This is a genomic window from Pseudomonas sp. NBRC 111138 (assembly GCF_001320835.1).
In the GTDB taxonomy this organism is placed as follows: Bacteria; Pseudomonadota; Gammaproteobacteria; order Pseudomonadales; family Pseudomonadaceae; genus Aquipseudomonas; species Aquipseudomonas paracarnis.
In genome coordinates, this window is sequence record NZ_BCBO01000003.1 from 1 (window position 1) to 57,671 (window position 57,671).

Annotated in this window: 54 protein-coding genes and 2 pseudogenes (1 of these 56 running past the window's edge); 16 read left to right on the forward strand and 40 right to left on the reverse strand. The window is 54.9% G+C overall.

Annotation, left to right across the window (positions count from 1 at the left end; all coding sequences use genetic code 11):
* Positions 1–211: 211 nt before the first annotated feature.
* Positions 212–1,105 carry a cation transporter gene (locus APH41_RS00630; protein ID WP_032872266.1) on the forward strand — a complete coding sequence of 298 codons (894 nt, stop codon included), beginning with the start codon at positions 212–214 and terminating at the stop codon, positions 1,103–1,105.
* Positions 1,106–1,161: 56 nt separating this feature from the next.
* Here APH41_RS00630 and APH41_RS27695 read toward each other — a convergent pair whose 3' ends face one another.
* From APH41_RS27695 to APH41_RS00640, 3 genes are all read right to left on the reverse strand, one after another.
* Positions 1,162–1,755 (reverse strand): helix-turn-helix transcriptional regulator, encoded by a 594-nt coding sequence (locus APH41_RS27695; RefSeq protein WP_225568928.1) that lies wholly within the window; start codon positions 1,753–1,755, stop codon positions 1,162–1,164.
* Positions 1,756–1,898: 143 nt separating this feature from the next.
* Positions 1,899–2,402, reverse strand: coding sequence for a signal peptidase II (gene lspA / locus APH41_RS00635; RefSeq protein ID WP_054916999.1), 504 nt, complete (start codon positions 2,400–2,402; stop codon positions 1,899–1,901).
* Positions 2,403–2,532: 130 nt separating this feature from the next.
* The gene (locus APH41_RS00640) at positions 2,533–4,605 is read right to left on the reverse strand and encodes a heavy metal translocating P-type ATPase (RefSeq protein WP_232392676.1); all 2,073 of its coding nucleotides are present in this window, start codon (positions 4,603–4,605) and stop codon (positions 2,533–2,535) included.
* A 913-nt stretch (positions 4,606–5,518) separates the two neighbouring features.
* On the opposite strand from APH41_RS00640, the gene APH41_RS27700 reads away from it, so the two are divergent.
* Positions 5,519–5,926 carry a helix-turn-helix domain-containing protein gene (locus APH41_RS27700; RefSeq protein ID WP_019816989.1) on the forward strand — a complete coding sequence of 136 codons (408 nt, stop codon included), beginning with the start codon at positions 5,519–5,521 and terminating at the stop codon, positions 5,924–5,926.
* Positions 5,927–6,216: 290 nt separating this feature from the next.
* Here APH41_RS27700 and APH41_RS29580 read toward each other — a convergent pair.
* The 5 genes and pseudogenes from APH41_RS29580 to APH41_RS00665 all read right to left on the reverse strand — a co-directional run.
* A pseudogene (locus APH41_RS29580) lies at positions 6,217–6,440 on the reverse strand (hypothetical protein); the annotation flags it as partial.
* A gap of 73 nt (positions 6,441–6,513) precedes the next feature.
* Positions 6,514–7,452 (reverse strand): copper homeostasis membrane protein CopD, encoded by a 939-nt coding sequence (copD, locus tag APH41_RS00650; protein ID WP_019816987.1) that lies wholly within the window; start codon positions 7,450–7,452, stop codon positions 6,514–6,516.
* A 3-nt stretch (positions 7,453–7,455) separates the two neighbouring features.
* Positions 7,456–7,839, reverse strand: a complete 384-nt coding sequence (copC, locus tag APH41_RS00655; protein ID WP_024014909.1) for a copper homeostasis periplasmic binding protein CopC — start codon at positions 7,837–7,839, stop codon at positions 7,456–7,458.
* A gap of 359 nt (positions 7,840–8,198) precedes the next feature.
* Positions 8,199–9,587 carry a heavy metal sensor histidine kinase gene (locus APH41_RS00660; RefSeq protein WP_019816985.1) on the reverse strand — a complete coding sequence of 463 codons (1,389 nt, stop codon included), beginning with the start codon at positions 9,585–9,587 and terminating at the stop codon, positions 8,199–8,201.
* The gene (locus tag APH41_RS00665) at positions 9,587–10,273 is read right to left on the reverse strand and encodes a heavy metal response regulator transcription factor (protein WP_019816984.1); all 687 of its coding nucleotides are present in this window, start codon (positions 10,271–10,273) and stop codon (positions 9,587–9,589) included. The genes APH41_RS00660 and APH41_RS00665 overlap by 1 nt, the downstream gene beginning before the upstream one ends.
* A gap of 204 nt (positions 10,274–10,477) precedes the next feature.
* On the opposite strand from APH41_RS00665, the gene APH41_RS00670 reads away from it, so the two are divergent.
* The 3 genes from APH41_RS00670 (at position 10,478) to APH41_RS00680 (ending at position 14,059) form a co-directional block, all read left to right on the forward strand.
* Entirely contained in the window at positions 10,478–10,831 is a 354-nt protein-coding gene (locus APH41_RS00670; protein WP_024014911.1) for a co-regulatory protein PtrA N-terminal domain-containing protein, read from the forward strand.
* 157 nt (positions 10,832–10,988) lie between these two features.
* A complete protein-coding gene (locus APH41_RS00675) occupies positions 10,989–11,522 on the forward strand; it encodes a plastocyanin/azurin family copper-binding protein (RefSeq protein ID WP_019816982.1) in 534 nt (177 codons plus the stop codon).
* Positions 11,523–11,701: 179 nt separating this feature from the next.
* Complete coding sequence (locus tag APH41_RS00680; RefSeq protein WP_024014913.1) at positions 11,702–14,059, forward strand: heavy metal translocating P-type ATPase; 2,358 nt, start codon at positions 11,702–11,704, stop codon at positions 14,057–14,059.
* 20 nt (positions 14,060–14,079) lie between these two features.
* Here APH41_RS00680 and APH41_RS27705 read toward each other — a convergent pair whose 3' ends face one another.
* The 4 genes from APH41_RS27705 to APH41_RS00695 are packed head-to-tail and all read right to left on the reverse strand — an operon-like array spanning position 14,080 to position 15,922.
* A complete protein-coding gene (locus APH41_RS27705; protein WP_019816980.1) occupies positions 14,080–14,280 on the reverse strand; it encodes a DUF1289 domain-containing protein in 201 nt (66 codons plus the stop codon).
* Between the two features lie 2 nt (positions 14,281–14,282).
* Positions 14,283–14,654 carry a hypothetical protein gene (locus APH41_RS00685; RefSeq protein WP_045061253.1) on the reverse strand — a complete coding sequence of 124 codons (372 nt, stop codon included), beginning with the start codon at positions 14,652–14,654 and terminating at the stop codon, positions 14,283–14,285.
* Between the two features lie 39 nt (positions 14,655–14,693).
* Entirely contained in the window at positions 14,694–15,626 is a 933-nt protein-coding gene (dmeF, locus tag APH41_RS00690; protein ID WP_019816891.1) for a CDF family Co(II)/Ni(II) efflux transporter DmeF, read from the reverse strand.
* Between the two features lie 20 nt (positions 15,627–15,646).
* A complete protein-coding gene (locus APH41_RS00695; protein WP_019816892.1) occupies positions 15,647–15,922 on the reverse strand; it encodes a metal/formaldehyde-sensitive transcriptional repressor in 276 nt (91 codons plus the stop codon).
* Positions 15,923–16,283: 361 nt separating this feature from the next.
* Here APH41_RS00695 and APH41_RS27710 point away from each other — a divergent pair, with 361 nt between their 5' ends.
* Complete coding sequence (locus APH41_RS27710) at positions 16,284–16,484, forward strand: heavy-metal-associated domain-containing protein (RefSeq protein ID WP_019816893.1); 201 nt, start codon at positions 16,284–16,286, stop codon at positions 16,482–16,484.
* Between the two features lie 110 nt (positions 16,485–16,594).
* Here the strand turns inward: APH41_RS27710 and flgB are convergent, their stop codons facing one another.
* Positions 16,595–17,008 carry a flagellar basal body rod protein FlgB gene (gene flgB / locus APH41_RS00700; protein ID WP_019816894.1) on the reverse strand — a complete coding sequence of 138 codons (414 nt, stop codon included), beginning with the start codon at positions 17,006–17,008 and terminating at the stop codon, positions 16,595–16,597.
* Positions 17,009–17,391: 383 nt separating this feature from the next.
* Between flgB and APH41_RS00705 the strand changes: the two genes are divergently transcribed.
* From APH41_RS00705 to APH41_RS00725, 6 genes and pseudogenes are all read left to right on the forward strand, one after another.
* Positions 17,392–17,598, forward strand: a complete 207-nt coding sequence (locus APH41_RS00705; RefSeq protein ID WP_019816895.1) for a co-regulatory protein PtrA N-terminal domain-containing protein — start codon at positions 17,392–17,394, stop codon at positions 17,596–17,598.
* A 177-nt stretch (positions 17,599–17,775) separates the two neighbouring features.
* Positions 17,776–19,752, forward strand: a complete 1,977-nt coding sequence (locus APH41_RS00710) for a copper resistance system multicopper oxidase (protein ID WP_034115529.1) — start codon at positions 17,776–17,778, stop codon at positions 19,750–19,752.
* Positions 19,753–19,764: 12 nt separating this feature from the next.
* A complete protein-coding gene (locus tag APH41_RS28685; RefSeq protein WP_131670796.1) occupies positions 19,765–20,013 on the forward strand; it encodes a hypothetical protein in 249 nt (82 codons plus the stop codon).
* On the forward strand, positions 19,985–20,959 hold the full coding sequence (locus APH41_RS00715; RefSeq protein WP_019816897.1) for a copper resistance protein B: 975 nt from the start codon (positions 19,985–19,987) through the stop codon (positions 20,957–20,959). The genes APH41_RS28685 and APH41_RS00715 overlap by 29 nt, the downstream gene beginning before the upstream one ends.
* Before the next feature lie 9 nt (positions 20,960–20,968).
* Positions 20,969–21,772, forward strand: a pseudogene (locus tag APH41_RS29220) (cytochrome c).
* A complete protein-coding gene (locus APH41_RS00725) occupies positions 21,762–22,229 on the forward strand; it encodes a DUF411 domain-containing protein (RefSeq protein ID WP_032872163.1) in 468 nt (155 codons plus the stop codon). Before APH41_RS29220 ends, APH41_RS00725 begins: the two are co-directional and overlap by 11 nt.
* A gap of 303 nt (positions 22,230–22,532) precedes the next feature.
* Here APH41_RS00725 and APH41_RS00730 read toward each other — a convergent pair whose 3' ends face one another.
* The 22 genes from APH41_RS00730 to mnmG all read right to left on the reverse strand — a co-directional run bounded on the left by APH41_RS00730 (position 22,533) and on the right by mnmG (position 47,329).
* Positions 22,533–22,865, reverse strand: coding sequence for a DUF2790 domain-containing protein (locus APH41_RS00730; protein ID WP_032872197.1), 333 nt, complete (start codon positions 22,863–22,865; stop codon positions 22,533–22,535).
* A 187-nt stretch (positions 22,866–23,052) separates the two neighbouring features.
* Positions 23,053–24,684, reverse strand: a complete 1,632-nt coding sequence (locus APH41_RS27715) for a TniQ family protein (protein WP_225568932.1) — start codon at positions 24,682–24,684, stop codon at positions 23,053–23,055.
* Positions 24,685–25,062: 378 nt separating this feature from the next.
* Positions 25,063–26,730: a TnsD family Tn7-like transposition protein gene (locus tag APH41_RS27720; protein ID WP_082060923.1), complete on the reverse strand. Its 1,668-nt coding sequence runs from the start codon at positions 26,728–26,730 to the stop codon at positions 25,063–25,065.
* Positions 26,731–26,747: 17 nt separating this feature from the next.
* Entirely contained in the window at positions 26,748–28,208 is a 1,461-nt protein-coding gene (locus APH41_RS00755; protein ID WP_019816907.1) for an ATP-binding protein, read from the reverse strand.
* Positions 28,205–30,373, reverse strand: coding sequence for a Mu transposase C-terminal domain-containing protein (locus tag APH41_RS00760; protein WP_019816908.1), 2,169 nt, complete (start codon positions 30,371–30,373; stop codon positions 28,205–28,207). The genes APH41_RS00755 and APH41_RS00760 overlap by 4 nt, the downstream gene beginning before the upstream one ends.
* Complete coding sequence (locus APH41_RS00765; protein WP_019816909.1) at positions 30,370–31,224, reverse strand: TnsA endonuclease N-terminal domain-containing protein; 855 nt, start codon at positions 31,222–31,224, stop codon at positions 30,370–30,372. The genes APH41_RS00760 and APH41_RS00765 overlap by 4 nt, the downstream gene beginning before the upstream one ends.
* Before the next feature lie 282 nt (positions 31,225–31,506).
* Positions 31,507–33,339, reverse strand: a complete 1,833-nt coding sequence (gene glmS / locus APH41_RS00770; protein ID WP_054917001.1) for a glutamine--fructose-6-phosphate transaminase (isomerizing) — start codon at positions 33,337–33,339, stop codon at positions 31,507–31,509.
* Between the two features lie 10 nt (positions 33,340–33,349).
* Positions 33,350–34,117, reverse strand: a complete 768-nt coding sequence (locus APH41_RS00775) for a DeoR/GlpR family DNA-binding transcription regulator (protein ID WP_003195822.1) — start codon at positions 34,115–34,117, stop codon at positions 33,350–33,352.
* 238 nt (positions 34,118–34,355) lie between these two features.
* Positions 34,356–35,723 carry a bifunctional UDP-N-acetylglucosamine diphosphorylase/glucosamine-1-phosphate N-acetyltransferase GlmU gene (glmU, locus tag APH41_RS00785; RefSeq protein WP_054917004.1) on the reverse strand — a complete coding sequence of 456 codons (1,368 nt, stop codon included), beginning with the start codon at positions 35,721–35,723 and terminating at the stop codon, positions 34,356–34,358.
* A gap of 123 nt (positions 35,724–35,846) precedes the next feature.
* Positions 35,847–36,263 (reverse strand): F0F1 ATP synthase subunit epsilon, encoded by a 417-nt coding sequence (locus APH41_RS00790; RefSeq protein ID WP_003195825.1) that lies wholly within the window; start codon positions 36,261–36,263, stop codon positions 35,847–35,849.
* A 44-nt stretch (positions 36,264–36,307) separates the two neighbouring features.
* Positions 36,308–37,684: a F0F1 ATP synthase subunit beta gene (gene atpD, locus APH41_RS00795; RefSeq protein WP_003195827.1), complete on the reverse strand. Its 1,377-nt coding sequence runs from the start codon at positions 37,682–37,684 to the stop codon at positions 36,308–36,310.
* Positions 37,685–37,711: 27 nt separating this feature from the next.
* A complete protein-coding gene (gene atpG / locus APH41_RS00800) occupies positions 37,712–38,572 on the reverse strand; it encodes a F0F1 ATP synthase subunit gamma (protein WP_003233565.1) in 861 nt (286 codons plus the stop codon).
* Positions 38,573–38,622: 50 nt separating this feature from the next.
* Entirely contained in the window at positions 38,623–40,167 is a 1,545-nt protein-coding gene (gene atpA / locus APH41_RS00805; protein ID WP_003195831.1) for a F0F1 ATP synthase subunit alpha, read from the reverse strand.
* Between the two features lie 21 nt (positions 40,168–40,188).
* Entirely contained in the window at positions 40,189–40,725 is a 537-nt protein-coding gene (locus tag APH41_RS00810; protein WP_003195833.1) for a F0F1 ATP synthase subunit delta, read from the reverse strand.
* A 12-nt stretch (positions 40,726–40,737) separates the two neighbouring features.
* Positions 40,738–41,208 (reverse strand): F0F1 ATP synthase subunit B, encoded by a 471-nt coding sequence (locus APH41_RS00815; RefSeq protein WP_003195835.1) that lies wholly within the window; start codon positions 41,206–41,208, stop codon positions 40,738–40,740.
* A 56-nt stretch (positions 41,209–41,264) separates the two neighbouring features.
* On the reverse strand, positions 41,265–41,522 hold the full coding sequence (atpE, locus tag APH41_RS00820; protein WP_002555987.1) for a F0F1 ATP synthase subunit C: 258 nt from the start codon (positions 41,520–41,522) through the stop codon (positions 41,265–41,267).
* Positions 41,523–41,655: 133 nt separating this feature from the next.
* Complete coding sequence (gene atpB, locus APH41_RS00825; protein WP_003195886.1) at positions 41,656–42,525, reverse strand: F0F1 ATP synthase subunit A; 870 nt, start codon at positions 42,523–42,525, stop codon at positions 41,656–41,658.
* Between the two features lie 16 nt (positions 42,526–42,541).
* Entirely contained in the window at positions 42,542–42,949 is a 408-nt protein-coding gene (locus tag APH41_RS00830; RefSeq protein ID WP_010565865.1) for a F0F1 ATP synthase subunit I, read from the reverse strand.
* Between the two features lie 148 nt (positions 42,950–43,097).
* Positions 43,098–43,970 carry a ParB/RepB/Spo0J family partition protein gene (locus APH41_RS00835; protein ID WP_003195890.1) on the reverse strand — a complete coding sequence of 291 codons (873 nt, stop codon included), beginning with the start codon at positions 43,968–43,970 and terminating at the stop codon, positions 43,098–43,100.
* Positions 43,971–43,979: 9 nt separating this feature from the next.
* Positions 43,980–44,777 (reverse strand): ParA family protein, encoded by a 798-nt coding sequence (locus APH41_RS00840; RefSeq protein ID WP_054898307.1) that lies wholly within the window; start codon positions 44,775–44,777, stop codon positions 43,980–43,982.
* Between the two features lie 18 nt (positions 44,778–44,795).
* Positions 44,796–45,440, reverse strand: a complete 645-nt coding sequence (rsmG, locus tag APH41_RS00845; RefSeq protein ID WP_003195893.1) for a 16S rRNA (guanine(527)-N(7))-methyltransferase RsmG — start codon at positions 45,438–45,440, stop codon at positions 44,796–44,798.
* Positions 45,437–47,329, reverse strand: coding sequence for a tRNA uridine-5-carboxymethylaminomethyl(34) synthesis enzyme MnmG (gene mnmG / locus APH41_RS00850; protein ID WP_054917010.1), 1,893 nt, complete (start codon positions 47,327–47,329; stop codon positions 45,437–45,439). Before mnmG ends, rsmG begins: the two co-directional genes overlap by 4 nt.
* 541 nt (positions 47,330–47,870) lie before the next feature.
* On the opposite strand from mnmG, the gene APH41_RS00855 reads away from it, so the two are divergent.
* From APH41_RS00855 to APH41_RS00865, 3 genes are all read left to right on the forward strand, one after another.
* Positions 47,871–48,377, forward strand: a complete 507-nt coding sequence (locus APH41_RS00855) for a sigma-70 family RNA polymerase sigma factor (RefSeq protein ID WP_054898308.1) — start codon at positions 47,871–47,873, stop codon at positions 48,375–48,377.
* Positions 48,377–49,321 carry a FecR domain-containing protein gene (locus APH41_RS00860; protein WP_054898309.1) on the forward strand — a complete coding sequence of 315 codons (945 nt, stop codon included), beginning with the start codon at positions 48,377–48,379 and terminating at the stop codon, positions 49,319–49,321. Before APH41_RS00855 ends, APH41_RS00860 begins: the two co-directional genes overlap by 1 nt.
* Positions 49,322–49,456: 135 nt before the next feature.
* Positions 49,457–51,847, forward strand: a complete 2,391-nt coding sequence (locus APH41_RS00865; protein ID WP_371262602.1) for a TonB-dependent siderophore receptor — start codon at positions 49,457–49,459, stop codon at positions 51,845–51,847.
* 18 nt (positions 51,848–51,865) lie between these two features.
* Here the strand turns inward: APH41_RS00865 and mnmE are convergent, their stop codons facing one another.
* The 5 genes from mnmE to rpmH form a co-directional block, all read right to left on the reverse strand.
* The gene (gene mnmE, locus APH41_RS00870) at positions 51,866–53,236 is read right to left on the reverse strand and encodes a tRNA uridine-5-carboxymethylaminomethyl(34) synthesis GTPase MnmE (protein ID WP_054917006.1); all 1,371 of its coding nucleotides are present in this window, start codon (positions 53,234–53,236) and stop codon (positions 51,866–51,868) included.
* 80 nt (positions 53,237–53,316) lie between these two features.
* Entirely contained in the window at positions 53,317–54,999 is a 1,683-nt protein-coding gene (yidC, locus tag APH41_RS00875) for a membrane protein insertase YidC (protein ID WP_054898311.1), read from the reverse strand.
* A 2-nt stretch (positions 55,000–55,001) separates the two neighbouring features.
* Entirely contained in the window at positions 55,002–55,247 is a 246-nt protein-coding gene (gene yidD / locus APH41_RS27725; protein WP_019816912.1) for a membrane protein insertion efficiency factor YidD, read from the reverse strand.
* Positions 55,240–55,647 carry a ribonuclease P protein component gene (rnpA, locus tag APH41_RS27730; protein ID WP_020302575.1) on the reverse strand — a complete coding sequence of 136 codons (408 nt, stop codon included), beginning with the start codon at positions 55,645–55,647 and terminating at the stop codon, positions 55,240–55,242. The genes yidD and rnpA overlap by 8 nt, the downstream gene beginning before the upstream one ends.
* Positions 55,648–55,660: 13 nt before the next feature.
* Positions 55,661–55,795 carry a 50S ribosomal protein L34 gene (rpmH, locus tag APH41_RS27735; RefSeq protein ID WP_003213577.1) on the reverse strand — a complete coding sequence of 45 codons (135 nt, stop codon included), beginning with the start codon at positions 55,793–55,795 and terminating at the stop codon, positions 55,661–55,663.
* A gap of 585 nt (positions 55,796–56,380) precedes the next feature.
* Here rpmH and dnaA point away from each other — a divergent pair.
* A protein-coding gene (gene dnaA / locus APH41_RS00885; RefSeq protein WP_032894380.1) for a chromosomal replication initiator protein DnaA crosses the window boundary here: on the forward strand, positions 56,381–57,671 show its 5' portion. It continues 227 nt past the right edge of the window; the window shows 1,291 of its 1,518 coding nt (coding positions 1–1,291); it begins with the start codon at positions 56,381–56,383; the stop codon falls past the right edge of the window.

A 57,671-nucleotide genomic window follows, 5' to 3' on the forward strand; every position in this document is an offset into this window, starting at 1 on the left:
AATATGAGCGGATAGCTCATCCAACGTATGACGTATCGGAAAATAATGATCATCGCTCACCTCCTTTTAGGAAGCGAAGACGATAAGTCACAGGCTGGCGTTTGGATTGAACGAAAGAGCTACAATCGAATGATGAATATCCTCGCTTGACCTTATAGCGGCTAGAAGGTTTGTAATCGACAGGATCAAGTGTATTTAGAGGAGCGGCCCCATGAGTTCGTGTGACAAATCCTGTGGCTGTGGCCCGGCTTCAGCAGGCCCAGAAGCAGCAGCTAAGCCATTAAATGAAGGGACATGGATCAGCAAATTTTCAGTACCAAAAATGGACTGTCCTTCCGAAGAACGGATGATCAGACTCGCGCTGAATGGCTTGCAGGAAATAGCTTCACTTTCTTTTGACCTATCCGGTAGACAGGTGAGTGTTTTTCACGAAGGGGCCGTAGAGCAGATCGCTACCAAGTTGGAGTCACTTGGCTTGGGGGCAAGGCTATTAGATACGCAGCCCATCAGCCCAGAGTCCGTATCAGCCAACAGTGCCAATGAAGAGCAAAACGCTTCAAAGGAAGCCAGCACATTAAAAATATTGCTCGGCATCAATGGTGCAATGTTTCTCGCCGAAATGAGTGCTGGCCTGATTGCCCAATCGACGGGGCTGATTGCCGACTCGCTGGACATGTTTGCTGATGCGGCCGTTTACGGGCTGGCCCTCTTTGCGGTCGGCCGCAGCGCGGGAATGCAAGTACGTGCAGCACACCTGGCAGGTATGTTTCAGATCATTCTAGCTTTGGGTGTGCTTTTGGAAGTTGCTCGACGCTTTCTCTATGGCAGTGAACCTGAATCGATGCTGATGATGGGGATAGGCGCCGTCGCGCTGGTGGCAAACGTCACTTGCCTGTGGCTGATCTACAGCCACCGCGAAGGAGGAGCACACATGAAAGCGAGTTGGATTTTCTCAGCCAACGATGTGATTGCGAACGTTGGCGTAATCGCTGCAGGAGCATTGGTCGCTTGGACAGGGTCTCCGTACCCAGACTTGGTGATTGGTACGGTCGTTGGCCTGATCGTTTTGAACGGCGCACGTCGAATCCTGGCTCTAAAAGCTTAACTATTCCAATCGGCGAGCGGCCTGTAGCTAAGGCCGCAAGCCTCTAACCTAGTCGCTTAATGCAAGCTCACTTCGGCGAGCGCCGATGAGGGATCTATACCCAACAGCGAGCGAAAGGTTCTGGAAAAGTGGGCTGAGTCGGAGAAGCCTGACGCGTGCGCAGCGGTGGTTATAGGTTCTCCGGATGCCAGATGTCGAACAGCTTGGGTCAGTCGTAGCCATTTAGCATAGCTACGCAGCGGCAAACCGGTTTGTTCCACGAACCAATGCGAGAATCGAGTTGGGGACAGGTGTACCAGTGCTGCCAACTCTTCACGTCGTACCATGCCCTGGTAAATGGCCGTGCTGACTATTGCCAGGCGAGGATCGGCGACTGGAGGTGCATCGGTTATCTGTAGGGCTTTTCGCACTGCGGACCGAGTGTCTCCCGCGCCTGCCTTCAAGGAGTCAGCAATTAGTGCGGCGTCAGCCGGGGCGATATTGATCGGAATCGGCGTCATGGTCTTCGGCAAAACCTGGCCCTCTTCTGCCAAGACGTCCAAGTAGATTGAAACGATGAGGGCTCCGCTGATTCGATGCCGAACACCGGCTGGAATAAACACTGCAAACTCGGTGTGCTGACGCGGCAGGCATTCCACTGTTACAGGCACGTCGATACCTATAGCTATTTGGTGAGCCTGATGCTGATGCCAATCTTGATGACCAGCATGCCCAGCAAAAACCGCTAACCCAGGCGTTAGCCATGCGCGACCAGACCACCTTAGGACACGTACTGGAAGGTGGCGCTCCATCGTCAACGTTTGCTTGGCGACGCGGGGCTAATCACGCTTATGACCAATAAAAACGATGCGCCGCTGACAATACATATATCTGCGAGATTAAACGCGGGCCAGTGCCAGCCTTGATAGTGAAAATCCAGATAGTCCACGACAAAGCCTCGCAAAGAACGGTCGATAAGATTGCCAACAGCCCCACCCAAAACGAGACAATAGCCCAAGACTTCGCTCCAGTGACGTTCCCGTTGAAGGATCGCGACGAGCGTCAATGCTACGGCTAGCGCAACAACAACGAAAAGGTAACGCTGCCAGCCTCCAGCGTCAGCCAAGAAGCTGAACGCGGCGCCGGTATTGCGTGCATGCACTATGTTGAAAAATGAGCCTACGGCGACCGATGAGCCCAGCTCATAAAGGTGCTCGACGCCAAGCTTTAGACTTTGATCGATCAACGCCAGGACCGCTGCAATTCCCCACCACAAAGTAGGCGGCTGTACACGAGCTGTCATTGGGAAACCGTTCATTGGCTATTCCGTAGTAACCGTTCCAGTACATCTGAAACTGGTATTTTTTGAAAAGCACTGACTCTTGCTCGTGCGGTATCACCCACTGGGATCCAGGTCTTGGAACAGCAAAGCAGGCATCGTGTCCGTATCATTTGCGCAGCAAGCGCAGGCCATTCAGTACTACCAACAGGCTTACCCCCATATCCGCGAATACCGCCATCCACATCGTAGCGTGACCAGTGAGCGTAACGGCTAGGAAGATGGCTTTAACGCCCAGCGCGAGCGCAATGTTTTGCGTAAGTACTGCTCCGGTCTGGCGGGAGAGACGAATGAAGGCAGGAATCTTGCGCAAATCATCATCCATGATTGCTACGTCAGCAGTCTCGATCGCCGTATCGGTGCCAGCTGCCCCCATCGCGAAGCCCACATCAGCCCGAGCAAGCGCAGGGGCATCGTTTATTCCGTCACCGACCATGCCGACGGTGCCTTTATGATCGATCAAGGCTTCGATGGCTTTGAGCTTATCGATCGGTAGGAGATTGCCCTTGGCCTCGTCAATGTTTACCTGCGCGGCAATTGCCAGCGCGGTATGTGGGTTGTCCCCTGTCAACATCACAGTCTTCACACCTAACGCGTGAAGCTCCTCGATTGCGGCTCGGCTGGTGGCTTTTACCGTATCGGCGACTGCAAACAACGCCAGCGCCCGTTTGTCATCGGACAGAATGACTACAGTTTTCCCTTGCCGCTCAAGGTGGCCCAGGGCGGCTTCGGTATTAGGTGAGCAGAACCCCAACTCCTCCAACAAACGATGGTTACCCAACTGGTAGCGCTTACCCTCGATCTCGCCGCGGACCCCTCGGCCCAGCAGCGCTTCGAAGTTATCCACTTCCAGCAACCGCAGCGATTGCTGGGCCGTTTGTTTGGCAATAGCCCGCGAAACCGGATGATCCGAACGTTGGGCAAGGCTCGCGGCGGCAATGCGATAATCTCTAGATAATCCATCAGCTAGAGGCAGGAAATCGGTCTGTACGGGCTTGCCATGGGTAATGGTCCCAGTTTTATCCAAGGCCAGATGGGTGATCTTGCGACCGCTTTCCAGGTACGCCCCGCCCTTGATTAAAATGCCTTTTCGCGCCGCTGCCGCGAGGCCGCTTACAATGGTCACCGGGGTCGAAATCACCAGTGCGCAAGGGCAAGCGACTACCAGAAGCACCAGCGCCCGATAAATCCAGTCAGCCCATAATCCGGCCATAAACAGGGGCGGGAATATCGCAACGGCAAGGGCGAAGAAAAACACCGATGGCGTATAAACCTTGGCGAACTTATCGACGACCCGCTGGATCGGGGCGCGTGAACCTTGGGCTTCCTCCACAGCATGAATAATCCGGGCCAGTGTCGTATTGCTGGCCTCAGCCGTCACGCGGTACTCGAAGGAACCGGACTCATTGATCGAGCCGGCATAAACAGGGTCACCGACAGCTTTCTCGATGGGCAAGCTTTCCCCGGTGATAGGGGCTTGGTTTACGGTAGAGTTGCCGGAGATCACGTTGCCATCCAGACCAATGCGCTCGCCGGGGCGAACTCGAACCAAGGAGCTGATCTGGACGGTTTTGACATCTACGTCCAGCCAACTGCCGTCTGCCTGGCGCACCGTTGCATGATTTGGGGTCAAGTCCATCAGTCCTTTGATCGCATTGCGTGCACGATCCAACGACTTGGCCTCAACCAATTCGGCAACAGTAAATAAAAACATGACCATCGCCGCTTCTGGCCACTGCCCAATCAGGACCGCTCCCGTCACCGCAATGCTCATCAACGCGTTTATGTTGAGATTGAAATTTTTGAGAGAGATCCAACCTTTCTTGTAAGTCGCGGGCCCGCAGAGTGCTACCGAGATTAAAGCTACAGCAGCAATCACCCATTCGGGGGCTGCCTGGGTGAAATGCAAAATTTCCGCGCCTACCGCAGCAATACCAGACAGCGCTAACGGCCACCAGGTGCTTTTGCGCAGTGATTCAGCTTCAAACTGGCTTTGCTGCTTATCCGCGCCTGGTACGTCGACCGCGCCATTCAACGGTTCCGCCTGCATACCAAGCGATGACACGGCCGCTTCGATTCCCAGGGTATGTGGCAATTCGTGCCAGACACCTAGAGTACGGTTCATCATGTTGAATTCCAATTTCTGAATTCCAGGCATCTTTGCAAGCTTGCCCTCAATCATCGCCTGCTCGGTAGGACAGCACATTTGCCCAATCCGGAAACGACTCAAGCGAGCCGTGTCGTTGACAACGGCTGATGACACTTTGGATGCGCACGCGCTTGGGCCATCCGTTCCAGATGCAGAGCAACATGCATCGGTAACAACCGAGGTGGTGGGCTCGTTCGGTTCGGTAGGTGGATATTGAGAAGATGTCGGAGATGAAGTGGAGCAGCTTGTCTTTCCGCCGTTGCCTCCAGCAGAGCAGCCATCCGCACTTTTGGTTGTTGAAAGCGCAGGATTCACGTCCGAGGTCTTAGAAGAACAGCAACTGGTAGTTCGATCTCGATCGGTTTCGTCTTCACCCGATGTTGCGGAAGTCGCACAGCAGCTCCCGGATGCGACAGGGTCAAAAACGTCCACGCCCGCTGGCTTTTTTGGTGCTTGCTCGTCACCGCAACAGTTTTTCATGAGAACGCTCTCCGCTTTTCATGGCGAGAGTGAACACCTTATAGCCACTATAAGGTCAAGAGATTCTTCGATGCCTTAAGGCATCCACCAGCGACCATTCATGTTCAACGTGATCACAGTGAGTAAGTGGCCGGTAGTAGATAGGAAATGCTGCTTCCCCTCGCGCCTACGGTGTTGGCATCAACGGCGTCCTATTTCGTGACGCTAATATCAGGCGGCATCCCGTCCTCACAGCAAAGCACACAGGGCACTTGCCCTATGCGGCGGCCGACGAGCAGCACAGAAGCTCTGCTACGAAGGTAAGCAGCCATGTGCAGAGCAAAGCGTCCAAACTCGAGTTGAAGAGATCGGCGGGGAGGGTTTTCATCGATCAGAGGCCTGGCGATCGGTAGAACGGTGAGCAAGGATTTGCTTGTTGCCTGACGCGAGTAGAATGAGGATTCCAGCAACTATAGGGTCAAGAGAAATGAATGCGCCCACGTACACGATCGGTGCCTTGGCGAAGCTGACCGATACCAAAGCCGTAACCATCCGCTATTACGAGCAGTCAGGGCTGCTGCCTTCTGCTGGAAGATCACCGTCGGGTTATCGCTTTTACACAGATGAAGAGCGCAACCGGCTGCTGTTTATCCGTCGCAGCCGCGCGCTTGGGTTCAGCGTCGATGACATTCGCGATCTACTCGGCCTGGCTGACCGACGCGACGCTTCCTGCGCCGCTGTGGATGCGAAAGTGCAAGGGCAACTCCAACAAGTTCGAATCCGTATTCAGGACTTACGAGGTTTAGAAGCCGAACTGACACGACTGAGTGTTTGCTGCCACGGTGGTGTTATAGAGCAATGTCGCATCATTGAATCATTGTCGAATCGTAGTTAACGCGGCAAAAGACTCCATGTGCGTAGAGATTGTACGAGGTGAGAATCGTCATTGTGCAATAAAGTCCGCTATCTTGGTTTATTTCAGGATGCGTGCCTTAGGATTGTCCTGTGGTTCGCAAATTTGCCATCCCATTAAAACCGCATGCGGCGACATGTGGGAAAATCGATGGTAATAGCTCTAAGTTAACCGTGCTCAGTTATCATTATTGAACCACCGACACCTCCGTGCTTATTAAATTTCTGACGCAAAGTGCTTAACCGTGCGACAGGGTAAATTCATTGCCGCTTTGAAATGTGCAGCTTACCGCCTGTTTTGCACCCTTGCTCGGCTTACGGGGTTCACCGAGTTCGGGGGACTTCATGTCACGGCGGCAGCGTTGGCCCATGTTGTCATCCGCCATCCAAGGGTTTCATTGGACATGGCTCTCCGGCGCTTGAACACCCGCCATCCCGCTGAGGGGAAGCGCCAGGCTAATCAGGAAAATCAGGCAAAGCCGTAGACAGCGTGTCATGGGCTGAAGTGTAGCCAGTAGAAATGGTGCTAACAATCACGCTCCAGGCTTCTGGGTTAGCTGCCAGAAACCTCTATTGCGCGCTCATTTCCATTTCAGGACTTAGCGTGCCTAACCATGCGACAAGACAGATGATGAGGATTGCCATCAGGAATTCGAATTTCATGCTGCGGCGCAAGGCATTGACCGCTACAGAGTATTGACCATTGCGAACCGAGCGCTCCAATAGCGGGCTTAAGTGAAAGCGGTTCAGCGTCGCTAAAACGATCATCCCGGCAAAGAGCAGGATCTTCAAAAACAGCAACTGGCCATAGGTACTGAGCATGACCTCATCAAGGTTGGGACCGACGATGAAAAGGTAATTTACTACTCCCGTAACGCTTATGATCGCAACAATCACACCGCCGGCCGACTCAAAGCCAGTCAGCACGCGGGCAAGAATACGTGCTTCCTCCTCACCCTTCAGCGATTTCAACCGTAGCAGTAGAGCGAAGGCCGCTAGAGCACCCAACCAGCCACCTGCCGCTAATAAATGGAAAATGTCGCTGAGAAAATGCCAGTAGCGGCGGCTGCCTTCGTCCATGGCACCATGCCCCGTCCAGGCTAGCGTGGCCAACGCGATTGCTCCACAGACGGTGACGATCCAGAGGCTGGGTGTCGGATATCGTTTATTCAACGCGACGCCCAGAATTGCCCCCACCAAGGCGGCTATCCGAACCATCCAGGTCAGCCCAACGTCGGTGCCCATGATGACCATTTCAAAAATGTGGTGATGTAGCTCCATAAGCTCCGATACACCGCTCATTGCTTTTGCAAGCAACAACATCGCAGCAAGGGACAGAACTACACCTGCAACAGAAGTACCGTAGAGAAGCGACTCAAAGTTCAAGACCGTGCCCGATACCCTTTCCTTTCCCCTGAGGCTGTACAAGCCAAATATGGCCAGTCCAAATAACAACATCAGGTCAAAATAGAGAGCAAAGCGAACCACGATATTTAATGAGTCGCTCATGGATTATTTCACTTTGAATGAAAAGTTGCCGGTGATCGGGTGGGTGTCCGAAGACACTGCACGCCATTCAACTTTGTAGGTGCCGGTGGTCAGCGGTGCAGCCGGCGTAATCACCATGGTTTTCGGATCACCACCAGCAGCGACGGCGGCCTTTACACCCATGGGTGAGTTAGGCATGCCTGGCATGTCGGTCATGATCAGCTTTGCACCGGAGAACTGAGTGGTGAGATTCTCAGAAAAATGCAGTTCGATTTTCGACGGAGCCGCCGCATCCGAGCCTTCTGCCGGAGTGGAAGAAAGTAGTTTTGGATGTGCCTGGGCCACTGCACTCAGAAGCAAACCAGCAGTGATTGCAACAGCCACGGACGTAGTTTTAAGGAATGACATGCAAGACTCCTCACAGCAAGCGCTGTTGATTCGAGGTTTTTTGGGAGGAACTAGTTTTTAATTTCTTTAAAAACCACTGTTGATTAACTTGGAGCCCCCGTCCTCTTCGCCAGGTTGAACAGGAGAAACTCGCTAGCCCTAACGTCACAGTGCGAGAACACGATGCCACACGATCACAAACTGTTCGATTACATTTCAGTCAGCTTGATCCGATGTTTGGCATCTAATCGTTGAGCGTAGCAAGACCTGGAAAAGACACGGCGTACCGCAGGACAGGGGAGCTCAATCACTTTGAAAAATCCGCAGAGGCGTAGCAAACGCAGAACGCCAAGACGTCGTTGGTCCCAATGTTTTGTCGCTCAGCTAACCGTGGAATCGACGGCCGGAAACTCAAGATGAAAAGCCGTTTTCCCGTCGCCTGACGTACACCAGATCTTGCCATTGTGCGCTTCGACAATTGATCGGGTAATTGACAGACCTAGCCCTGCGTTGCTCGGACTTCCTTCTCGCCGCGCTGGGTCCACGCGATAAAAACGATCAAACAGCTTTTCAAGGTGTTCGGGGGCAATGGGCTCACCATAGTTTTCCACGACAACCGTTACCGACGCATCCTTGTGCTGAATATCGACACTGATTGACGTCCCTTCATAGGTGTAGCGCAGCGCATTTGAGAGCAGATTGGAAATCGCTCGGTGGAGCATAAGAACATCACCTCGCACGCTCCCCCGTCCTGAAACCTTGAGCTCGATCCCTCGTTCATCAGCCAACAGGCGGTAGTACTCAAGCAATTTTTCCACGACAGCCACCAGGTCTATTGGCTTGCTCTCGTGCGTAATTAGACCATTGTCAGATTTCGCCAGAAAAAGCATGTCATCAATCATCCGGCTCATGCGCTTCAAGTCATCAAGATTGGAGTACAAATTGTCTTCGTAGTCCTCGATGTTTCTTTTTCTCGAAAGCACCACTTCAGTGTGGGTCATCAAGTTGCTCACGGGGGTCCGTAGTTCGTGGGCAATGTCTGCCGAAAAGTTGGATAACCGGACAAATGCATCGTCGAGCCTGGATAACATGGCGTTGAACGACAACACCATCTGTTGAAGCTCTTTCGGAACGGGTGCCAGGGGAATACGCTCCTTGAGTGATTTTGCTGACATGGAGGCAGCAACCCATGTGACCTGGCGGATAGGCCGCATGCCACTGCTAGCTACCATCCAGCCGAGTGCAGCACTGACCAATGCGCTGATCACCAACCCTATCCAAAACCATCGTTCGAGCGTCTCGAAAAAGGACATATGCTGCGTAACGTCAAAAATCAACATGACAGTTAATGGCCTTTCTTGTCCCGTCACTACGGATTGCGCAGTCACACCACGGAACATCTGCTCTTGCTCCCGCCATTCCCAGACGGTTGTGTTTGTGGTTGTTCGAAACGCCTTCGGAACGTCGACCGGGCCGGGATCCGCAAACAGCACCTTGCCGTCGCCATCGATGATAAGCGCAGTCAAATCACGGTGTGCGCCCAGCAGCGCTTCTAACTCCGGTTTAGCCTCGCTGAATTGATCGATGTTGCTCAGCCCGGACAAGATCCGCTGGGTCGAGTGGAGTTTTTCGTACAATGCCTGCTGATCCAGCATCTTGAAATGATGCCGGCTGAGGTTATTGAAACTGAGTCCGGCGACCGTGAGCACGGCCGTTACCGCGAGCATAAACATCAGACTCATACGAGTCGTCAGGGACATCCGGTTCATCACGACTCCGAATCTGGTGCATCGAGCATGTAACCCATTCCCCTTGAGGTATGAATCAACTTGACCTCAAAATCGTCGTCTATCTTGGCCCTGAGCCGTCTCACTGCAACCTCGATAACGTTGGTATCGCTGTCGAAGTTCATATCCCAAACCTGGGAGGCGATAAGAGACTTTGGCAGCACCTCCCCTCGACGACGCAGCAGAAGCTCAAGCAACGCGAACTCTTTGGCCGTAAGGTCTATGCGTTTGCCTCCTCGGATGGCTCGACGCTTGAGCAGGTCCACTTCAAGGTCAGCCAGTTTCATAAAGGTTTGCGAAGGTGCGCTGCTACCGCGACGCAGCAGCGTTCTGACTCGAGCAAGCAATTCAGAAAACGCGAAGGGTTTGATCAGATAGTCATCCGCACCGAGTTCAAGTCCCTTCACTCGGTCTTCAACGCGGTCTCTGGCGGTGAGAAAAAGCACCGGGACGTCTTTCCCGGAAGCGCGCACCTTCTGCAGGACTTCCCAGCCATCCAAACCCGGCATCATGACGTCGAGAATCAGCAGATCATAGGCTTCGCTCAAAGCGTGCTGAAGCGCCTCTTTTCCATTCGTGAAACGGTCGACATTGAACCCGGCCTCGTTGAGCCCTTGCTGCAAATAGATACCTATTTTTGGTTCGTCTTCAGCGACAAGAAGTCTCATGAGGTCGTTCTCAGATAAAGGTTAAGCGGAGTCTGCAACGAAAACTGGCAGCCAACCAGCAACTGACAGAAAAGTAATCTTGGCTTCAGGTAGATGTCAGCGAGTGCTGGCTAGGGTTCAGACATGAGCACTTCATTGGTGCTCGACCGACCTCTGAGCGATGAATCGTATGGAAGTCGGATTCCCTCATGAGGAGCTACCCCGATGAACCACCTGAAAATGCTGTTTTTTGTAAGCTCGATACTGGTCTCGGCTTCTGTGTGGGCTGAAAGCGGCGGAGATCGTGTGATTGAGCGTATGGAAGGTTTGCGCGACAAGGCCGAGGCCACGTTGATGAAAGCTGAACAAGCCCCTGAAGGAGAGCGTCACGTCCACATGGCAGAACACATGAAGATGCTTGGCGACATCATGAGCCAGCTCCACAACGATCACCCAGATGCCTCAATGTCACCCCAACAGCATCTAGCCTGGATGGAGAAGCACGACAAAATTGTTGACGACGTTTTGCGCCAGATGCAGCGCGAGCACAAATTGATGCTTTCAGAAAACCATCAATAAACGCCCCCAGGATAAGTACTTGTCAGCATCTTGTTGCGGCGTCAATTGGACGCCGTATCTATTTAGAAAACTGACAAAGAAGTAATGCCCAAGTCAGTTAGCTGGCAGCTGAGCATCATTAGCATAGCCAATGTTCCCACGTATTCCTGAGGTCACCATGAAAACTACGCTCGCTACCCCGTTCATCGCAGCAATGACCCTTTTTTTCGCTGCTACGGCTATGGCTAATGCTGGGCATGGACAAGACGACATAGGCCAGCCTGGTGTGGCCTCTGACGTTACCCGCACTGTAGAGGTCGAGATGGGCGACATTTTTTTCAAGCCTAAAAGCATCGACGTAAAACCTGGTGAAACAATCCGCTTTGTCCTTCGCAACGAGGGTTCGCTGCTGCATGAGTTCAACATCGGCAAAGCCGCTGCTCATGCAGCACACCAGAAAGAAATGGCAAGCATGTTCAAGAACGGAACATTAAGCCCTACCGGTACCGGGAAGATGAGCGGCATGAGCCACGGCATGGGCGGAATGAAGATGGTCGCAATGGAGCATGACGACCCTAACAGTGTCCTGATTGAGCCTGGCTCAACCCAAGAGCTGATCTGGACCTTCAACGACAGTGCAGGGCTTCAGTTTGCCTGCAACGTGCCGGGGCATTACCAATCGGGAATGGTCGGCGAATTTGATCTGAAATAAACCGGGTCGGCTGTTTCTGCCGGCCCGACGCAAGAGTTGGCTACGCTAAGTCGCAAGTAACATAGCAACGCTTCTCAGCCGGGGTCCGTGCGGAAACATCACCGCACCACTGTGGAGCCGCAAATCAGCGTTGTACTGAATATGCTCATTTCTAGTAGCACCTTACAAGGGGAATAGACATGCCTACCACCTCTGGCCATCACGACCATAATCACACCCATGCTGCTTCCCGGGATGATGCTGATCTACATGACCCGGTGTGTGGAATGGCAGTCACTTCGTCGAGTAAATTTGCTGAGACTTACCAAGGACAGACGTATCGGTTCTGTAGCCTGAAATGTCAGGAGAAGTTTCGAGCGGACCCTGAGCGCTACAGTGGCCACGTGGTGCGCAACGAGTCAGGCAGCACAACGCCGGAGTCTGCGGTACAAACGGGCACTGAATTTACGTGCCCGATGCATCCTGAAATACGGCAGACCGGCCCCGGTAACTGTCCTAAATGTGGCATGGCACTAGAGCCTGTCATGCCGGCGCTTGATGAAGAAGAAAATCCTGAACTCCGGGATTTCAATCGCCGCTTCTGGTGGTCGCTGCCCTTAACCGTGGTCGTAACCGTGCTCGCGATGGCGGGTCACTCGTTACAACTTCTTCATGGTTCGGCTCAAAACTGGATCGAGTTCGCTCTGGCGACACCCGTGACCTTATGGGCAGGATGGCCTTTTTTTGTAAGGGGACTGGCCTCGGTTAAAAATCGCAGTCCCAACATGTGGACTCTGATTGGGTTGGGCACCGCCGCAGCTTATCTGTACAGCGTCATAGCAACGCTCTTCCCCCAAAGTTTTCCCTCCAATTTCATGCAAGATGGACGTATCGGCGTTTACTTCGAAGCGGCAGCGGTCATCATCTCGCTCACGTTGCTTGGCCAGATCCTTGAGCTCAAAGCCCGATCACAAACTTCCGCCGCCATTAAGTCTCTTCTCGGCCTTTCGCCCAAAACTGCACGCCGGATCAATGCCGATGGCCAGGAGGAAGACATTCCTCTCACACATGTGCACCTGGGAGACCACTTACGGGTCAGACCGGGTGAAAAGGTGCCAGTTGATGGTTCGGTACTTGAGGGTGAAAGTGCGGTGGATGAGTCGATGCTCACTGGCGAGCCAGTCCCGGTAATGAAGAAAGCTGGAGATAGCCTGATCGGCGCCACGCTGAATACGCATGGGAGCCTGGTGATGGAGGCCCAGAAGGTCGGTGCCGAAACCATGCTGTCCCAGATCGTACAGATGGTCGCGAGAGCTCAGCGTTCCAAGGCGCCGATGCAACGAATGGCCGACTCGATTGCCGGCTACTTCGTGATGGGTGTTATCGCGATTGCGATAATGACATTTATCGGTTGGGGGCTTTTCGGCCCTGAGCCCAGTTGGGTGTTTGGTCTAATCAACGCTGTCGCCGTGCTGATCATCGCTTGTCCCTGTGCGTTGGGACTTGCTACGCCTATGTCGATCATGGTGTCGACAGGTAAAGCAGCCAGCATGGGTGTTTTGTTCAGAGATGCCAGTGCAATTGAAAGCCTTTGCAGAATCGACACGCTGATTGTCGACAAGACAGGCACCCTGACAGAGGGACGGCCCGTGTTTCACAGCGTGGAGGCCACTCCCACCTTCAATCCCGACGACGTCCTTCACCTGGCTGCCAGCCTTGATCAGGGCAGCGAGCATCCTTTAGCACATGCGATCGTCGATCACGCCCGAGCCGAGAACATAAAGCTCACCAAGCCCGAATCCTTTGAGTCGGATTCGGGTATCGGCGTCAGTGGCGTTGTCGATGGCAAGAAGCTCCAGCTGGGGAACACAGCGTTGATGGAAGCCGCAGGCGTGAGCACCAACTCCCTACAAGAGCGCGCTGAGGTGTTGCGACTTGACGGCATCAGTATTATCTACCTCGCCGTCGACGGCGCATTGGCAGGTTTGTTGGCCGTATCAGATCCGATCAAGCCAACCTCAAAAGAGGCCGTCACCAAGCTTAAGGCTCACAACGTGAAAATCATCATGGCTACTGGGGACGGGCTTACTACCGCTCGGGCTGTCGCCAGGGAGATGGGGATTGAAGAGGTCCACGGTGAAGTCAAACCCCAAGACAAGGAACGTCTGGTGGCAGACCTACAGCAACACGGGCGAAAAGTGGCCATGGCAGGTGACGGTATCAACGATGCTCCGGCCCTGGCGCGAGCAGATGTGGGGATAGCCATGGGAACGGGGACTGACGTGGCGATGAATAGCGCGCAACTCACGCTGGTCAAAGGTGACCTGATGGGGATCTTACGAGCACGAGCTCTTTCGGTCGCCACAGTTAAAAACATGCGCCAGAATTTGGGCTTTGCTTTTCTCTACAACTCAATGGGTATACCTCTTGCCGCTGGTTTGCTCTATCCATTGACGGGGCACCTCCTGTCGCCAATGATCGCTGCCATAGCCATGAGCGTCAGTTCCGCGTCGGTAGTTTTCAATGCATTGAGGCTGAGGAATACCCGAGTTGACTGACCTTCAAAATTGCAGCGGTTTTAACTCGGGGGGAATGGCGATCCATGTGCTTTCTTCAATCCCTTTAAGCGCGCATTCGCCCTTTGCACAGCGGCCATTTTTTCGGGCCGCTTCATGCGCTTCCACTTTCTGATGTCTTCCTTATTCCGCCCGCAGCTCACACACAGATCACCACTGAGTTGGCAAACCGAGATACAAGGATTCTCGATTTCTTTTGCCATGGTCAGTCCCCCTTAGCTTTATGTAGTTGAGCCACGCGACGTTTCCAGTCGCCTATGTGCGTGCGTTGGCACTCTTGCTCCGAGTCAAAGCGGACATTGCGGTCTGAAACAGGCAGGTCAAGATTGGCCTCTTTCAAGGCGATCGCCGTCAACTCAAAGATGCGGGCCTTCGCGTCAATCTCGGCCCGCTTCCTGTCAGCCAGGGTTTCGAACACCCAGATGACCTTCAGGGTTTCAGCCAACGCACTTAGGTCAGCGGTGTGAGTGAGCCAAATAAACCCCTTTATCTCGTCCTTTGCTGTTTCGCACGCGTCGGTGAGCGTGACGATCAACTGGCGCTCGATCCGAGCCAGTTCACGTTTACCGGGCGGCATCGGTGTGTCCTATAGAGGTTGTGCTGGACAGGCGCTGAGTCATGTCTGCCGGAACTCGACGGTCAGGTGGCTGACTTCGTGAACTGTTTTGAGACGCTCACGAATGCTCTCGGCGTTCACAGTGGCTTCACCTAGAACGCTGACGATCGCCGCGCACGCTTGAGGTCCCACCCTCCAAACGTGCAAGTCTGTAATGGTAGCGCCACCAGGTTTCTCAACGAGTTCGCGGATTTCCTCGGCAACGTGCGCGTCGGTCTGATCGAGCAACACGCCCGCAGTTACCCCCATCAAGGTCCAGGCCCAACGCGCGATAACGATAGCGCCGACGATACCCATGACCGGGTCGAGCCACACCCAACCCAGATATCGACCGGCAAGCAAGGCAGCGATGGCCAGAATCGACGTCAGCGCGTCTGCAACGACGTGGACATAGGCGGACCTCAAGTTGTTGTCGTTTCCGTTGTGGGCATGAGGGTGATCGTGGTCGTGCCCATGTCCATGTCCATGCCCATGCCCATGCCCATGACCCAGCAGCAGGGCACTGACAATGTTGACGAGCAAACCGACAACGGCGATGAGGGTCGCGGTGCCAAACTGAACCGGTGTTGGCTGCAACAAACGCATGAACGATTCAACGCCAATGCCCAACGAAATCATGCCAAGAATCAGCGCCGAGGCGAACCCGCCCAAGTCTCCAACCTTTCCTGTACCGAAACTGTAGCGCTGGCTGGTAGCGTGGCGTTTTGCGTATCCGTAAGCGGCCGCCGCGATGCCCAATGCGCCGGCATGGGTTGCCATGTGGAAGCCATCGGCCAGTAACGCCATCGAACCCGTGATATAGCCGGCGGTGATCTCCCCGATCATCATTACCACCGTAAGTGCTACAACCCAAAGCGTACGCTTGGCATTCTCATCGTGCGCTGAGCCTAGAAACACGTGGTCGTGTGTGTAATCGATGTCGGTCCTGCTCATACGTGTTTACCTGGATGCATTCACTTGGAGTACCGGCGGATAGCTTCAAGAAGCTCTTCGACGCCCTTGTTACGCTCTTCTTCGCTGAGAGCGGGGTTCGCGACATGTGCTCGTGCGTGATCCTCGATGATCTCCTCCATCAGCCCGTTGATGGCACCCCGAGTGGCCGCAACAAGATGTAGTGTCTTGGCGCAGTCGAAGTCCGATTCCAATGCTCGTTCAACAGCTTGAATTTGCCCGGCAATACGTTTTACACGTTTAAGAAGATCGTCTTTGTGTGATGCGATATGACCCACGCTATACCCCCCCTACCTATATAGGGTCGCATGATAGGCCTCCCCCCTATACCTATGCAAGGTTCGCGGGAGGACAGATCAAAGCCGTTGACGAAACGAGAGGCATACAAAATCGTTGGATCAAGCGAGAGAGCCGCAATGTTGCCGTTAGCCGACCTTTACCGACGAGAACAATAGGACGCACTCCTGGAAACCGTTCAAATGGTAGCGAGCTAATTAGCAGCCGAGTGGTCAAGTCCCATAAAACTTCTCGAAATCTGCGCTCACGGCTTTGATTAGATAATCGTTGACCTTGCCATGGTGTCAACGTCGATGCTGTCGCTGCGGGGAAAAGACACCGCTCAGCACGAGGGTAATTCACATGGTCGTCTTAGATGTATCAGGCATTGGTTGCGGCAGCTGCGTCGGCAAAATCACCAGAGCGATCCAGGCACTGGACGACAACGCTACGGTCTCCGTCGATCGATCAACCGGTAAGGTGAGTGTTGAAAGTAGCGAAAACGCTGAACAGCTCCGTAAAGCTGTGGAGGCTGTTGGTTTTCCTTCCAAGATCAGCCATTGAATGGAGACGCCTGCTCCTGAGTAGAGCGTCGTCTGATGGTGAATACCTTTGAATCCGAAAGTACCTGAGCCGCTGTATCGGCCAAAGTTGGCTCGCATGCGCCTATGCTGCTAGTCACCGCGCAGAGCTTTGAGCAAACCCTTGAATGCTCCATTTAGCCGAGTAAAAGCGGCATCGAAACGTATCGCGTTTTCCGTGTATTTCGCGACCTCGACCTGCTGATCGACAGTATTTTGGTCCAAGGCAGGCTGAGCCGGCGTGCTGTAAAGCAAGTCGCGCCCGTATATAGCCACCGCCGATTCTTTCTTAAGAAAATGCTTTGCGTTTGTTGTTTTCAAAGAAAACGCAGTGGTAGCAGGTTCTTTGGTTTGGCTGGCGAGCACAGTAGAAAAATCCAAGTCTTGGGCTTTGAAGTTCGGAGTGTCAGCGTTCGCGATATTGTTACTTAAGATCTCAGCTCTTTGGCCACGATAAACTAACGCTCTTTCTGCGGAGCCTAATGCTTTCTCAAAATTAATACTCACAATTAATCACCCTCGGTGGCATTACTATCTTCTTTGATCATTGAACACCCAGCTGTTGCAGCAGCGCATTCAAGTCTCCTATTAATTTTAATGCAGAGACCTAGAACATCGCCTCCGTGAGAATTAATGGAACCCAAAGCAATGATTACACTTCAATCTTATATTCAATAAAAGTCGCGCAATGCGAAAAGATGGAGACCATACGTATTAAATAGCGTGTACTTCAAGAAAAATATTCCAAACTGACACAACTGTAATATTGGCCTAAGCTTCCTGACAGGGGGTGTCTCTTATAGTCCAACTGAGTCTTTTGCTCACCCCCAAAGAGTCCAATCCATGATGTGATTCAGAGGGGATATTTTCACACATCTGAGGTAGCCCATATGAACACCATCAAAACCTTGTTCGTCGTCGCAGCGCTGACTGTTTCCACTCTGGCCATGGCTGAAGGCGGTGGTGACCGGACTTTCGCACGTATGGAAGTGGCCAGGACGAATTCGATGGAATCGTACCAGGTAGCTCAAACGCAGAGCGCTCAACCGCCTGTCGCTGAAAGCAAAGCCAAAGCGATGGACCATAAAAACTGCTGAACGATCAGGCACGCGGCCAAGCTGACAGAAATGTAATCACGAAGGTGGTTTAGATGTGGCAATTTCTGAGCTCGCTTGCAATGAAAAATTCGTCTTTTTTTCGGTACGCGAAGCTCATCTTGCCAACTCACGGGTTGATTTGAACGGCTCCCTTTTGACTGATCGGAAATAAACGGCATGCATTCCAAAACCTCTAGACGGACATTCGTTAAAGGCCTGGCCGCCGGCGGCATCCTTGGTGGCCTTGGTCTGTGGCGCACTCCTGTATGGGCAGTGACCAGTCCCGGCCTGCCGAGCGTCCTCACCGGCAACGAATTTGATCTGTTTATTGGTGAAACGCCGGTAAACATCACTGGCTCGCCGCGCACAGCCATGACCATCAATGGCTCGTTGCCGGGGCCTTTGCTGCGTTGGCGCGAAGGGGAGACGGTCACTCTGCGCGTGAAGAACCGTCTGGATCAAGACACCTCCATCCACTGGCACGGCATTATTTTGCCTGCCAACATGGATGGCGTACCGGGTTTGAGCTTCCACGGCATCGCGCCCGACGGCATGTACGAATACAAGTTCAAGGTGCATCAAAACGGCACGTACTGGTACCACAGCCATTCTGGGTTGCAAGAGCAGGCAGGTGTTTACGGGCCAATAGTCATCGATTCGAAAGAGCCTGAGCCGTTTCAATACAATCGCGACTATGTGGTGATGCTGACTGACTGGACCGATGAGGATCCTGGGCGCGTCATGGCCAAACTCAAGAAACAATCGGACTACTACAACCACCACAAACGTACCGTGGGCGACTTCATCGACGACGTCAGCAAGCAAGGTTGGTCTGCTGCCGTCGCCGACCGGAAAATGTGGGCCGAAATGAAAATGAACCCAACTGATCTGGCAGACGTCAGCGGGGATACTTACACCTACCTCATGAATGGCCAAGCGCCGAACGGCAACTGGACCGGTATTTTTAAGCCTGGCGAGAAGCTACGCCTGCGCTTTATCAATGGCTCAGCGATGAGCTATTTCGATGTTCGCATTCCTGGTTTGAAAATGACCGTGGTGGCGGCCGACGGCCAATATGTCCAACCAGTCAGTGTCGATGAATTCCGAATCGCCGTGGCAGAAACCTATGATGTGATTGTTGAGCCTGCCACCGAGGAGGCTTACACAATCTTTGCCCAGTCCATGGATAGAACCGGCTATGCGCGGGGGACCTTGGCAGTTCGTGAAGGACTGAAAGCACCGGTACCGGCGATCGATCCGCGTCCGCTGTTGACCATGGATGACATGGGCATGGGCGGTATGGCTGGCATGGACCATGGCAGCATGGCTGGCATGGGCGGCGGCGATATGAAACAGGGTGACATGTCAGGTATGGCTGGCATGGATCACAGCAAGATGCAGGGAATGGACCAAGGTGACATGACCGGGATGACCGGCATGGGCAGTGGTGACATGACCAACATGGCCGGCATGGACCATAGCAAGATGGCAGGTATGGACAAAGGTGACATGTCCAACATGGCCGGCATGGACCACAGCAAGATGGCGGGGATGGACAAAGGCGACATGTCCGACATGGCCGGCATGGACCACAGCCAGATGGCAGGGATGGGCGGTATGGGAGGCGAGATGCAATCTCACCCAGCGTCCGAAACCAACAACCCGTTGGTTGACATGCAGGCCATGAACCCAACGCCAAAACTGAACGATCCAGGTATCGGTTTGCGGAACAACGGTCGACGGGTGCTCACTTACTCAGATCTGAAGAGCACTTTCCAGGACCCTGATGGCCGAGAGCCCAATCGCACCATTGAGCTGCATCTGACCGGTCACATGGAAAAGTTTTCCTGGTCCTTCAACGGCATCAAATTTTCTGATGCTGAGCCCCTTCGTCTCAAGTACGGGGAGCGTCTTCGCATCACCTTGGTAAACGACACCATGATGACGCACCCCATCCACCTTCATGGAATGTGGAGCGACCTTGAAGATGAAAACGGCAAGTTCATGGTACGTAAGCACACAATCGACATGCCACCGGGTACCAAGCGCAGCTATCGAGTAACCGCCGATGCTTTAGGTCGCTGGGCCTATCACTGCCACCTGCTTTTCCATATGGAAATGGGCATGTTCCGTGAAGTACGGGTTGATGAGTAAAGGAGACGATCTGTGAGCACACACCTAAATCGTAAATCGCTGATCGGTTGCCTCTTTGCTTTTGGCCTGATGGGTGGATTCTCCTGCGTAGCATTGGCAGTCGAAGAACGTGGTGATCCTTCACCTGCTACTTCTGCGGATGCGCCGAACAAGACTGCGACCACGTCAAACGAGGCAACGCCGAATCACGCGACGATACCTCATACCAAGATGCGCCATGAGTCGATGGATCATGACCATGAAAACAAGAAGGCGGATTGAGATCATGACCAAGAATTTTTTACGCCCAACGTTGATGGTATTGGCAGTTTCTACGAGTCCTGTCTTCTTTGCCGTGGCTCACGCCGCTGAAGAGATGGATCACTCGAAGATGAACCATGGCTCCATGGGAGCGATGGACCATAGCAACATGGGGGCTATGGACCACAGCAAGATGAAAATGGACGACGGTCAAATGACCGGCATGGAAAGTATGGATGAAGGGACGACGACAACCAGTCGAACCCCTGTCCCCGTACTTACCGATGCTGACCGTGCAGCCGCCTTTCCAGATGTCGCTGGTCATGGTGTCCACGACAAAACAATCAACTCTTTCATGCTGCTGGATAAGTTTGAATACCAGGATGCTGACAACGGTAGTGCGTTGGCTTGGGATGCGAAAGGATGGATCGGCGGTGACATTGATCGACTGTGGTTGCGCTCGGAAGGCGAACGTACCAATGGCGTGACGGAAAGTGCTGAATTATCCGCGCTCTGGGGGCACTCCATCGGACCGTGGTGGGACGTCGTCACCGGTGTACGACAGGATTTCAAACCAGGGTCTCCTCAAACCTGGGCCGCACTCGGCATTCAGGGCATGGCCCTCTACAACTTCGAGGCCGAAGCGACTGCCTACATCGGTGAGAACGGTCAATCGGCTGCTCGACTGGAAGGCGATTACGACATTCTGCTGACGAATCGATTGATCTTGCAGCCGACGGCCGAGGTCAATTTTTATGGGAAGAATGACCCTCAGCGCGGCATCGGGTCCGGATTAGCCAACACCGAAGTGGGGCTCCGATTGCGTTATGAGATTGTCCGCCAATTTGCCCCTTATATCGGGGTGAGTTGGAGCCGTTCCTATGGCAATACGGCAGACTTTGCACGTGAGGAAGGTGAAGATGCCAGCGAGGCACGCTTTGTCGCCGGTATCCGGATGTGGTTCTGAGAACCGGGCATGAAGATTACACTGAAGGCACTGATAGCTGCTGGTCTGGCCACCGTAGCAGCGGCTGCCGGCGTGGTATATTTCGGCGTGATCAATGTCGGGGCGGATGATCCCCACTCTGCCCCTGTCTACGCGCTACTTTCTATTGCTCGGGATCGCTCGATCGAAGTGCGCTCGCGCGACATTCAGGTCCCCGACCTGAGCCAAGAAGCCCTCATCCGTGAAGGTGCTGGCAACTACAACTCGATGTGTGTCGGTTGCCATTTGGCTCCGGGCCTTACAGGCACCGAACTGAGTAACAGCCTTTACCCCGCACCTCCGAACCTTTCAAAACTGGGCGTCGATGGGCACCCAGCCGGAGCTTTTTGGATCATCAAGCACGGCATCAAATCCACCGGCATGCCCGCGTGGGGCAAAAGCATGGCCGATCCGTACATATAGGGGATGGTCGCATTTCTCCAGCAGCTTCCGTCACTTCATACAGAGCAATACAAAGCCCTGATCACGAGTAGCGGTGGCCATCAACACGGTGGTGGCGAAAGCGTGATGCACAACCATGAGGGTCAACATGGAACGACCCAGGGGCAAAGTGGCGCAGGTGCTGCCAACCAAAGGGCGGAAGTCCGCGCTAATGATGACGAGAAAAACACGGCACATGCCCATGGCCCCTCCGCAGCGCCGTCTGCAAAGGAGCCTGCGGACCACGCCGATCATAAGGGTAGGGAAGCTTCAGATGACGCGGCCCCGACTCCAACCGTACAGCCCAAATCACATACACATACTGATGGGAAGGAACATACCCATGCGAAATAATTCTCTTCGTCGCAGACGGGCACTTCGTCTCGCTGCTCTCGTGGCTCTGTTCATCAGTTCAGCCAGTCACGCAGCAGAGCCATTGACGATCGATGTACATCGCGACGCTAATTGCGGATGCTGCAAGAAATGGGTCCAGCACCTTGAAGCCAGCGGCTTTACCGTCGTTGATCACGTGGAAACCAACATGAGCGCGATCAAGCGCGGTCTCGGGATTTCTCCTGAGCTCTCGTCCTGTCACACAGCAACCATCAACGGAAAGTTTGTTGAAGGTCACGTGCCCGCCGAGCAAATCATTGCGATGAGCAAACGTGATGACCTGCTCGGGATTGCCGTTCCAGGCATGCCGGCCGGCTCCCCAGGAATGGAAGTGGACGGGAAACATGACGCGTATAACGTAATCGGCTTGTCAAAGGCAGGCACAGACCACGTCGTTGCTGAATACCCCGAAAACTGATCTTCTAATCTCACTCCTGCATGGTGAAGGTCATGGCCGTGCAGAGAACATAGCTCATTTCGAACGTAAAAAAGGCGCCACTAGGGCGCCTAAACCACCTCCCAAACCAAAGGAAAAACAAGGAGGCGGGATGTATCAGGTGGTCGAGCAATTGTTTACTGCACGTTAGAAACCCTTCGACTGACGGAATGATTTCATAAAATGGATAACTTCAGGCTTTCCTGAAAATTACTTCTACGTCAGCGAGCAGTAAGCTAGTTTCGGACAAAGGAGAATTATGCAGTTCTTAAATAATTTCATTGTCTAGCTTCCATGGGGGCAGTTGTCGGCCATGACCTTATATTCCACGGTGTTAAGCTTGCCCGTAGAGTCTTCATAGGTCATGCGCGAAGGGGCAACCCCACAGGTTTTATTGGCTTGCGTGACACTGACGACCTTGTGGATATCGAGGTTCATACCATATTCATAATGAACAACTTCAGGAGGAGTCTTGCCGTTCCTTGAGGCATATTGCTCCATTGCTTGTTGGTTCTCTTGCATCATTCGACCATACACGCGGTCACCGCCACCTTCAGCCATGGCTAATGAAGATAAGGTCAAAATCGAAGCGGCGCAAAACGCTTTCACTGCTGTCATTGCTTTCATGATTTTCTCCTAAAGCTCAATTTACTGAGTTAAAGAGTAACAAGTGAAAGCTTTCAGAAAGCTGCCGCGAAGGTTACTAATGTGAAAGGTGGACGCTACCCCGCATTTACGCTTTCAAGCCAGATGGGATTTTTGTTAACACCAAAGGTTGGCAGACGCTGACGGAACAAAGATGCCCTCAAAAGCTTATTTGAACCGGTGGTCCCTCCCAATTCCTCGATACGCCGGTAGACCTGAGCAGGGCCTCCGCGTCGACCCCGGTTCTTGCCAGGCTTTCCAGATCCCACTCGAAGAAACTGCAAAAAACCAGGAAAACCTTGCTTGATACCGCTGAGGTCAATCTTACCGTCGAGTAATTCACGGGGAGCTTCATCCTGATGAGTTCAGAGACAGTCCACACCAAAGTTCTTAGACGAAAATGCCATACTGACTCCTGATGAATCTTGATCTGTTGATAAGTAAGAGGGAACCTCTGCTTGCGTAGATCCAGCTCATGAGGTAACGAACCTGGGAGCAGCGATTGCAAATTCCGAATGTTCACTCTCTTCGGATCTTTCGTAACTTTATACAGCTCATCTACGCCCGCTTCGATAAGGGCTGCATAGGCGTCGTCTCTTGAGTCGACGGACTTTTCGACCTTAACTGTAGCTTTTTTAGGGGCATGGAGTTTTGCCATTAACCATGCGTTATCATTTTCTAGAATCCATTGCGTAGGTTTGTACGCCTTCTTCCAGAGGTACTCGATATTGGCATCGGTACGTAGCGCTAAAAGCAACTCGATTTTTTGGCGATATCTAGTTTTTTGACTAAGACGCGATTCTTCGACTTTGGGCGCTCGCGGAGAAACAGCGGCACTCAGCAGAATAGACTCATTCTTCAGAGCCTCTTCAAAGCCATCTGCACTGGAAAACAAATGAAGAGCAATGATCAAATGCCGCGCGAGCGGCATATTTAGCTGACCTTTATCTGATTTGAGCCGGATCCATTGCTCATGCTTTCCGGTGTTGTAGGCTGGATCAATCTGCGCCAAAAGCTCATCGCCGTAAGCGCTTTGGATGCTGTCGAATAGTTTTGCGATACCCGCATTTTTTCCGAAAATGAATCCGCGTTTCTTGCATTGGCGGACGTAGCACGAACTTAATACCGTACTGCCTATCGGAGGGATATTGCGTTGCAGGATATCGTGTGCGAACAGAGCGACTTTCTGTTCCATCTTTGACCCCTTGTGTATTGCTGCGCTGTTTAACGGGCTCCAGCCGCATGCGCATGGCTCAGTCAGATTGGGAAGCAGCTTCAATTTACGGTAGAACGGGCGAGAGCACTCGGGGCAGGCATGGATCAATGCGTCGCCATGACGCCAACAGACGGCAACACCGGGTATCTGGTGAGATCGATGCCAGTAGGCAGAACCCCGCTCAATCAAATCTTCCTGAACGCAGGTAGGACAAAGCTTAGCCTTGCCATGGGTGGACTCTTCTCTGCGGGGCACCCGTACCACCCCGTCATAACCCAGTGGCCCTACGTCGTTCTCTGGCCCCTGCTTAACCCCAAGAAACGGTCGGTAAGCAGGAAAAGTAGTATTGCTTCTGATCAACTCTGCGAGATTGCTCTCCGATTGCCCCGGCAGCCTGTGCGCGAGCCTCTCGATCTGCTTGGGTACGATGCCACCGATGCAAAAGGGTTTCGATGCGAACAAATCGCGATAGGTTTCCGTCGCGGTTCTGTTACCTGACAGATAGTGATATCGGGTGACACGAGAGTAAAGCATTTCATCCGGCATCGAAACGGGGAAAAATAATAGATCAGACATCATTTACCGATTAAAGGTAGGGCTCGAAGAGAATGTGCATCCGGGGGCAGTATATATGCAACCCCTAAAATTCTGCATCCGGTCTGGATTTGAAATGACAAGCCGCTCAACTTTGAATCGTAGTGAATTCATCTAAATCCTGCCGCGCCCGTATTCCTCGAATACAAAACACGTATCGATAAACCCGCGTAGGTCAGCCCATGCCGGTTGCAAAACTATTTCAGTTGATCGCGGGTTAGTACGTTTACATGCTGATCGTGATGATCCAGCGTATGCCGGACCTATTCTGGAGGGGAATTTTTTCATTAACAGAAAAATAATGGGTTTATGGTGAATTGATTTAGAACTTTTTAGATGGAGGGGGAATGCCCAGCTGGATTACAGCATGGGTCGAATGCTCGCGACCCTGTAGAGCGAAGAACGTGATACAGCCTTGCCCTCTGAGAGCAATTGGCGTCTAGCCCATCGCAGACGCCTATCGTGAAAGCCTTCGATTGGTTCACATACTTTTTCGAGCATTGCTGCACACAGAGGAAGCTTGCAAAGCTGCTTTTCGAAGCGAGAAAGAACATGAAGCTCCCGACCTATCCTGGTACGCGAAATGCGGACAGGCTTACCCGCAAGAGCATAAAGCGCGTCGGCACACTGACGGACTTCGCCGGCCAGTCTCGCATCGAGGGCAGCGAACATTTCGGTGCTATTTAGACGAGGCGTACGATGGGGGCTTGGGTTTGCAGTTGACTCCGAAAGCCACTGCTTATCGTGGCGATACAGCCACGCATACCCCCTGCATGCATGTGCTTTGTAAAATCGATAATCAGCCTCGAAAGCCGCGCGTCTTGCGCATAGCTCAGTGTGAAATCGTGCCTCCCTCCAAGCATCTTGCCCGCCGGGTACATTTCTGATGTGACGATAGACATACGCTGATGAAACGCCTAGAACGGCAGCGATCTTTTTGGCATCAGCTCCTTCAAGAGCATGTTGCCACACAGCGGCTGACGAACAGTCCAGGCCTTCACCAGGCATCACCGGAGAAAGGCGCGCGTGAAGCCGAATGTGAGCTTTCGGATCACATGCCACCGCCTCTTTCACTGGGCATTGACCATGAAGCAAGCTCACCATTTCAACGCCCAGAGCACCGGCCAATAAAATGTATTTGAGCGGATGGTGAGAGGTTATAGGCGTACGAAGCAGCTTCGTGACCCATGAGGCGGGTGTACCTGCACGAACATCTCCGAGTATAGAAAACTCCCATTCTCGCGGGAGTGCAGCAAAAAAATCGGCCATGTGCTGCGCCAGCATGTGCAGGTGCAAGCGATGGTTATCAGAAGCAAGGTTGAGCTGCGTTGCCCTGTGTAAAAGCGTGAAGCGCACCGCCTCCGCCGACAAAGCAGTGACGTCAGACTCGAGGACCTGAAGTGAGCGCAACGCTATTTCGTGAAGCGGTGGCATGCACCGCAACGGGGTGTCGAGAAGTACTGTGTGTGCTTGCACATTCTCATCATTGGGCAGATTGAGTTGTCGAGAGCTGCGGCTGGACCAGCGAGGATCAAGGATCCTGAGTGACGTACCGTGATGCGGACATACCAGCACGCCTGGAAGCATGTGGACCCTGTGCCAGTAAGCGACTCCCCGTTGAGCCTGATCTTGTGCGATACATTCTGGGCATAACCGCACTCGGGAGGCGAATCCAATACGGCTCGCGTTGACGCCCAGCTTCAACATCAAGCCTTTCCCATCAGCGGTCATCAGCGTCCGAGCGTGTTCGACCTGGCTCATCCTCAAAAACGGCGCATAGTAGGGTAATAATGTGTGGCGCATGAGGACCTCGGCTACCGATAGCTCAGTACCGCTGGGTAGCGCATCGACAAAATCCCCTAAATGACTCGGGAATGCCACATTTTGCGAAAAAGCTGCCGCCGATTTCAGTCCGGCAAATGCTGCTTGGCAATTACGAACACCGCAAAGACGGGCATAACGAGAAATCACGCTGTGCAGCGTCTCGTCGGGAAACGCGGCGGGGAAGAAATGGAGTTTAAGTTGCACTTCACCCCCCCTCCGACTCACGCTTTGTGATACATCGGTGAGAACTCAAACAGGTCCTCGTTGAGCCAGCCCGCAGCGCGCAGAGCGTCGAGGGGAGCGTCATGTTCGCTAAGCGCTTTAGCCTCTGAGTTTTCCACAGCAGTAGCAATCGGCGATGGGTGATCTTTCGCAAAAATGGTCGGAGATGGGTCTACCGGCTTCTCACGGGATACAACGCTTCGAAGCAAGGTGAGGCGATCCTCTCGTGCCAATCCATCGAAAACCATCATTTCGCTCAGCTGATCCTCAATCGGCAGCAAATCGTCAAACTGTCGCATCCGCTTCGGATCACGGCTACGCAGAGCTGAAAGGGCTGGCTTTAGAATCTGCATTTTTGAGTTGCTTACCTTCACCAGGATCTCGGCAGTCAAACACTCCGAGCCACTCTGGACCGCATAACGCTGACTCAATACCAGCAGCTTGACCAGGAAATCCGTGACGCCTTGAGTGTGCTCATACAGCGTGTCAAAAATCTCGTCGGTCAGCTCAGCCGTCTGTTTGCACCACTGATAGCTCCAGAGATTTTCGACCAACAACCGCCACTCCTCATCATCCTTTTCGAATCGTTTGAATTCGAGCGTACCAGCACCACAAACTCGGCGGGCAGTCCGCATGGCTTCTGAGAACAGGCTAATCGTCGAGTTCGTGCCACTGAAAACCACCGGGATACCGATGTTGTTTACCAAGTGCAGGAAAAAATTCAGCATGCTCTCCTTACCACCGGTTTTCGCCAGGTGGAGGTTTTGCAGCTCGTCGATCAACAAGGCGCCGATGAAAAACGTGCTGGCCACCTGCTCCATCTGTTGCAGCGCATCATTGATGTTTCGATGCCGGTAGCGCTTGTGGTAGTCCTTGTCTCCTAGAGCGTCTCCAACCGCATAAAAAAACTGCTGGCAAAATCCAGCCAGCGATCCATCCCGAGGGCAGTCAAGCTTCAGCCATGTGATTTGGGTATGAACAAACTGCTTTCCCTCATAGCGCTCATGACGGATTGTCTGTGGATAAAGGCTCAAGATGGCGTGGAGTGCCGTTGACTTGCCAATGCCGCTCAGGCCGACGACCGTAAACGTTTCTGCAGTGGACTTGAACGCATCGTGGTAACGCTGAGCTCCCGATAAAGAATGCAAATGCCGGACGGTAGCGGGCGACATCGGGTTACGCCCGACATACCCTCGACGGATGAGCAGTGAGAACAGGGCCTCCAGTTCCAGATGTAGCAAGAACGGCTGTACGACGGTTCTCAGCCTGTCGATACAGTGAATTCGAGTGGCTCCTTCGAGCGTCAGCTCTTTCGGATCCACCGGCTGAGGAAAGTTCGAAATCAGTTCAACAGCCGCCGCCTCCGACAATATCGGAGGCAAAGCTTCGATAAGCGGGTTACCCGCATACTCACTAATGTCCTGTCTGACGTAATTGGCAAACGTCTGTGCACCTTTCATTTTGCCTGTCCTGGCCGAATTCTTTTGAGCAAATCGATAACCTGAGCGGTGCGCTCACCGGCATATGAATCATGCGCTTTCTGTGTCGTTTCAGATTGAAGTGAAGCTGGCTCCACCCTGACGCCTTCAGGAACAACCGCATTTTCACGCTCGCGGAGACGTTCTTCTGCGCGGTTCTCGCGGATGTTTCCAGTGGCCTCTGCCTTAGTAGGCGGAGCAGGTTCCTGTTTTCGTTCTGCGAGCGCGTGACTGATGATCTGGTGGACCTGATCGCTAAGCTGCACACGGCTTTCCAGCTCAGCTCGACGGCGAGTAGGCGGTTTTTGGCGATAGGCTTCGAGCAGATCAAAAATCTCGTCCGAGCGATAATTCGCGTAACCGGCATCCGATCGTCGAAGATCACAACGGATAAACTGCTTGGCCTCTCCTTGAATCCAAATGTGTGCCGCAGAGTTCGGATCGAACCAACACTCTATTGACCAAACGCCCCCTTTGCGAGCCTTGGCAAACCAATCTTTCTCTATGGCCATATCACACACGTAGTGCATGCCGCGAAACATCACTCCGCCCTTTTGAACGGTCGCGCGCTCACGCGGTAAAAGGTGGAGATAAACCAGCTCGTCGGGACGTTTGTTGGATTCGATCAGGTCGTTGTCGCAGGCCCAATTCCATATACCGTTAGGCGTAGGTTCTACGCCGTCATTCATCATCGCTTGAGTCAGTCGGTCAGGCTGTCGATGGTGACGGTTATAGTGGAGCACGCAATTGATGAGGATTTGGGTGAACTCTTTGAGGTTCAGCGTGGCATCGAGCCGGTAATCTCGCTCGCCGCGCTCTTTGTCCCGCGCAGCTACCCCGCCAGGTAGCCACCTGATACCCGTCAAATCATTCAAAATGCCAAACCGACTTTCTACCATAGGCTTCCAATCAGGCCGATAAGGTGGGGCAGTGCCCATCTCAATTCCCAACCCTGAGGATAACCCCTCTGCTGCGAGTGACAGCATCTCTCCCCGGTCGGCGTAAATCTGGTGGGGCAGGTGGTGACAATTCCAATCATCTGCATTGATGTCAACGCCGTTCTGAGCGCAGAACTCGACTTTGGAGGTAAACGCGTTGAACAGCGCTTGTCTCGCCCCATTCCAACTAGGGCCCTCCAATCCTACATAGAGACCAGCAATTATTCCGGAGAAACTATCCACTACGATATAAACAACGGGCCGACCAATGAGCATCCGTCTAGAGTAGCTGTTGACCAAATAAATATCGGCAATCGTTGCGTCGATTTCGAACTGATGACAGGGTCCACGCAGCCAATCTCGAACGGTACCTGAAAGCGGACGGCAATCCTTTAACCACCTCCTCAACCCTTTACGGCCACGCTCGGTTTCAATCTCGTCGAAAAAAATCTGTCCCCAATATTGGAACTGCCTCAAGCTGGGGAGTTCTGAACCAGGCAACAAACGAAGCTCTTCTTCACTGTTTTTAGAGATGTCTCGAACAGAGTAGAATCGTCTCAACATTTCGTCATATGCGCTCGAAATAGATGATTTCTTATCTCTTACATAAAGAGCATATCCAACACGGATGCATCGTTTATCAACTGCACTGAGCATCTTGGAAGGCGAAGTAAGAACGCCTTGAAATTTAGGCTTTCGCCCTGGTGGCCTGCTCGGATCATATTTTCTATCGGCAACCCCTACTGCCGTATAATTGTTAAGCAATGAGTTGCGAACTTGACCATAAAACCAATAGCGGTAAAGAAGTCGATAGATCGTTTTCCGCTGGATTCCGAGCTCTGACGCCCGTTTGCTAACAAGTCGGCCTAACTCACCTCGTACAAATATTTGTCCTGGGTATTCAGGATCTAGCAGAGGGGCGATGACGGCCCACTTTTCGTCCCGGCCTTGCTTGGCTCTCTCATCCAACTGTTCCTCAAGCACAAGCATGAACTCGGGCGTGGCAATGGCTGCTGGTTTGGTGTGACCAGACGCTAACGATCGACGAAGCTCCTCCAGACCCACAGCGTATGGCTGCCGGGGTGGGTCAGATAGATCCATCACAACTGCTAAGTCATGCGTTTCATCTTGGTAAAGGAGCCTGGCTATCGTAGCGATGACCGACAGATCGGTTACAGGCTCGAAAACGTCATTAACGAGAACAGTCATGACATTTTCTCCTTCAACGATACTTGGACAGGGCTCGGGGAAACTTCGAAGTCAGGAACTAGACCAGTAAGGTGGAGAGGAGTGTTAACCAAATCTATTTTGAGTGTTTTGTTCCAAACCAGATGAAAGAAAATTGCTTGAGCGTCTATATAGGAAATGGACAGAAGTGATGCTATTTTTCTTAGACAGGTGGCCAAGGTCCACGAATATTCCCGGCTGTTTACCAAGCACTCAATAAAATTCGAATGCAACGGCACTTTCATTAGATCACGCGAGAGCTTCGAGTATCTCCTGACTAGTCCGAGATTTTTTATAAAATCTCGTGTAAAAAACTCGTCTGTTACGATTTTCCAATCTACACCTTGGCTTTCCCAAAAACGCTTTTCAATTTCAAGTTTTTCAAGCGTTCTTTTACTTCCATTGCCAATTAAATCGGAACGATACTTCACCGTCCTAGCTACCGATTTGAAGTTTCCGCTCGGGTCCTTAACAGTTAACAGGAAGTCTGTTGTCATCACATAAGGCAGTGTTGTTCTAGGGTATCTTGGATAGCGTACATCGATCGCCGACGCTATCGCTTGCGCACGCTCTGTGGGTAGTAAAGGGTATTGCTCCCGTATATCCACGACGTCTTCAGAAAATTCACACACAAGGAAGTACGAACGCTCGAGATCTGACAGGAGGTGATGAATCCTCTCGATCTTCACGCCTTGAATCTTGTGCGAACGACCTATCGACGGGACATCTTGTACCCGCAGCCAAGGCACGTAGCTTGCCCCGGCGCCTTCGCCAAATCCATTTGCAATGTGCCGTTCAATGTCCTGCTGTGATGCAAACTTACGACCTCGCAACCCACGCCTCCTCAGTCGATGCGGACCGCTTCACCTCGCGCCGAGAAAAAGTCGTAGAAGGACACGACCGGCAAAGCGGCCGTATACAAAACGTTTTCTAGACTACACCCGCTGAAAGTTGAAGCGATGATTCCAGACCAAAGGGAAAGCCTGGAAAGGAAAACCCCCGTAGATACGGGGGTTTGAGCCTTGTGTCAATCTATGTTCGCCAGTGTCAAACTTTATTGTTTTGTGTCAATCTTTATTGTTAAAAACCACCCCTATTGGGTACGTCAGTAAGGCTTATTCCACCGTCACCGACTTCGCCAGATTACGCGGCTGGTCAACGTCGGTGCCTTTGAGCACGGCCACGTAGTACGACAGCAACTGCAGCGGGATGGTGTAGAGGATCGGCGACAGCGTGTCGTGGATATGCGGCATGTTGATGACGTGGGTGCCTTCACCGTTAGTCATGCCGGCTTTTTCATCTGCGAAAACGATCAGTTGGCCGCCACGGGCGCGTACTTCCTGCAGGTTGGATTTGAGCTTCTCCAGCAGTTCGTTGTTCGGCGCCACGGTAACCACTGGCATGTCGTCGTCCACCAGGGCCAATGGGCCGTGCTTCAGTTCGCCGGCCGGGTAGGCTTCGGCGTGGATGTACGAGATCTCCTTGAGTTTCAGCGAGCCTTCCATCGCCACCGGGTACTGCGCGCCACGGCCGAGGAACAGGGTGTGGTTCTTGTCAGCGAACAGCTCGGCGACTTTTTCCACGGTGCTGTCCATGGCCAAGGCTTCACCCAGGCGGGTCGGCAGGCGACGCAGTTCTTCCACCAGGGTGGCTTCGACACCTTCGGCGAGGGTGCCGCGCACTTGGCCCAAGGACAGGGTCAGCAGCAACAGGCCCACCAGTTGGGTGGTGAAGGCTTTGGTGGAGGCCACGCCGATTTCGCGACCGGCCTGGGTCAGCAGGGTCAGGTCGGATTCACGCACCAGGGAGCTGATGCTGACGTTGCAGATCGCCAGACTGCCGAGGAAGCCCAGCTCCTTGGCGTTGCGCAAGGCAGCCAGGGTGTCGGCGGTTTCACCGGACTGGGAGATGGTCACGAACAGGGTGTCGGGCTGCACCACCACCTTGCGGTAGCGGAACTCGCTGGCGACTTCGACCTGGCAGGGGATGCCGGCCAGTTCTTCCAACCAGTAACGCGCCACCATACCGGCGTGGTAGCTGGTGCCACAGGCGACGATTTGCACATTGCGCACTTTGGCGAACAGTTCGGCGGCTTGCGGGCCGAAAGCGTTCACCAATACTTGGTTCTGGCTCAGGCGACCTTCCAGGGTGCGCTGTACCACGGATGGTTGCTCGTGGATTTCCTTGAGCATGAAGTGGCGGAACTCGCCTTTGTCGGCGGCTTCGGCACCGTCGCGGTATTGCACGGCTTCGCGCTCGACGGACTGACCATTCACATCCCAGATCTGCACGCTTTCACGGCGGATGTCGGCAATGTCGCCTTCTTCCAGATACATGAAGCGGTCGGTCACTTGGCGCAGGGCCAGTTGGTCAGAGGCAAGGAAGTTCTCGCCCAGGCCCAGGCCGATCACCAATGGGCTGCCACTGCGTGCGGCAACCAGGCGGTCAGGCTGGCTGGCGCTGATCACGGCCAGGCCGTAGGCGCCATGCAGTTCCTTGACCGTGGCCTTGAGGGCGGTGGTCAGGTCGCTGTGATCCTTGAGCTTGTGGTTGAGCAGGTGGGCGATCACTTCGGTGTCGGTGTCCGAGGTGAAGACGTAGCCCAGGCCCTTGAGTTGTTCACGCAGCACTTCATGGTTTTCGATAATGCCGTTGTGCACCACGGCCAGGTCGCCGGAGAAGTGCGGGTGAGCGTTACGCTCGCACGGTGCACCGTGGGTGGCCCAACGGGTGTGGGCAATGCCCAGGCGGCCTGCCAGCGGCTCACCGGCCAGGGCTTGGTCCAGTTCGCTGACCTTACCCGGGCGGCGCATGCGCTCCAGCTTGCCGGCGTTGGTGAAGACGGCCACACCGGCGCTATCGTAGCCGCGGTATTCGAGGCGCTTGAGGCCTTCGATCAGGATGGCAGTAACGTTACGTTCGGCGACTGCGCCAACAATTCCACACATGGTGTTTCTCCTAGATGATTGCCGCGCATATCAGCGTAATGCCGCGGGCTTGGATCTGGTCGCGGGCCTCGAGCGGCAGGCGATCATCGGTAATAAGGGTATGGACGCTGCTCCAGGGCAGTTCCAGGTTGGGAATCTTGCGGCCGATCTTGTCGGATTCGACCATCACCACCACTTCACGGGCGACCTCGGCCATCACACGGCTCAAGCCCAGCAGTTCGTTGAAGGTAGTGGTACCGCGCTGCAGGTCGATGCCATCGGCACCGATGAACAGCTGGTCAAAGTCATAGGAACGCAGCACCTGCTCAGCGACCTGGCCCTGGAACGAATCCGAATGTGGGTCCCAGGTACCCCCGGTCATCAACAGCACCGGCTCGTGTTCCAATTCGCTCAAGGCGCGGGCCACGTTCAGGGAGTTGGTCATCACCACCAGGCCCGGCTGATGGCCCAGTTCGGGGATCATCGCGGCGGTAGTGCTGCCGCTGTCGATGATGATGCGCGCATGTTCACGCAAACGCTTCACGGCCGCACGGGCGATGGCGCGCTTGTAGGCCGAGATGGGCTGGGCAGCGTCGCCCACCAGCTCTTGGGGCATAGTGATTGCACCGCCGTAGCGACGCAGGAGCAAGCCGTTACTTTCGAGGGCAGCAAGGTCCTTGCGGATGGTCACTTCCGAAGTTTCGAAATGTTTGGCCAACTCGTCCACGCTGACTTCGCCCTGCTCGTTGAGCAAGGTGAGGATATTGTGGCGTCGCTGGGGGGTGTTTCGTTTCGACATGGTAGTGATAAGTTTCGTTTCGAAAGATAACGAAGGCAATCAAAACCTATTGGGGAAAGATCGTCAAGAGGCGGAAGGCATTTTTGTAGAGCTTTCGGGCATGCCACTAAACAACTGTGGGAGCTGGCTTGCCTGCGATAGCTGCGTGTCAGGCGACATCATGATGAATGTCAGACCGCTATCGCAGGCAAGCCAGCTTCCACAGGAGTGAGTCTCAACCTATCGAGTTGTGGATAACTCAGCTCTTTTTGATCTTGACTGGGCGTTTCCAGCCGTCGATGTTGCGTTGGCGGGCGCGGGCAACGGCCAGTTGGGACTTATCCACATCCTGGTTGATGGTCGAGCCCGCTGCGGTGTTGGAACCATCACCGATGGTCACGGGAGCAACCAGCGAGTTATTGGACCCGATGAACACGTCTTCACCAATGGTGGTCTGGTACTTGTTGGCACCGTCATAGTTGCAGGTGATGGTGCCAGCGCCGATGTTGGTGCGTGCGCCGATGACGGCATCCCCCAGATAAGTCAGGTGGCCGACTTTGGCGCCTTCGCCGAGGTGAGCGTTCTTCAGTTCGACAAAGTTACCCACATGGGCCTTGGCCCCCAACTCGCTACCCGGACGCAAGCGCGCAAACGGCCCGGCATCGCTGCCCTCACCCATCACTGCACCGTCGATATGGCTGTTGGCCTTGACCACCACGCCTTTGCGCAAGGTGCTGTCCTTGATCACGCAGTTCGGACCGATGACCACACCGTCTTCAATGATCACGCGGCCTTCGAGGATCACATTGATATCGATCAGGACGTCGCGGCCCACCGTGACTTCGCCACGTACATCGAAACGCGCCGGGTCTCGCAGGGTCACGCCCTGGGCCATCAGGCGCAGGCCTTCGCGCAGTTGATAGTGACGTTCCAGCTCTGCCAGTTGTTTGCGGTCGTTGGCGCCCTGCACTTCCATCGGATGGTGGGGCTGCTCGGTGGCGACCAGCAGGCCATCGCTGACGGCCATCTCGATGACGTCTGTGAGGTAATACTCGCCTTGGGCATTGTTGTTGGACAGGCGGCTCATCCAGTCGGCGAGCTTGTTGGCGGGCACGGCGAGAATGCCGGTATTGCCTTCAGTAATCGCGCGCTGGGCTTCGCTGGCATCTTTGTGTTCAACGATGGCAGCCACCTTGCCGTCGGCGTTGCGCACAATGCGGCCGTAGCCCGTAGGGTCATCCAGCTCAACGGTCAGCAGGCCCATCTGGCCAGGCACCACGTGCTTGAGCAGGCGTTGCAAGGTTTCCACTTCAATCAGCGGGACATCGCCGTAGAGGATCAATACCGTGTCCGCAGTGATGAAAGGCACAGCCTGCGCGGTCGCGTGGCCGGTGCCCAGTTGCTTGTCTTGCAATACGAAATTCAGATCGTCCGCAGCCAGACGCTCACGGACCACGTCGGCACCGTGGCCAATCACCACATGAATACGTTGTGGGTCCAACTGGCGGGCACTGTGGATAACATGGCCCAGCATGGAGTTGCCGGCAACCGGATGCAGTACCTTGGGCAGGGCTGAACGCATGCGGGTGCCCTGGCCTGCGGCGAGAATGACGATTTCAAGAGACATGAATGGCTACCAATCCTGGGCGGTCCGGGTTCAGACCAAAGAAGTGTTTTGCAAAAAAAGAAAAAGGGTAGCCGAGGCTACCCTTTTTAATCAATCACGCATGAAACAAAACGGCGACGCCGCTTACTTCTTGCGGATCTGCTGGAGAGTACGCAGCTGGGCTGCGGCCTCGGCCAGACGGACTGCAGCAGCGCTGTAGTCGAAGTCTGCGCCTTTTTCGTTCAGCGCCTTCTCGGCAGCCTTGACGGCTTCCTGAGCGGAGGCTTCATCCAGGTCGCCAGCACGTTGCACGGTGTCGGCAAGTACCTTGACCATGTTCGGCTGAACCTCGAGGAAACCACCGGAGATGTAAAACACCTCACGTTCCCCGCCTTGCTTGGTCAGAGTGATCGGACCTGGCTTCAAGCTTGTGATCAGCGGGGCGTGACCCATGGCGATACCAAGATCACCCAGGTCACCGTGCGCTGTTACAAACTCGACCAGACCGGAGAAAATTTCTCCTTCCGCGCTGACGATATCGCAATGGACTGTCATAGCCATCTGATTGCCTCAACCTGATGAGCGCCCGTTTCCGGGCGCCAGGATTACAGTTTCTTGGCTTTCTCGATCGCTTCTTCGATGCCGCCGACCATGTAGAACGCTTGTTCTGGCAGGTGGTCGTAGTCACCGTTGAGGATGCCTTTGAAGCCAGCAATGGTGTCTTTCAGGGAAACGTATTTACCCGAGGCACCGGTGAAGACTTCAGCCACGAAGAACGGCTGCGACAAGAAACGCTGGATCTTACGAGCACGGTTTACCAACTGCTTGTCGGCTTCCGACAGCTCGTCCATACCCAGGATCGCAATGATGTCCTTCAGTTCTTTGTAACGCTGCAGCACGTACTGAACACCGCGAGCGGTGTCGTAGTGCTCCTGGCCGATCACGTTCGGGTCCAGCTGGCGCGAAGTCGAGTCGAGTGGATCGACCGCTGGGTAGATACCCAGGGAAGCGATGTCACGGGACAGAACGACGGTGGCGTCCAAGTGGGCGAAGGTGGTGGCTGGCGACGGGTCGGTCAAGTCATCCGCAGGTACGTATACCGCTTGGATCGAGGTGATCGAACCTTCCTTGGTCGAAGTGATACGCTCTTGCAGAACGCCCATCTCTTCAGCCAGGGTCGGCTGGTAACCTACTGCCGAAGGCATACGGCCCAGCAGTGCGGATACTTCAGTACCGGCCAGGGTGTAACGGTAGATGTTGTCGACGAACAGCAGAACGTCGTTACCTTCGTCACGGAACTTCTCGGCCATGGTCAGGCCAGTCAGGGCTACGCGCAGACGGTTTCCCGGCGGCTCGTTCATCTGACCGTAAACCAGTGCCACTTTGTCCAGAACGTTGGAGTCCTTCATCTCGTGGTAGAAGTCGTTACCCTCACGAGTACGCTCACCAACACCTGCGAACACGGAATAACCGCTGTGCTCGATGGCGATGTTACGGATCAGTTCCATCATGTTTACGGTCTTGCCAACACCGGCACCACCGAACAGACCGACTTTACCGCCTTTGGCGAACGGGCAAACCAAGTCGATGACCTTGATGCCGGTTTCCAGCAGGTCGTTGCCGCCCGCTTGTTCTGCGAACGAAGGTGCTGCGCGGTGAATGCCCCAGCGCTCTTCGGTGGCAATCGGGCCAGCTTCGTCGATCGGGTTGCCCAGTACGTCCATGATCCGGCCCAGAGTCGCTTTACCGACCGGTACGGAGATGGCAGCGCCAGTGTCGACAACGTCCAGACCGCGCTTCAAGCCTTCGGTGGAACCCATCGCAATGGTACGAACTACGCCGTCGCCCAGCTGCTGCTGAACTTCCAGGGTAGTTTCCGCGCCTTGTACTTTCAGCGCGTTGTAGATGCTCGGTACGCTGTCGCGTGGAAATTCCACGTCGATAACGGCGCCGATGATTTGAACGATACGTCCGCTACTCATAGCTGGATCCTCTGAATATTTGAACCGTTAAACCGCGGCAGCGCCGCCGACGATTTCCGAGATCTCTTGGGTGATCGCAGCCTGACGCGCCTTGTTGTAGATCAGCTGCAAATCGCTGATCAGATCACCGGCGTTATCGGTAGCGTTTTTCATCGCGATCATCCGCGCCGCTTGTTCAGCTGCGTTGTTCTCGACCACCGCCTGGTACACCTGCGACTCCACGTAGCGCACCATCAAGCCGTCAAGCAGCTCTTTGGCGTCTGGTTCGTAGAGGTAGTCCCAGTGGTGCTTGAGTTCCTGATCCGGAGTCGCCACCAGTGGAATCAATTGCTCCACGGTTGGCTGCTGGGTCATGGTGTTGATGAACTTGTTGGATACCACGGAGAGGCGGTCAATACGGCCTTCCAGGTACGCATCCAGCATCACCTTCACACTGCCGATCAAATCATTGATCGACGGCTCTTCACCCAGGTGGCTGATAGCTGCAACGACGTTACCGCCGAAGTTGCGGAAAAAGGCCGCACCCTTGCTACCAACAACACACAGATCAATCTCGACGCCGTTTTCGCGGTTTACCGCCATGTCCTTGACCAGGGCCTTGAACAGGTTGGTATTCAGACCACCGCACAAACCACGGTCACTGCTCACTACCACATAACCCACACGCTTGACGGCGCGGTCGATCATGAACGGGTGGCGGTATTCCGGGTTGGCGTTGGCCAGATGCCCAATTACCTGGCGGATACGCTCCGCATAAGGACGGCTAGCAGCCATGCGCATTTGTGCCTTGCGCATTTTGCTGACCGCCACTTTTTCCATGGCGCTGGTAATTTTTTGCGTGCTTTTGATGCTCGCAATCTTACTGCGAATCTCTTTTGCGCCTGCCATGTAACACCTATCAGGTTAGCAAGCGGGAGCCTTGCGGCTCCCGCTGCGGCTTACCAGGTTTGGGTGGCCTTGAACTTCTCGATACCGGCTTTCATGCCAGCGTCGATATCGTCATTGAAGTCACCCTTCACGTTGATCTTCGCCATCAATTCGGCGTGATCGCGGTTGAAGTAAGCAATCAGCGCTTGTTCAAAGCTGCCGACCTTGGCGATTTCAACGTCGGTCAGGAACCCACGCTCAGCGGCATACAGCGACAACGCCATGTCAGCGATCGACATTGGGGCGTATTGCTTCTGCTTCATCAGCTCGGTAACGCGCTGACCATGCTCAAGTTGCTTACGGGTCGCTTCGTCCAGGTCAGAAGCGAACTGGGCGAATGCCGCCAGTTCACGATACTGAGCCAGAGCGGTACGGATACCACCGGAGAGCTTCTTGATGATCTTGGTCTGAGCGGCACCACCCACACGGGATACCGAAACACCGGCGTTCACTGCAGGGCGGATGCCCGAGTTGAACATGGCCGATTCCAGGAAGATCTGACCGTCGGTGATGGAAATCACGTTGGTCGGAACGAACGCGGAAACGTCGCCAGCCTGGGTTTCGATGATCGGCAGTGCGGTCAGGGAACCGGTTTTGCCGGTCACTGCGCCGTTGGTGAACTTCTCTACGTATTCTTCCGAAACGCGGGATGCGCGCTCCAGCAGACGGGAGTGGAGATAGAACACGTCGCCTGGGTAAGCTTCACGGCCTGGTGGACGGCGCAGCAGCAGGGAAATCTGGCGGTAAGCCACTGCTTGCTTGGACAGATCGTCATAAACGATCAGCGCGTCTTCACCGCGGTCGCGGAAGAATTCACCCATGGTGCAACCGGAGTACGGTGCCAGGAATTGCAGCGCAGGAGATTCCGAAGCACTGGCAGCCACGATGATCGTGTTGGCCAGGGCGCCGTTTTCTTCCAGCTTGCGAACTACGTTGGCGATGGTCGATTGCTTCTGACCGATGGCTACGTAGACGCAGAAAATGCCGCTGTCTTTCTGGTTGATGATCGCGTCGATGGCCAGAGCGGTTTTACCGATCTGACGGTCACCGATGATCAGCTCACGCTGGCCACGGCCGACCGGGATCATGGCATCGACAGCCTTGTAGCCAGTCTGTACAGGCTGGTCTACCGACTTACGCCAGATCACGCCTGGAGCAACTTTCTCGACCGCGTCGGTCTCGGTGTTGCCCAGTGGACCTTTACCGTCAACAGGGTTACCCAGTGCGTCGACTACGCGACCCAGCAGTTCCTTACCAACCGGAACTTCCAGGATGCGGCCTGTGCACTTGGCGCTCATGCCTTCAGCCAGACTGGTGTATGCGCCCAATACAACTGCACCTACGGAGTCTTGCTCCAGGTTGAGGGCCATACCGTAGACGCCGCCCGGAAACTCGATCATCTCGCCGTACATTACGTCGGCCAGACCGTGAATCCGCACGATGCCGTCAGATACGCTGACGACAGTGCCTTCGTTACGGGCTTGGGAGGTCACATCGAGCTTGTCGATGCGGCCCTTGATAATTTCACTTATTTCGGAAGGATTGAGTTGCTGCATTGCTCTGCTGCCCCTTCAAACTCAAGATTTCAATGCTTCGGCAAGTTTCGCGATTTTGCCGCGAATCGAGCCATCGATAACCAGGTCGCCGGCACGGATAACAACACCACCAATAAGCGATGCGTCCTCCGAAGCTTGCAGGCGCACTTCCCGATTGAGTCGTGCACTGAGAACCTTGGCGAGTTTGTCTTGCTGTTCTTGGTTCAATGCGAAAGCACTGGTCACTTCAACGTCTACCGATTTCTCTGCTTCGGCCTTGTACAGGTCGAACAGAGCGGCGATCTCCGGCAATAGCGGGAGACGGTCGTTTTCGGCAATGACGTGGATGAAGTTCTGCACCTTCACATCAAACTTGTCGCCGCACACTTCAATAAAAGTGGCGGCCTTGTCTGCGCTCGTCAGGCGCGGGGCCTTGAGCACGCGCTGCATGGTGTCGTCTTGCGACACTGCTGCAGCCAGGCCGAGCATGGCTGACCAAGAGGCCAGCTGCTGGTGGGCCTGGGCGTGCTCGAAGGCTGCCTTAGCGTAAGGTCGGGCCAACGTGGTCAGTTCTGCCATGATCGCCCTCGCTTAAATTTCAGCAGCCAGTTTGTTAACCAGCTCCGCGTGCGCGTTTTGATCGATTGTGGCACCGAGGATCTTCTCAGCACCGCCAACGGCCAGAGCACCCAGTTGGGCACGCAGCGCGTCTTTGACACCGTTCAGTTCCTGTTCGATCTCGGCATGAGCCGAAGCCTTCACACGGTCAGCTTCGACGCGGGCTTTTTCAACAGCCTCTTCGACGATCTGGTTACCGCGTTTCTTGGCTTGCTCAATGATCTCGGCTGCCTGTGCTTTAGCTTCGCGCAGTTGCTGACCCACTTTCTCGTGGGCCAACTCCAGGTCGCGAGCTGCACGGCTGGCAGCGTCCAAACCATCCGCGATCTTCTTCTGACGTTCGTGCAAAGCCGCGATGACCGGAGGCCACACGAACTTCATGCAAAACACTACAAAAATGAAGAACGCAACGGATTGGCCAATCAGGGTTGCATTAATGTTCACGCCAACACCTCGCTCATTCGTTGTCCATCACCCCAATCACTCGAAAAGTCGAGTGATTAGCCAGCGAGTTGACCAACGAAGGGGTTCGCGAAGGTGAAGAACAGTGCGATACCAACGCCGATCATGGTCACGGCGTCGAGCAGGCCGGCGACGATGAACATTTTAACTTGCAGCATTGGGACCATTTCTGGCTGACGCGCTGCGCCTTCCAGGAATTTGCCGCCCAGCAGGCCGAAACCAATGGCAGTACCCAGGGCGCCCAGGCCGATCAACAGTGCAACAGCGATAGCGGTTAGACCAACTACAGTTTCCATCTTTCCTCCCGACTTTTACGTCGTATGGTTTAGGTTTTTTAGATTTTAAAGCGGTAAAACAAATCGTTTCATAGCCCTGTTGGGCCACCTTCCCGTTTGACCGGGAAGGACATCAGACTAGTCGAGACTGGTCTTAATGGTTCTCTTCGTGCGCCATCGACAGGTAGACGATGGTCAGCATCATGAAGATGAAGGCCTGCAGGGTAATGATCAGGATGTGGAACACAGCCCACGCCCACTGCAGAACTACGCCCAGGCCGCTAAGCCAGAGCAGACCGCTGCCGAACATCACAGCGATCAGAATGAACACCAGCTCGCCGGCATACATGTTGCCGAACAGTCGCAGAGCCAGGGAAATCGGCTTGGCGATCAGGGTGACGAATTCCAGCAGGAAGTTCACCGGGATCAGCAGGGCTTGAACGAAGATGTTCTTGCTGCCGAACGGGTGCAGGGTCAGTTCGCCGATGAAGCCGCCGATGCCCTTGACCTTGATGCTGTAGAAAATGATCAGCGCGAATACCGACAGAGCCATGCCCAGTGTGGCGTTCGGGTCAGTGGTGGATACGGCGCGGAATGGAATGTGCGGGTCGCCGGAGATCGCCATGGCCAACTGAGGAATCCAGTCCACCGGAATCAGGTCGACGGCGTTCATCAGGAACACCCAGACGAAGATGGTCAGTGCCAGCGGTGCAATCACCGGGCTACGGCCATGGAAGCTGTCTTTCACGCTGCCATCGACGAATTCGACCAATACTTCAACGAAGTTCTGCAAAGCACCTGGCTGACCGGAAGTCGCCTTCTTTGCCGCCATGCGGAAAATCAGAACGAAGATCAGGCCCAATGCGACCGACCAACCCAGAGTATCCAGGTGGAAAGCCCAGAAACCCATTTCTTTGGCTTCTGCTGCGGTGTGGGCAAAGCCCCAGCCGCCATTAGGAAGCTGACCGAAGGTCAGGTTCTGCAAGTGGTGCTGGATATAGCCCGAAGCGGTTGTTTCTGCCATGGTTGCCTCAAACGCCCTAAGGTTTCGAAAGTCTTGTTTTCATTAGCAGGGGAGCGAACCAGCTGACCAGTTGGGTCAACACGAAGACGCCGAATACAGCCAGCGGCGCCAATGGCTTCACACCTGCAAAGGTCAGTGCAAACAGCACTGCCGTCAAAATCAGTTTCCCCGCCTCGCCGGCATAAAAAGACCGGACGATAGCCTGGGCTGCTCGGGCGCCGGAAAACCGAAAGGCCCTGTGAGCAAAATACATATTGGGCAGCAAGGCTATCAGGCCTCCGCAGAGTCCTGAATACCCGGCTACGACTCCATGCCAATACCAAAGCGCCAATGCGGCGATCAGCAAAATGACAAATTGAGCCAGTAGAACCGGAAAAACAGCCAAGCGATGGAACGGCAACGTGTTTGGCGTGCGGGTTTCCATCACTCTTGCTCCTCAATGGTCGGCTGCCGGAAATCAATAACTTGGCATAATTTGTGCCGACAAAATGCGCGCAGAGTATAGGGGCGGTTCAGCCCCTATTCAACTGTCGGGTAGTGATTTCCGATCACGCGCTACATAAGCAAATGTTTCAGCGGATGTGGGCAAGGACGCCTTGAAGCTCGTCAAGGGAGTTATATCCGATGACCAATTGCCCTTTGCCCTTCTTGCCGTGACGAATTTGCACCGCAGAGCCCAGGCGCTCGGCCAGGCGCTGCTCGAGTCGCGCGATATCCGGATCAGGTTTGGCGGTTTCGACCGGTGCAGGTTTGCCGCTGAGCCACTGGCGCACCAGCGCTTCAGTCTGACGCACGGTCAGGCCTCGTGCGACAACGTGTCGCGCCCCTTCAACCTGTTGATTTTCCGGCAAACCGAGCAACGCACGGGCATGGCCCATTTCCAGGTCGCCGTGGGACAACATGGTCTTGATCACTTCCGGCAGCGCGATCAAACGCAACAAGTTGGACACGGTGACGCGGGACTTGCCCACTGCCTCGGCCACTTGTTGCTGGGTGAGCTGGAATTCCTGCTGCAAACGCTGCAACGCAATCGCTTCTTCGATCGGGTTGAGGTCTTCACGCTGGATATTCTCGATCAACGCCATGGCGATCGCGGTTTCATCCGGCACATCGCGCACCATCGCCGGGATGGTTTCCTTGCCGGCCTGCTGGCTGGCACGCCAGCGGCGCTCCCCGGCGATGATCTCAAAGCGGCCACCGCCAATGGGGCGCACCACGATGGGCTGCATCACGCCCTGGGCCTTGATCGAGTTGGACAGTTCTTCCAGGGCCTGGGGGTCCATGTCCCGACGTGGCTGGTATTTGCCCCGCTGGATCAGGTCCAGCGGCAAGTGCTGCAGCTCGCGCTCGTCGGCCTGCACCGCTTGTTCTTCAAGCGATGTGACGGTCGGACCACTCAACAGTGCATCCAGTCCACGTCCGAGACCTCGTTTCTTGACGGCCATGGGGATTCCTTAATTTGGCTGGGCTGCAGCGGTGCGTGAATTACGGCGTTGGCGGCGAACCATCTCGCCAGCCAATGCCAGGTAGGCAATGGCACCACGCGAGGATTTGTCGTACGCCAGCGCGGGCATGCCATAGCTTGGCGCTTCGGCCAGGCGGATGTTGCGTGGAATCACGGTGTCGTACAACTGATCGCCAAAGTGTTCCTTGAGCTGCGCCGACACATCGTTCATCAGGCTCAGGCGCGGGTCATACATCGTACGCAGCAGGCCTTCGACTTTCAGGTTCGGGTTGAGCAACTCGGCAATTCGCTTGATGTTATCCACAAGGTCGCTCAAGCCTTCGAGAGCGAAGTACTCGCACTGCATGGGGATAATTACCCCATCGGCGGCAACCAGCGCGTTAAGCGTGAGCATCGACAGCGACGGTGGACAGTCGATCAAAATGTAATCGTAGTTTTCGCGAATGGGCGCCAGGGCGCTGCGCAGACGGCTTTCTTTCATCTGCATTTCCAGCAGCACCACTTCCGCCGCGGTCAGATCGCGGTTGGCCGGCAGCAGTTGGTAACCGCCGTGCTCGGAATAGTGCATGGCCTGGGCCAGGTCGCATTCGCCAATCAGCAAATCGTAGACCGAGTTTTCCAGGCCGTGTTTATCCACACCGCTACCCATGGTGGCGTTGCCCTGTGGATCGAGATCGATCAACAGCACCCGACGCTTGGTCGCGACCAGGGATGCTGCGAGGTTGATACAGGTGGTGGTTTTACCCACGCCACCTTTCTGGTTCGCTATCGCGAATACCTTAGCCATTCTTGCTTGTGTTCCCAATCATGCCGTGCGGCGCAGTATCAGCAGATGGCGTTGGCCTTGGCAACCAGGTACGGCCAAGGCGTGTTCGCTATCGAGGTGGAAGTCTGCCGGCAATGCTAACAGCTCGTCGCTTGGATGAACGCCCTTCATTGCCAACCAGCGGGTATCACGGTCGCCCAGGTGGCGTGTCCAGTTGCTGAAGTTCTCCATGCTGCTGAACGCCCGAGACACGATCCCGTTGAAAGGCAGTTCAGGCGTGAATGCTTCGACACGACTGTGGATAACTTGCAGGTTATCCAGCTTGAGTTCGAGTTTGACCTGGGTCAGGAAGCGGGTTTTCTTGCCGTTGCTGTCCAGGCAGGTCACGTGGGACTCGGGAAACAGGATCGCCAACGGGATGCCAGGCATGCCGCCGCCGCTGCCCACATCGAGCCAACGGCCATTTTCGATAAACGGCATCACGCTGAGGCTGTCGAGCAAATGCCGCGACACCATCTCGTCTGGGTCACGCACTGCTGTCAGGTTGTAAGCCTTGTTCCATTTGATCAACAGGGCCAGGTAGCCCAGCAGTAGCTCATGCTGGGCTTCGGTCAGGGCTACGCCCAACTGACGCGCTCCTGTGGATAACTCTTCGGCGTGTTGCGAGGTGACCAACGAACTCAAGCGCTTTGCTCCAACTGACGGCCCGCGCCGCGTTTTTTCAAATGAATCATCAACAGCGAGATGGCTGCCGGAGTGACGCCAGGGATACGTGAAGCCTGCCCGAGGGTTTCCGGCCGAGTTATCCCCAACTTGCTTTGAATTTCCTTCGACAACCCGGAAATCCCGCTGTAGTCGATATCCACAGGCAGTTTGGTGTCTTCACTGGCTCGCAGCCGGGCGATCTCGTCCTGCTGGCGATCAATGTAGCCTGCGTATTTGGTCTTGATTTCAACCTGTTCAGCAACCTGTGGGTCTTCTGCGCCCTGGCCAGTCACTTCGACCAGACCAGCGTAGTCGATTTCCGGGCGGGAAAGCAGGTTGAGCAAGTTGTACTCATGGGTCAACGGCGTGCCGAATTTTTCTGCAATGGCGTCGCCTTGCTCCGTGCCCGGGCGAACCCAGGTACTTTTCAGACGCTGTTCTTCGAGCGCAATGCTTTCGCGTTTTTTGCAGAAGGCCGCCCAGCGGGCGTCATCGACCAGGCCCAGCTCGCGACCTTTTTCGGTCAAGCGCAGGTCGGCGTTGTCTTCGCGCAGGATCAGACGGTATTCCGCCCGAGATGTGAACATCCGGTACGGTTCCTGGGTACCCAGGGTAATCAGGTCGTCGACCAATACGCCGATGTAGGCTTCATCGCGACGCGGGCACCAGCTGTCTTTGCCTTGTGCACGCAATGCTGCGTTGGTCCCGGCCAGCAAACCTTGGGCCCCGGCTTCTTCATAACCGGTAGTGCCGTTGATTTGGCCGGCGAAGAACAGGCCGCCGATCACTTTGGTTTCCAGGCTGTATTTCAGGTCGCGCGGGTCGAAGTAGTCGTACTCGATGGCGTAGCCCGGACGCACGATGTGCGCGTTTTCCATACCGCGAATCGACTGCACGATCTGGATTTGCACATCGAACGGCAGCGAAGTGGAAATTCCGTTGGGGTACAGCTCGTGGGTGGTCAAGCCTTCGGGTTCCATAAAGACCTGGTGGCTTTCCTTGTCGGCAAAGCGGTGGATCTTGTCTTCGATCGACGGGCAATAACGCGGGCCAATGCCTTCGATCACCCCGGAATACATCGGCGAACGATCAAGGTTCGCGGCAATGATTTCGTGGGTTCGGGCGTTGGTGTGGGTAATCCAGCAGCTGACCTGTTTCGGGTGCTGTTCTTTGGAACCCATGAACGACATGACCGGGATCGGCGTGTCGCCGGCTTGCTCGGTCATCATCGAGAAATCCACAGAACGCCCATCAATGCGTGGCGGGGTTCCGGTTTTCAAACGGCCGACGCGCAGCGGTAGTTCACGCAGACGTTTTGCCAAGGCAATCGACGGCGGGTCACCGGCACGACCACCGGAATAATTTTGCATACCGATGTGGATAAGTCCGCCGAGGAACGTGCCCGTGGTCAGTACGACCGAATCTGCATGAAAACGCAGACCCATTTGCGTAACGACACCGCGTACCTGGTCCTGCTCGACGATCAAGTCATCGGCGGCCTGCTGAAATATCCACAGGTTCGGCTGGTTTTCCAGGGTTTCGCGTACCGCTGCCTTGTACAGGATGCGGTCGGCCTGAGCCCGGGTAGCACGTACGGCCGGGCCTTTGCGGCTGTTGAGCACGCGAAATTGAATACCACCCTTGTCGGTGGCCATCGCCATTACCCCGCCAAGGGCATCGATTTCCTTGACCAGATGGCTTTTGCCAATCCCGCCAATTGCGGGGTTGCAACTCATGGCACCGAGGGTTTCCACGTTATGCGTCAGCAACAGGGTTTTTACGCCCATGCGTGCTGACGCCAGTGCTGCCTCGGTACCGGCATGACCGCCGCCGATGACGATCACTTCAAAACGGGAAGGGAAATCCACCACGCACCTCGTGCCTGCTTATGTAGGTAATCAGGAATTGTTTGTTGAAAGGGTTCTACAGCTTTGGCGGCAAGTATAGGGACTTCGCCCTTCCTAAAGAACCCTTTGCACAAAATTTAACCAGCTGTGGATGAATCACAGACAATAGAAATTAAAAGAGAGAAATTTATTAAATCTTTGTTTTTATGTTTATTTATACTGAGCAACATTTCTGTGGATAGATCTCTGCAGGCCTTTATTTTCAATGTGTACAGCGATTCAAAACGTTGTGGTCATCTGCCGATGAGGCCCTTGGATAAGTGCTTTAAGCCTGTGGATTAAACGACTGGTTATCCACAGGTGGGTTTTTACTCAGGTTTCAGGCCCTGTTATCAACTGGGCACAACCGCGGTTATTCACAGGGCTTAATCCACAGAAACGGCCGATTTCGTCCATGGCAAAGCTGGGAATTAATCCCGGGTGGGACAAAAACAGATCTATTGTGGGAAAACACTGGGCCAGTTAATAATAGCGATTATCATTAACCTACCTTGTCGCGCCTATGCCTTCCTCCTCACATACCGCAGCGGTCCAGCACATCTATGAACAGCACCATTCGTGGTTGCGCGGATGGCTCAAGGGAAAATTGCATAACGCCAGCGATGCAGCCGATGTGGCCCACGATACGTTCGTGCGCATGCTCGGTGGATGTCACGCAGCGCAGATCCGTGAACCACGGGACTATCTGACGACCATCGCCAGGGGTCTGGTGATTGACCGCTATCGGCGGCACGCCATCGAGCAGGCCTACAGGCAAACCCTGGCAGAGCGTCCCGAAACCACAGCTATCAGTGAAGAAGACAAGGCAATCATCATCGAAACCCTAGTGGCTGTGGATAAAGCGCTGTCTGGCCTGGGTGAGCGGGCACGGCGAATTTTCGTGCTCGCACAGATTGAAGGGCTGACTTATCAAAAGATCGCCGATCAACTGCAGGTATCGCTGACCACGGTGAAGAAACACATGATCCGCGCCCTCACCGAATGCTCCCTGATCATGGCCAGCCGGTAATGGTCAGCCCCGACCGCAAGACGTTCGAGGCCGCTGCCAGTTGGTACGTGCAATTTCAGTCGCAACCACCGACGCCCGCACAACATCAAGCCTGGCAGCAGTGGCTTAATCGTGACCCATCCCACCAGGCGGCTTGGAACCAGATGGAGCAGTTGCAGCGCAGCCTTGGAGCCCTGTCCCCTGACCTCACACGCCGCGCGTTGTCCACCACGCAACAGCGGCGCCAGGTCCTCAAGTGGATGCTGGTGCTCGGCGGCAGTGGCTATCTGGGGTGGAACGTCCAGCAACATACGTCGCTGGGCAACATATGGGCTGATTACCGCACGTCGGTGGGCCAGAGGCGACGCATCGAGCTGGCGGATGGCACGCAGATCAATCTCAATACTCATACCGCTATCGATGTGGCATTTGATGGGCGACAACGTTTGATCCGTCTGCGCGAGGGTGAAGTGCTTATCCACACCGGCACACGGGGTGGGCACTTACCGTTTTATGTCGAAACTCGCCAAGGCCGGGTCCAGGCGCTGGGCACTCGGTTTACTGTGCGCCAACTGCCGGACGCCACGCGGGTTGGTGTCTTGGAAGAACGGGTTGAGATATCCCCCGGCGACCAACCCGAACTTCGCCGCACTATTGGCGCGGGTGAGAGCGCAGAGTTTGATCGGCGCAATGTGCGCGCTGCCCAGCGATATGGCGGAGTACAGGCCGCCTGGGTCGATGGCCAACTGATCGTGCTCGATGCTCGGCTGGAAGAAGTTATCGATGAGTTGGCGCGCTATCGGCCGGGCGTATTGCACTGCGACCCAGCCTCTGCAGGCCTACGCGTTTCCGGGACCTTCCGTCTGGACTCAACCGATGCCGTCCTCACTAACCTGCAAGCGAGCCTGCCGATTCAAGTGAAATACTTTACGCGCTATTGGGTGTCGGTCACCCGAATCGGCTGATCGAAAAAATAATCCACAGAGGGTTATCTTTTTTTGACCTGGTGCGGCCCTACAGGTAATCACGACGCTACCTTCAGGGCTTACTCACCTATGCGCCTTCCCACCCCGCTCCGCAAACGACTTTCCTGCCACAGCATGACCTACGGTCTGCAGTTCATCACCGCTACCACCGGTGTGTTGTTAGCCACCGCCGTCACGGCCGCCAGCGCAACGCAATACTATGCAATTGCCGCTGGCCCGCTGGACAATGCGTTGAGCCAGTTTGCTGCCAGGGCCAATGTGATTCTGTCCTTCTCCCCCCAGCAAACCGCGCGTTTGAATACGCCGGGGCTGCAAGGTGACTATTCGGTGGACCAGGGCTTTGCGCTGCTGCTGCAGAACTCGGACCTGCAGGCGGTCGCACAAGCTCCCGGCAGCTATGTATTACAGGCGGCCCCTGCTGGCCGACTCACGTTGGCACCCACCACTGTGAGCACTTATCAACAGGGCGGCTTCAATCAAGAGATCGCCGGGGATGTAGGCTACAAGGCGCAGAACAGCCGGATCGGCACGAAGACCAGCACACCGCTGTCCGAGACTCCGCGTTCGGTGTCCGTTGTCACTGGCCAGCGTATCAAGGACCAGAAATCTCAAACCCTGACAGACGTGTTGGGCTACGTACCGGGAATCTTCGCCCCACCGTTCGCTGCGGGCGACGGCTTGGCAGGCGATCTGTTTTTCATTCGCGGTTTCAATGCCACGGATTACGGCTACGGCCTGCTGCGAGATGGCCTGCGAGTTCAAGGCAATCGATACGACACCACCAGCGAACCCTACGGCCTGGAACGGGTCGAGATTTTCCGCGGCCCGTCTTCCCTGCTCTACGGTGAAAACGCACCCGGTGGTTTGGTTAATCTGGTGAGTAAACACCCGACTGCAACCCCGCAAGGCGAGGTGCAGGTGAATTATGGTTCGAATAATCGACGCCAGTTGGGTGTGGATATCTCGGGCCCGCTCAACGACAGTGACAATATTCTGGGCCGGGTGGTGATGCTGGGGCGTAAATCCGACACACAGACCGATCACGTCCCGGACGATCGTCTATATATCGCGCCATCCCTGACCCTGAACTTCGACGACTACAACACCCTGACGCTGCTGGCCAACTACCAGAAAGACCATACCAACCTGGAACTTGGCCTACCCGCCGCCGGTACGCTGCTTACAAATCCCAACGGGAAGCTGTCCAAACACACCCTACTGGGCAATCCGGACTGGAACACATTTGAACGCGAAGCGTGGAGCACCAGCTATGAGTTCAGCCACAGCTTCAATGATGACTGGCAGTTCCGTCAGAACTCGCGCTATATGCAGTCACGCATCAACCGGCACGAAACCTGGCCTGGATCATTGAATAACGGTGGCTTCGGCACCCGGCTGAACATGAACGCCTATGACCGCTACAACAAATCGATGGTCTATTCCCTGGATAACCAGCTCGAAGGCAAGTTCCAGTTGGGCAGTGTGGAAAACACAGTGCTATTGGGCGCCAGCTATGACCGAACCTCGTTCAATCAAGACTGGGATGCGGGTTTCGCCGGCACCATCGATGTGTATAACCCGGTGTACCTGCGCGACCCGCTCACTCCCCTGGCAGTGCAAAACACTTTGCTTGAACAGCAGATGAAAGGGGTTTATGCACAGATCCAAAGCAAATACGACCATTGGCTCTTTCTGCTCGGAGGCCGCCAGGATTGGGTCGACAGCAATTACCGAGACAAGGTCAAGCCATCGAGCAATATCAACTCACAGGATCGTAAATTCACTTACCAGGGCGGGGTGATGTACCAGTTCGACAACGGCCTTACGCCGTATGTCAGCTATTCCACCGCGTTTGTCCCCGTGCAGCAGATCTCCAACGCAGGCTCGCCGTTGAAACCGATCACCAGCAGCCAATATGAAGTGGGCGTTAAGTACGAACCGATCGGCTGGGATACGGCGATGACCGTGTCGGTGTATGACCTGCGCAAGCAGGACGATACCTACCTCGATGCCACCACCAACAGCTATCGCCAAGTCGGTGAAAGTCGCGCCAAGGGCGTGGAAGTCGAGGTCAACAGCAACATCAGCTCCAACTTCAACGTGACGGCGGCCTATACCTACACTGACGCCCGGATAACCAAGGATTCGGCCACTTCGCTGGTAGAAGGCCGTCAGATGACAGGCGTGCCGCGTAACCAGGCTTCGGTGTGGGGCAAATATCGCTTTCTCGACGGCCAACTCAAGGGTTTCTCCCTGGGCGGCGGGGTGCGCTATTTCGACAGTACCTTTTCCTACACCCCGCCTACGCTCTACGGGAAGCTGGACGCAGGAAGCGTCACCTTGGTGGATGCGGCACTGGGTTATCAGATCAACCCACACTGGTCGGTGGACCTGAACGCCAAGAACCTGTTCGACAAGGAATATGTATCCGGTTGCAACGATGCGGGGCGTTGCTATTGGGGTGACAGCCGTACCTTGCTCGGTACGGTGTCTTACAACTGGTAGACGAGGTGGATAACTCGGCTATTTGCCAATGCAAAAGCTGGAGAAAATCCGCCCCAGCAAATCATCCGAGCTGAAAGCTCCGGTGATTTCACCCAGCAGCTGCTGCGCCTGACGCAAATCTTCAGCCAGCAGCTCCCCAGCCCCCGCCAAGGTCAGCTGGGCCCGCCCGTGCTCCAGGGCCGCGCTGGCATGACGCAGCGCTTCCAGGTGCCTGCGCCGCGCACTGAAGCTGCTTTCCGAGGTCTGTTCGTAGCCCATGCATGCTTTAAGGTGCTCGCGCAGCAATTCCAGACCCTCGCCGGCCGATTTCGCGCTCAAGCTGATAGTGACGTGGCCATCTTCACTGGTTTCCAGGGCGATGGCTTCACCCGTAAGGTCGGCCTTGTTACGAATCAAGGTGACTTTGGCCGGGTCTGGCCGTTGTTCAAGAAATTCCGGCCACAAGGCAAAAGGATCCACAGCTTCAGGTGCAGTGGCATCCACCACCAGCAACACACGATCGGCTTCGCTGATCGCCTTGAGCGCACGTTCCACGCCGATCTTTTCCACCTCGTCGTCGGTATCGCGCAGACCTGCGGTGTCGACCACGTGCAGCGGCATACCGTCGATGTGGATATGTTCACGCAAGATATCCCGGGTAGTGCCGGCGATCTCGGTGACGATGGCCGCCTCGCGCCCTGCCAGAGCATTGAGTAGGCTGGATTTGCCGGCATTGGGCCGGCCGGCAATCACCACCGTCATACCATCGCGCAGCAAGGCGCCCTGCCCGGCTTCGCGCAGCACTGTGGATAACTCATCGCGGACTTTATCCAGCATCGCCAATACATGGCCATCCGCCAGGAAGTCTATTTCTTCTTCCGGAAAATCAATCGCGGCTTCGACGTAGATGCGCAGGCTGATCAGTTGCTCGGTCAAGTTATGCACACGCAGGGAAAAAGCCCCCTGCAATGAACGCAATGCGTTACGTGCAGCCTGTGCAGAACTGGCTTCGATCAAATCGGCGATGGCTTCGGCCTGGGCCAGGTCGAGCTTATCGTTCAAGAATGCGCGTTCGCTGAATTCCCCTGGTCTGGCCAGGCGGCAACCCAATTGCAAGCAGCGCTGCAGCAGCATGTCCAACACCACAGGACCACCGTGCCCTTGTAGTTCAAGGACATCCTCACCGGTGAACGAGTTTGGCCCTGGAAAATAGATGGCCAGCCCCTCGTCCAATACGCTGTGGTCGGCATCCAGGAACTGGCCGTAATGGGCATAACGAGGTTTCAGCTCCCGGCCGCTGATAGCCTTGGCTGCCACGCCCGCCAATGGCCCGGAAATTCGAACGATGCCGACGCCGCCCCGACCTTGAGCGGTAGCGACAGCAGCGATGGTTTCACGAGGAGCGCTCATCAGCAGGTTTCCAGAACAAAAGTGACGGAAAGCAAAACGCCCCACTAGGGGGCGTCTTGAGTGGTTATCCACAGAGTAAATTACGCCTCGGCTTTTTTGGTAGCCGCTTCGATTTTACGTGTGATGTACCACTGTTGAGAGATCGACAACACGTTGTTGACCACCCAGTACAGTACCAAGCCAGCAGGGAACCACAGGAAGAAGAAGGTGAAGATGATTGGCATCATTTTCATTACCTTGGCCTGCATCGGATCCGGCGGGGTTGGGTTCAGACGCTGCTGGATAAACATGGTCGCGCCCATGATGATCGGCAGGATAAAGAACGGGTCTTTGATCGACAGGTCAGTTATCCACAGCATGAACGGCGCCTGGCGCATTTCAACGCTTTCCAGCAATACCCAGTAAAGCGACAGGAACACCGGCATCTGTACCAGAATCGGCAAGCATCCACCCAGCGGGTTGATCTTCTCTTTCTTGTACAACTCCATCATGGCCTGCGACATTTTCTGCCGGTCATCACCATGTTGTTCTTTCAGCGCGGCCAGTTTCGGGGCCACGGCACGCATACGCGCCATCGACTTGTAGCTGGCTGCCGACAGAGGGAAGAAAAGCCCTTTGATCAGCATGGTCAGGAAGATGATCGACCAGCCCCAGTTACCCACGATGCTGTGGATATGTTGCAACAGCCAGAAGATCGGCTGGGCAATGAACCACAGGAAGCCGTAGTCCACAGTCAATTCCAGGCCTGGGGACAACTCTTTCAGTACCGCCTGGCTTTTAGGACCGGCGTACAGGGTAGCGCTGGTTTCAGCCTTGGCACCTGGAGCAACGGTCAACGCCGGGCCAGTGAAGCCAATGATGTAATTGCCCTGGCTGTCCTTGCGGGTTTGAACCAGGTTCGCGTCACCCTTGTTCGGAATCCAGGCGGTCACGAAATAGTGCTGCAGCCACGCTACCCAGCCACCTTGGACGGTTTCTTTCAGCGTGCCCTTGTCGATATCTTTCATCGACACTTTTTTGTACGGCTCGTTACTTGTCCACAGGGCGGCGCCCAGGTAAGTGGCGGTGCCGGTGGCGGTGCTGGAAGACGGATCGGAGCTGGCGTCACGCTTGAGCTGGGCAAACAGGTTGCCACTCCAGGCTTTGTCGCTGGTGTTGTCGATCAGGTAAGTGACCTTCAAATCGTACAAACCGCGGGTAAAGCTGAAACGCTTGATGTAGTTGACACCGTCGAGGCTGAATTTCAGGTCGACGTTCAACTGGTTCTGGCCGTCTGCCAGTTGATAAGTCTTTTGTTCGGTCGAATAAACCGGACGACCGGTAGCACGTGCATCCGGACCATTGGTACCAGTCAGGCCGCTTTGTGCCAGATAAGTACGTTCACCGCCGTTATCGAACAGTTGGAACGGCACATCCGGATGGTCTTGGCGACGTGGATACAGCGGCAGCTTCAGCTGTGCGATATCACCACCCTGTGGGTCGATAGCCAACTCGAGCACATCCGTTTTCACGTGGATGAGGTCTTTGTTGGTGACCACTGGCGTTTCTAACGGGGCACTTGTCTCGCCATTCGCGCTGGGTACATCGGCACTCGCGGACGCATTGTTACCCAGCGGGGTGTCCGGAATAGCCGGCGCAGCCTGATTGGTAGCAACATTCTGAGTCGGCAGGGCAGCCTGACCGTAGTCCTGGTTCCATTTAAGGACCATGACATAGGACACGATTGCCAGGGCGACGATCAGGATTGTGCGTTTAATATCCATGATTACTCGGCCATCGAAGAAGAACGGGAGGTAGGGATAGGTGGAACCGGGTCATAACCACCGGGATTCCACGGATGACAGCGACCTAAACGACGAAAGGTCAGCCAGCCACCGCGCAGAAGACCATGATTTTCTATGGCCTCTAACGCGTAGCAGGAACAACTGGGGTAGAAACGACAGTGACTGGCCATCAGAGGACTAATGGCATAGCGATAAAACTGGATCGGAACGATTGCCAGTTTACGCATCAAGGCTGTCTACCCCTACAGTTTCGGTGCTGACTGCTGGTGCTGGCTTGTGGGTACGCGCCAAACGTTTCCAGAGCTTGCCGAAATGCTGAATCAATTCGGGGTTTTCTACATCACCCAAGCCTTTGCGCGCGACGATAACAATATCCCAACCAACCAGAGTGTCCTGGTGGAGGCGAAACGATTCGCGCATCAGACGCTTGAGGCGATTGCGCTCAACGGAGAGCTTTACGCTCTTCTTGCCGATCACCAACCCGAGACGGGGGTGATCAAGATCGTTGTTACGCGCAAGGAGCAGGAGATTTTTCCCCGGAACCTTGCCGGTGGGGGAGTCAAAGACTGCCTTGAAATGCCGGGGGGTTAGCAGACGCTTTTCCCGACTGAAGTCCTGACTCACCACCAGTACCGGATTATCAAACTGCCAGACGCGCACGACCTTTGGCGCGGCGACGCGACAGGACAGCACGGCCGTTCTTGGTAGCCATGCGAGCACGGAAGCCGTGAGTACGGGCGCGTTTGATGGTGCTTGGTTGGAAAGTACGTTTCATGGCGTTGTTACCTGGTTCGTCCACAACGGGCCGGAATGGCCCCCGTTTTAAGAGACCGGCGATTCTAGAGAAAGCAAGCCTCTAGGTCAATTTCCAACCAGCTTTTCCTTTAATTAGATGTCGACGGGGTCCTGACGCCCTTCTCCCCGCTTGGCTTCCATCCGGCATGCGATAGATATAAAAATAAAGAAGGAAGTTATTTAAAGCTTTTCTGTAAAGCTTATAAAAGCTAGGAGCGCGATCATCTGTGGATAACTGCCTTTAGACCTTGTTCCGCGTGGTGTACAGAGAATGACAACACGGGGGAGAAGCAGTGCTCTGCCTGTGCTGCGCTATCGGATAAGCTGTGTGTGGAACGGGCAGTTATCCACAGGCCAGTTACCCACAGACTTTTGACCCCGCTTGTGCAACGAGCTCAGGTGGGTTTATCCACAGAGCTTATGCACAGACCACTGGTCGCCTTTTTAGCGGTTAAAGCATTGATTTTGGGTGGCCTGTGAGCAACCTACATGTGGATAAGTGGACGGCTGGTCGCTACAATGGCGGCTGTTTTTGCCTCACCGGCTTTCAACTTAGGGGATATCCGTGTCAGTGGAACTTTGGCAGCAGTGCGTGGAGCTTTTGCGCGATGAGCTGCCTGCCCAGCAATTCAACACCTGGATCCGTCCGCTACAGGTCGAAGCCGAAGGCGACGAGTTGCGTGTCTATGCGCCCAATCGTTTTGTCCTCGACTGGGTCAACGAGAAGTACCTGGGCCGCGTTCTCGAATTGCTCGATGAACATGGCAACGGTCTGGCGCCTGCTCTCTCCTTATTAATAGGCAGCAAGCGCAGCTCGGCTCCCCGCGCCGCGCCGAATGCGCCATTGGCCGCCGCTGCGTCGCAAGCCCAGGCCGCAGTGGCGCCTGTCGCCGCAGCACCTGCACCGACAGCTGCGCCGTCCAAGCCGTCCTCGCGCAAAAATGCGCCAGAGAATGAGGAGCCGTCCCGCGACAGCTTCGACCCGATGGCTGGTGCCAGCTCCCAACAGGCGCCTGTGCGCTCCGAGCAACGTACTGTGCAGGTAGAAGGCGCGCTCAAGCACACCAGTTACCTGAACCGCACCTTTACCTTCGAGAACTTTGTCGAAGGCAAGTCCAACCAACTGGCCCGAGCGGCCGCCTGGCAGGTCGCCGATAATCCCAAGCATGGTTACAACCCGCTCTTCCTTTATGGCGGCGTGGGCTTGGGTAAGACGCACTTGATGCACGCCGTCGGTAACCACCTATTAAAGAAGAACCCGAATGCCAAGGTGGTTTACCTGCATTCGGAGCGCTTCGTGGCCGACATGGTCAAGGCCTTGCAGCTCAACGCAATCAACGAGTTCAAACGTTTCTACCGCTCCGTTGATGCCCTGTTGATCGATGACATTCAGTTCTTCGCCCGCAAGGAACGTTCCCAAGAGGAGTTCTTCCACACCTTCAACGCCCTGCTCGAAGGTGGCCAGCAGGTCATCTTGACCAGTGACCGTTATCCGAAGGAAATCGAAGGCCTGGAAGAACGTCTGAAGTCGCGTTTCGGCTGGGGCCTGACGGTTGCAGTCGAGCCACCGGAGCTGGAAACCCGTGTTGCCATCCTGATGAAGAAGGCCGACCAGGCTAAAGTCGATCTGCCACACGATGCTGCGTTCTTCATCGCCCAACGCATACGTTCCAACGTGCGTGAGCTGGAAGGCGCGCTCAAGCGGGTCATCGCTCACTCGCACTTCATGGGCCGCGATATCACCATCGAGCTGATTCGCGAGTCCTTGAAAGACTTGTTGGCCTTGCAGGACAAGCTGGTGAGTGTGGATAACATCCAGCGCACCGTGGCCGAGTACTACAAGATCAAGATTTCCG

Excerpts from the sequence above, each read along its gene's own strand:
- APH41_RS00865 (WP_371262602.1), top strand. The coding sequence starts at position 49,457 with ATGACCTACGGTCTGCAGTTCATCACCGCTACCACCGGTGTGTTGTTA.
- APH41_RS00680 (WP_024014913.1), top strand. The coding sequence starts at position 11,702 with ATGCCTACCACCTCTGGCCATCACGACCATAATCACACCCATGCTGCT.
- atpD (WP_003195827.1), bottom strand. The coding sequence starts at position 37,684 with ATGAGTAGCGGACGTATCGTTCAAATCATCGGCGCCGTTATCGACGTG.
- copC (WP_024014909.1), bottom strand. The coding sequence starts at position 7,839 with ATGTCATTCCTTAAAACTACGTCCGTGGCTGTTGCAATCACTGCTGGT.
- APH41_RS00685 (WP_045061253.1), bottom strand. The coding sequence starts at position 14,654 with ATGCCGCCCGGTAAACGTGAACTGGCTCGGATCGAGCGCCAGTTGATC.
- dmeF (WP_019816891.1), bottom strand. The coding sequence starts at position 15,626 with ATGAGCAGGACCGACATCGATTACACACACGACCACGTGTTTCTAGGC.
- atpB (WP_003195886.1), bottom strand. The coding sequence starts at position 42,525 with ATGGCAGAAACAACCGCTTCGGGCTATATCCAGCACCACTTGCAGAAC.
- atpA (WP_003195831.1), bottom strand. The coding sequence starts at position 40,167 with ATGCAGCAACTCAATCCTTCCGAAATAAGTGAAATTATCAAGGGCCGC.
- APH41_RS27715 (WP_225568932.1), bottom strand. The coding sequence starts at position 24,684 with ATGTCTGATCTATTATTTTTCCCCGTTTCGATGCCGGATGAAATGCTT.
- APH41_RS00670 (WP_024014911.1), top strand. The coding sequence starts at position 10,478 with ATGAACCACCTGAAAATGCTGTTTTTTGTAAGCTCGATACTGGTCTCG.
- APH41_RS00790 (WP_003195825.1), bottom strand. The coding sequence starts at position 36,263 with ATGGCTATGACAGTCCATTGCGATATCGTCAGCGCGGAAGGAGAAATT.
- APH41_RS00860 (WP_054898309.1), top strand. The coding sequence starts at position 48,377 with ATGGTCAGCCCCGACCGCAAGACGTTCGAGGCCGCTGCCAGTTGGTAC.
- lspA (WP_054916999.1), bottom strand. The coding sequence starts at position 2,402 with ATGAACGGTTTCCCAATGACAGCTCGTGTACAGCCGCCTACTTTGTGG.
- APH41_RS00675 (WP_019816982.1), top strand. The coding sequence starts at position 10,989 with ATGAAAACTACGCTCGCTACCCCGTTCATCGCAGCAATGACCCTTTTT.
- APH41_RS00710 (WP_034115529.1), top strand. The coding sequence starts at position 17,776 with ATGCATTCCAAAACCTCTAGACGGACATTCGTTAAAGGCCTGGCCGCC.
- APH41_RS00660 (WP_019816985.1), bottom strand. The coding sequence starts at position 9,587 with ATGAACCGGATGTCCCTGACGACTCGTATGAGTCTGATGTTTATGCTC.
- APH41_RS27705 (WP_019816980.1), bottom strand. The coding sequence starts at position 14,280 with ATGGCAAAAGAAATCGAGAATCCTTGTATCTCGGTTTGCCAACTCAGT.
- atpG (WP_003233565.1), bottom strand. The coding sequence starts at position 38,572 with ATGGCAGGCGCAAAAGAGATTCGCAGTAAGATTGCGAGCATCAAAAGC.
- APH41_RS00855 (WP_054898308.1), top strand. The coding sequence starts at position 47,871 with ATGCCTTCCTCCTCACATACCGCAGCGGTCCAGCACATCTATGAACAG.
- yidD (WP_019816912.1), bottom strand. The coding sequence starts at position 55,247 with ATGCGTAAACTGGCAATCGTTCCGATCCAGTTTTATCGCTATGCCATT.
- APH41_RS00705 (WP_019816895.1), top strand. The coding sequence starts at position 17,392 with ATGAACACCATCAAAACCTTGTTCGTCGTCGCAGCGCTGACTGTTTCC.
- yidC (WP_054898311.1), bottom strand. The coding sequence starts at position 54,999 with ATGGATATTAAACGCACAATCCTGATCGTCGCCCTGGCAATCGTGTCC.
- APH41_RS27710 (WP_019816893.1), top strand. The coding sequence starts at position 16,284 with ATGGTCGTCTTAGATGTATCAGGCATTGGTTGCGGCAGCTGCGTCGGC.
- copD (WP_019816987.1), bottom strand. The coding sequence starts at position 7,452 with ATGAGCGACTCATTAAATATCGTGGTTCGCTTTGCTCTCTATTTTGAC.
- APH41_RS00715 (WP_019816897.1), top strand. The coding sequence starts at position 19,985 with ATGACCATGAAAACAAGAAGGCGGATTGAGATCATGACCAAGAATTTT.
- APH41_RS00835 (WP_003195890.1), bottom strand. The coding sequence starts at position 43,970 with ATGGCCGTCAAGAAACGAGGTCTCGGACGTGGACTGGATGCACTGTTG.
- APH41_RS00755 (WP_019816907.1), bottom strand. The coding sequence starts at position 28,208 with ATGAAAGGTGCACAGACGTTTGCCAATTACGTCAGACAGGACATTAGT.
- APH41_RS00730 (WP_032872197.1), bottom strand. The coding sequence starts at position 22,865 with ATGACAGCAGTGAAAGCGTTTTGCGCCGCTTCGATTTTGACCTTATCT.
- APH41_RS00810 (WP_003195833.1), bottom strand. The coding sequence starts at position 40,725 with ATGGCAGAACTGACCACGTTGGCCCGACCTTACGCTAAGGCAGCCTTC.
- glmU (WP_054917004.1), bottom strand. The coding sequence starts at position 35,723 with ATGTCTCTTGAAATCGTCATTCTCGCCGCAGGCCAGGGCACCCGCATG.
- APH41_RS00840 (WP_054898307.1), bottom strand. The coding sequence starts at position 44,777 with ATGGCTAAGGTATTCGCGATAGCGAACCAGAAAGGTGGCGTGGGTAAA.
- APH41_RS00760 (WP_019816908.1), bottom strand. The coding sequence starts at position 30,373 with ATGACTGTTCTCGTTAATGACGTTTTCGAGCCTGTAACCGATCTGTCG.
- APH41_RS00665 (WP_019816984.1), bottom strand. The coding sequence starts at position 10,273 with ATGAGACTTCTTGTCGCTGAAGACGAACCAAAAATAGGTATCTATTTG.
- atpE (WP_002555987.1), bottom strand. The coding sequence starts at position 41,522 with ATGGAAACTGTAGTTGGTCTAACCGCTATCGCTGTTGCACTGTTGATC.
- APH41_RS00775 (WP_003195822.1), bottom strand. The coding sequence starts at position 34,117 with ATGTCGAAACGAAACACCCCCCAGCGACGCCACAATATCCTCACCTTG.
- glmS (WP_054917001.1), bottom strand. The coding sequence starts at position 33,339 with ATGTGTGGAATTGTTGGCGCAGTCGCCGAACGTAACGTTACTGCCATC.
- APH41_RS00640 (WP_232392676.1), bottom strand. The coding sequence starts at position 4,605 with ATGATTGAGGGCAAGCTTGCAAAGATGCCTGGAATTCAGAAATTGGAA.
- APH41_RS00725 (WP_032872163.1), top strand. The coding sequence starts at position 21,762 with ATGCGAAATAATTCTCTTCGTCGCAGACGGGCACTTCGTCTCGCTGCT.
- APH41_RS00630 (WP_032872266.1), top strand. The coding sequence starts at position 212 with ATGAGTTCGTGTGACAAATCCTGTGGCTGTGGCCCGGCTTCAGCAGGC.
- mnmE (WP_054917006.1), bottom strand. The coding sequence starts at position 53,236 with ATGAGCGCTCCTCGTGAAACCATCGCTGCTGTCGCTACCGCTCAAGGT.
- APH41_RS27700 (WP_019816989.1), top strand. The coding sequence starts at position 5,519 with ATGAATGCGCCCACGTACACGATCGGTGCCTTGGCGAAGCTGACCGAT.
- APH41_RS00830 (WP_010565865.1), bottom strand. The coding sequence starts at position 42,949 with ATGGAAACCCGCACGCCAAACACGTTGCCGTTCCATCGCTTGGCTGTT.
- rpmH (WP_003213577.1), bottom strand. The coding sequence starts at position 55,795 with ATGAAACGTACTTTCCAACCAAGCACCATCAAACGCGCCCGTACTCAC.